This is a genomic window from Pseudohaliea sp. (assembly GCF_040217025.1).
GTDB lineage: Bacteria > Pseudomonadota > Gammaproteobacteria > Pseudomonadales > Halieaceae > Pseudohaliea.
In genome coordinates, this window is record NZ_JAVJOA010000008.1 from 740729 (window position 1) to 797716 (window position 56988).

General features: G+C 69.5%; 50 protein-coding genes, 3 tRNA genes and 1 other RNA gene (2 of these 54 only partly in view). 16 read left to right on the forward strand and 38 right to left on the reverse strand.

Going from position 1 to position 56988, the window contains the following annotated elements; all coding sequences use genetic code 11:
- The 10 genes from RKE50_RS07615 to RKE50_RS07660 all read right to left on the reverse strand — a co-directional run.
- Positions 1-54, reverse strand: the 5' portion of a protein-coding gene (locus RKE50_RS07615; protein ID WP_350035618.1) for a lipoprotein-releasing ABC transporter permease subunit. Its footprint begins 1188 nt before the window's first position; only the first 54 of its 1242 coding nucleotides appear in the window; the start codon lies at positions 52-54; its stop codon lies beyond the left edge, outside the window.
- A 6-nt stretch (positions 55-60) separates the two neighbouring features.
- Positions 61-306, reverse strand: a complete 246-nt coding sequence (nqrM, locus tag RKE50_RS07620; protein ID WP_350035619.1) for a (Na+)-NQR maturation NqrM — start codon at positions 304-306, stop codon at positions 61-63.
- A gap of 9 nt (positions 307-315) precedes the next feature.
- Positions 316-1395 carry an FAD:protein FMN transferase gene (locus RKE50_RS07625; protein WP_350035621.1) on the reverse strand — a complete coding sequence of 360 codons (1080 nt, stop codon included), beginning with the start codon at positions 1393-1395 and terminating at the stop codon, positions 316-318.
- Positions 1395-2618, reverse strand: a complete 1224-nt coding sequence (gene nqrF / locus RKE50_RS07630; protein WP_350035622.1) for an NADH:ubiquinone reductase (Na(+)-transporting) subunit F — start codon at positions 2616-2618, stop codon at positions 1395-1397. The genes RKE50_RS07625 and nqrF overlap by 1 nt, the downstream gene beginning before the upstream one ends.
- 12 nt (positions 2619-2630) lie before the next feature.
- The gene (gene nqrE, locus RKE50_RS07635) at positions 2631-3239 is read right to left on the reverse strand and encodes an NADH:ubiquinone reductase (Na(+)-transporting) subunit E (protein WP_350035624.1); all 609 of its coding nucleotides are present in this window, start codon (positions 3237-3239) and stop codon (positions 2631-2633) included.
- Positions 3239-3901, reverse strand: coding sequence for an NADH:ubiquinone reductase (Na(+)-transporting) subunit D (locus RKE50_RS07640; protein ID WP_350035625.1), 663 nt, complete (start codon positions 3899-3901; stop codon positions 3239-3241). The genes nqrE and RKE50_RS07640 overlap by 1 nt, the downstream gene beginning before the upstream one ends.
- A gap of 1 nt (position 3902) precedes the next feature.
- Complete coding sequence (locus tag RKE50_RS07645; RefSeq protein ID WP_350035626.1) at positions 3903-4667, reverse strand: Na(+)-translocating NADH-quinone reductase subunit C; 765 nt, start codon at positions 4665-4667, stop codon at positions 3903-3905.
- The gene (locus RKE50_RS07650) at positions 4660-5856 is read right to left on the reverse strand and encodes an NADH:ubiquinone reductase (Na(+)-transporting) subunit B (RefSeq protein ID WP_350035628.1); all 1197 of its coding nucleotides are present in this window, start codon (positions 5854-5856) and stop codon (positions 4660-4662) included. The genes RKE50_RS07645 and RKE50_RS07650 overlap by 8 nt, the downstream gene beginning before the upstream one ends.
- Position 5857: 1 nt before the next feature.
- Positions 5858-7201: a Na(+)-translocating NADH-quinone reductase subunit A gene (locus tag RKE50_RS07655; RefSeq protein WP_350035629.1), complete on the reverse strand. Its 1344-nt coding sequence runs from the start codon at positions 7199-7201 to the stop codon at positions 5858-5860.
- 233 nt (positions 7202-7434) lie between these two features.
- Positions 7435-8904, reverse strand: a complete 1470-nt coding sequence (locus RKE50_RS07660) for a glyceraldehyde-3-phosphate dehydrogenase (protein WP_350035630.1) — start codon at positions 8902-8904, stop codon at positions 7435-7437.
- 163 nt (positions 8905-9067) lie between these two features.
- Here RKE50_RS07660 and mfd point away from each other — a divergent pair, with 163 nt between their 5' ends.
- Together mfd and RKE50_RS07670 are read left to right on the forward strand one after the other, a co-directional pair.
- A complete protein-coding gene (mfd, locus tag RKE50_RS07665) occupies positions 9068-12529 on the forward strand; it encodes a transcription-repair coupling factor (protein ID WP_350035631.1) in 3462 nt (1153 codons plus the stop codon).
- Entirely contained in the window at positions 12513-13787 is a 1275-nt protein-coding gene (locus RKE50_RS07670) for a CsiV family protein (RefSeq protein ID WP_350035632.1), read from the forward strand. Before mfd ends, RKE50_RS07670 begins: the two co-directional genes overlap by 17 nt.
- Here the strand turns inward: RKE50_RS07670 and RKE50_RS07675 are convergent.
- On the reverse strand, positions 13765-14511 hold the full coding sequence (locus RKE50_RS07675; RefSeq protein ID WP_350035634.1) for an S-methyl-5'-thioinosine phosphorylase: 747 nt from the start codon (positions 14509-14511) through the stop codon (positions 13765-13767). The two genes, RKE50_RS07670 and RKE50_RS07675, sit on opposite strands and share 23 nt — an antisense overlap.
- A 234-nt stretch (positions 14512-14745) precedes the next feature.
- On the opposite strand from RKE50_RS07675, the gene RKE50_RS07680 reads away from it, so the two are divergent.
- Both RKE50_RS07680 and lexA read left to right on the forward strand, forming a co-directional pair.
- Positions 14746-15060 carry a DUF6763 family protein gene (locus tag RKE50_RS07680; protein WP_350035635.1) on the forward strand — a complete coding sequence of 105 codons (315 nt, stop codon included), beginning with the start codon at positions 14746-14748 and terminating at the stop codon, positions 15058-15060.
- Positions 15061-15143: 83 nt separating this feature from the next.
- Positions 15144-15746 (forward strand): transcriptional repressor LexA, encoded by a 603-nt coding sequence (gene lexA / locus RKE50_RS07685; RefSeq protein WP_350035636.1) that lies wholly within the window; start codon positions 15144-15146, stop codon positions 15744-15746.
- A gap of 48 nt (positions 15747-15794) precedes the next feature.
- Here lexA and RKE50_RS07690 read toward each other — a convergent pair whose 3' ends face one another.
- The 4 genes from RKE50_RS07690 to RKE50_RS07705 all read right to left on the reverse strand — a co-directional run bounded on the left by RKE50_RS07690 (position 15795) and on the right by RKE50_RS07705 (position 19938).
- Complete coding sequence (locus tag RKE50_RS07690; protein ID WP_350035637.1) at positions 15795-16049, reverse strand: hypothetical protein; 255 nt, start codon at positions 16047-16049, stop codon at positions 15795-15797.
- Positions 16050-16153: 104 nt separating this feature from the next.
- Positions 16154-16621, reverse strand: a complete 468-nt coding sequence (locus RKE50_RS07695) for a hypothetical protein (RefSeq protein ID WP_350035638.1) — start codon at positions 16619-16621, stop codon at positions 16154-16156.
- A 4-nt stretch (positions 16622-16625) separates the two neighbouring features.
- Positions 16626-19373 carry a type I DNA topoisomerase gene (gene topA / locus RKE50_RS07700; protein WP_350035639.1) on the reverse strand — a complete coding sequence of 916 codons (2748 nt, stop codon included), beginning with the start codon at positions 19371-19373 and terminating at the stop codon, positions 16626-16628.
- A 79-nt stretch (positions 19374-19452) separates the two neighbouring features.
- Entirely contained in the window at positions 19453-19938 is a 486-nt protein-coding gene (locus tag RKE50_RS07705) for a hypothetical protein (RefSeq protein ID WP_350035640.1), read from the reverse strand.
- A gap of 115 nt (positions 19939-20053) precedes the next feature.
- Between RKE50_RS07705 and RKE50_RS07710 the strand changes: the two genes are divergently transcribed.
- A complete protein-coding gene (locus tag RKE50_RS07710) occupies positions 20054-20500 on the forward strand; it encodes a universal stress protein (RefSeq protein WP_350035641.1) in 447 nt (148 codons plus the stop codon).
- Here RKE50_RS07710 and RKE50_RS07715 read toward each other — a convergent pair.
- Positions 20497-20760: a glutaredoxin family protein gene (locus tag RKE50_RS07715; protein ID WP_350035642.1), complete on the reverse strand. Its 264-nt coding sequence runs from the start codon at positions 20758-20760 to the stop codon at positions 20497-20499. The genes RKE50_RS07710 and RKE50_RS07715 overlap by 4 nt on opposite strands.
- Before the next feature lie 53 nt (positions 20761-20813).
- Between RKE50_RS07715 and RKE50_RS07720 the strand changes: the two genes are divergently transcribed.
- Entirely contained in the window at positions 20814-21599 is a 786-nt protein-coding gene (locus RKE50_RS07720; RefSeq protein WP_350035644.1) for a TrmH family RNA methyltransferase, read from the forward strand.
- Here RKE50_RS07720 and RKE50_RS07725 read toward each other — a convergent pair whose 3' ends face one another.
- The 10 genes from RKE50_RS07725 to ffs form a co-directional block, all read right to left on the reverse strand.
- Positions 21600-22775 carry a vWA domain-containing protein gene (locus tag RKE50_RS07725; protein WP_350035645.1) on the reverse strand — a complete coding sequence of 392 codons (1176 nt, stop codon included), beginning with the start codon at positions 22773-22775 and terminating at the stop codon, positions 21600-21602.
- Positions 22776-22781: 6 nt separating this feature from the next.
- On the reverse strand, positions 22782-23627 hold the full coding sequence (locus tag RKE50_RS07730) for an AAA family ATPase (protein ID WP_350035646.1): 846 nt from the start codon (positions 23625-23627) through the stop codon (positions 22782-22784).
- 56 nt (positions 23628-23683) lie between these two features.
- Positions 23684-24028, reverse strand: a complete 345-nt coding sequence (locus RKE50_RS07735; RefSeq protein ID WP_350035647.1) for a hypothetical protein — start codon at positions 24026-24028, stop codon at positions 23684-23686.
- Complete coding sequence (locus tag RKE50_RS07740; protein WP_350035649.1) at positions 24012-24485, reverse strand: YcgN family cysteine cluster protein; 474 nt, start codon at positions 24483-24485, stop codon at positions 24012-24014. Before RKE50_RS07740 ends, RKE50_RS07735 begins: the two co-directional genes overlap by 17 nt.
- The gene (locus RKE50_RS07745; protein ID WP_350035651.1) at positions 24482-24745 is read right to left on the reverse strand and encodes a YcgL domain-containing protein; all 264 of its coding nucleotides are present in this window, start codon (positions 24743-24745) and stop codon (positions 24482-24484) included. The genes RKE50_RS07740 and RKE50_RS07745 overlap by 4 nt, the downstream gene beginning before the upstream one ends.
- Entirely contained in the window at positions 24742-25857 is a 1116-nt protein-coding gene (rnd, locus tag RKE50_RS07750; protein ID WP_350035653.1) for a ribonuclease D, read from the reverse strand. Before rnd ends, RKE50_RS07745 begins: the two co-directional genes overlap by 4 nt.
- Entirely contained in the window at positions 25857-26456 is a 600-nt protein-coding gene (gene recR / locus RKE50_RS07755) for a recombination mediator RecR (protein ID WP_350035654.1), read from the reverse strand. Before recR ends, rnd begins: the two co-directional genes overlap by 1 nt.
- 4 nt (positions 26457-26460) lie before the next feature.
- Positions 26461-26787, reverse strand: a complete 327-nt coding sequence (locus tag RKE50_RS07760) for a YbaB/EbfC family nucleoid-associated protein (protein WP_350035655.1) — start codon at positions 26785-26787, stop codon at positions 26461-26463.
- Positions 26787-28529 (reverse strand): DNA polymerase III subunit gamma/tau, encoded by a 1743-nt coding sequence (dnaX, locus tag RKE50_RS07765; protein WP_350035656.1) that lies wholly within the window; start codon positions 28527-28529, stop codon positions 26787-26789. The genes RKE50_RS07760 and dnaX overlap by 1 nt, the downstream gene beginning before the upstream one ends.
- Positions 28530-28635: 106 nt before the next feature.
- Positions 28636-28732: signal recognition particle sRNA small type (ffs, locus tag RKE50_RS07770), an RNA gene on the reverse strand.
- A gap of 167 nt (positions 28733-28899) precedes the next feature.
- Here ffs and RKE50_RS07775 point away from each other — a divergent pair.
- Together RKE50_RS07775 and msrB are read left to right on the forward strand one after the other, a co-directional pair.
- A complete protein-coding gene (locus RKE50_RS07775; protein WP_350035657.1) occupies positions 28900-32271 on the forward strand; it encodes a mechanosensitive ion channel domain-containing protein in 3372 nt (1123 codons plus the stop codon).
- A gap of 16 nt (positions 32272-32287) precedes the next feature.
- Positions 32288-32830 carry a peptide-methionine (R)-S-oxide reductase MsrB gene (gene msrB, locus RKE50_RS07780; RefSeq protein ID WP_350035658.1) on the forward strand — a complete coding sequence of 181 codons (543 nt, stop codon included), beginning with the start codon at positions 32288-32290 and terminating at the stop codon, positions 32828-32830.
- A 5-nt stretch (positions 32831-32835) separates the two neighbouring features.
- Here msrB and RKE50_RS07785 read toward each other — a convergent pair whose 3' ends face one another.
- The 4 genes from RKE50_RS07785 to RKE50_RS07800 form a co-directional block, all read right to left on the reverse strand.
- On the reverse strand, positions 32836-35598 hold the full coding sequence (locus RKE50_RS07785) for a phosphoenolpyruvate carboxylase (protein ID WP_350035659.1): 2763 nt from the start codon (positions 35596-35598) through the stop codon (positions 32836-32838).
- Positions 35599-35698: 100 nt separating this feature from the next.
- Positions 35699-36421: a hypothetical protein gene (locus RKE50_RS07790; RefSeq protein ID WP_350035660.1), complete on the reverse strand. Its 723-nt coding sequence runs from the start codon at positions 36419-36421 to the stop codon at positions 35699-35701.
- A complete protein-coding gene (locus RKE50_RS07795; RefSeq protein WP_350035661.1) occupies positions 36418-36957 on the reverse strand; it encodes a gamma-glutamylcyclotransferase in 540 nt (179 codons plus the stop codon). The genes RKE50_RS07790 and RKE50_RS07795 overlap by 4 nt, the downstream gene beginning before the upstream one ends.
- Positions 36958-36967: 10 nt before the next feature.
- The gene (locus RKE50_RS07800) at positions 36968-37255 is read right to left on the reverse strand and encodes a sll1863 family stress response protein (protein WP_350035662.1); all 288 of its coding nucleotides are present in this window, start codon (positions 37253-37255) and stop codon (positions 36968-36970) included.
- A gap of 266 nt (positions 37256-37521) precedes the next feature.
- Between RKE50_RS07800 and RKE50_RS07805 the strand changes: the two genes are divergently transcribed.
- Positions 37522-37752 (forward strand): hypothetical protein, encoded by a 231-nt coding sequence (locus RKE50_RS07805; RefSeq protein WP_350035664.1) that lies wholly within the window; start codon positions 37522-37524, stop codon positions 37750-37752.
- A gap of 52 nt (positions 37753-37804) precedes the next feature.
- Positions 37805-40114, forward strand: coding sequence for an archaeosortase/exosortase family protein (locus tag RKE50_RS07810; RefSeq protein ID WP_350035666.1), 2310 nt, complete (start codon positions 37805-37807; stop codon positions 40112-40114).
- A gap of 9 nt (positions 40115-40123) precedes the next feature.
- Here RKE50_RS07810 and RKE50_RS07815 read toward each other — a convergent pair whose 3' ends face one another.
- A complete protein-coding gene (locus RKE50_RS07815) occupies positions 40124-40414 on the reverse strand; it encodes a hypothetical protein (RefSeq protein ID WP_350035667.1) in 291 nt (96 codons plus the stop codon).
- Positions 40415-40494: 80 nt separating this feature from the next.
- On the reverse strand, positions 40495-40992 hold the full coding sequence (locus RKE50_RS07820) for a ricin-type beta-trefoil lectin domain protein (protein ID WP_350035668.1): 498 nt from the start codon (positions 40990-40992) through the stop codon (positions 40495-40497).
- A gap of 104 nt (positions 40993-41096) precedes the next feature.
- On the opposite strand from RKE50_RS07820, the gene RKE50_RS07825 reads away from it, so the two are divergent.
- The 3 genes from RKE50_RS07825 (at position 41097) to RKE50_RS07835 (ending at position 47652) form a co-directional block, all read left to right on the forward strand.
- Positions 41097-44696: a translocation/assembly module TamB domain-containing protein gene (locus tag RKE50_RS07825; protein ID WP_350035669.1), complete on the forward strand. Its 3600-nt coding sequence runs from the start codon at positions 41097-41099 to the stop codon at positions 44694-44696.
- A complete protein-coding gene (locus tag RKE50_RS07830; RefSeq protein WP_350035670.1) occupies positions 44686-46584 on the forward strand; it encodes an autotransporter assembly complex protein TamA in 1899 nt (632 codons plus the stop codon). The genes RKE50_RS07825 and RKE50_RS07830 overlap by 11 nt, the downstream gene beginning before the upstream one ends.
- 414 nt (positions 46585-46998) lie before the next feature.
- On the forward strand, positions 46999-47652 hold the full coding sequence (locus RKE50_RS07835; RefSeq protein ID WP_350035671.1) for a hypothetical protein: 654 nt from the start codon (positions 46999-47001) through the stop codon (positions 47650-47652).
- 268 nt (positions 47653-47920) lie between these two features.
- Here the strand turns inward: RKE50_RS07835 and RKE50_RS07840 are convergent.
- The 5 genes from RKE50_RS07840 to RKE50_RS07860 form a co-directional block, all read right to left on the reverse strand.
- Positions 47921-47997, reverse strand: a tRNA-Arg gene (locus tag RKE50_RS07840).
- Positions 47998-48083: 86 nt separating this feature from the next.
- Positions 48084-48159, reverse strand: a tRNA-His gene (locus RKE50_RS07845).
- A 54-nt stretch (positions 48160-48213) separates the two neighbouring features.
- Positions 48214-48290: transfer RNA gene (locus tag RKE50_RS07850), tRNA-Pro, on the reverse strand.
- A 121-nt stretch (positions 48291-48411) separates the two neighbouring features.
- The gene (gene cysS, locus RKE50_RS07855) at positions 48412-49797 is read right to left on the reverse strand and encodes a cysteine--tRNA ligase (RefSeq protein WP_350035672.1); all 1386 of its coding nucleotides are present in this window, start codon (positions 49795-49797) and stop codon (positions 48412-48414) included.
- Entirely contained in the window at positions 49794-51467 is a 1674-nt protein-coding gene (locus RKE50_RS07860) for a glutamine--tRNA ligase/YqeY domain fusion protein (protein WP_350035673.1), read from the reverse strand. Before RKE50_RS07860 ends, cysS begins: the two co-directional genes overlap by 4 nt.
- 198 nt (positions 51468-51665) lie before the next feature.
- Between RKE50_RS07860 and RKE50_RS07865 the strand changes: the two genes are divergently transcribed.
- On the forward strand, positions 51666-52166 hold the full coding sequence (locus tag RKE50_RS07865; RefSeq protein WP_350035674.1) for a peptidylprolyl isomerase: 501 nt from the start codon (positions 51666-51668) through the stop codon (positions 52164-52166).
- Between the two features lie 26 nt (positions 52167-52192).
- Here the strand turns inward: RKE50_RS07865 and RKE50_RS07870 are convergent, their stop codons facing one another.
- Positions 52193-52858 carry a MiaE family protein gene (locus RKE50_RS07870; protein ID WP_350035675.1) on the reverse strand — a complete coding sequence of 222 codons (666 nt, stop codon included), beginning with the start codon at positions 52856-52858 and terminating at the stop codon, positions 52193-52195.
- A 241-nt stretch (positions 52859-53099) separates the two neighbouring features.
- Here RKE50_RS07870 and acnB point away from each other — a divergent pair, with 241 nt between their 5' ends.
- Both acnB and RKE50_RS07880 read left to right on the forward strand, forming a co-directional pair.
- A complete protein-coding gene (gene acnB / locus RKE50_RS07875) occupies positions 53100-55712 on the forward strand; it encodes a bifunctional aconitate hydratase 2/2-methylisocitrate dehydratase (protein ID WP_350035676.1) in 2613 nt (870 codons plus the stop codon).
- Positions 55713-56364: 652 nt separating this feature from the next.
- On the forward strand, positions 56365-56988 hold the start of the coding sequence (locus RKE50_RS07880; RefSeq protein WP_350035677.1) for a fibronectin type III domain-containing protein. 1413 nt of this gene lie beyond the right edge of the window; the window shows 624 of its 2037 coding nt (coding positions 1-624); the start codon lies at positions 56365-56367; the stop codon falls past the right edge of the window.

The following is a 56988-nucleotide window of genomic DNA, read 5'->3' on the forward strand; positions in this document are numbered from 1 at the left end:
GTTGCGCTGGCGGCTGAAACTGTAGCGAAGCCCGATGAAGGCGGGGTAACCCACCGGCGGTCAGCGCCTGCTGTCGTCGCGGGCGGCGGCGTCGTAGAAGGTCGCTTCGCCGGCCTCCCCGGCCTCGCCTTTCTCCTCGTCGCAGCGGTTGGGATCGCCGCCGCAGATCTCGCAGGACTGGTTGATGCCGACCGCACCGAGACCGCCGCAGGAGCCCTTGATCGGCTCGCGGCCGGCGAGCACGCCGACGGCCATGGCGGTGACGACCAGGCCCATGATGATTACCGTCAGCACGAAAACGAGCATTACAGCCTCCTATCCCTGGGCTTGGCCGTCGGCGCCTTCGCCGTCGGCGGCCAGGTACGGCGCGAAGGCGGCTGAGCTGTATTCCTCGAAGCCCTCACCCTCGCGCGCGAGCAAATATACCGCAAGGCCCGCCTCGGCGGCCACTTCGAGCGCGGCCTCGCGCCCGAGCACCGCGAGCGCCGTGGCCCAGCCGTCGGCAACCATGCAGGATTCATCCACCACCGTAACAGACACCACATCGTGGGTCACGGGCGCCCCGTTCCGGGGGTCGATCAGGTGGGAGTAGCGCTCGCCGTCCACGGTAAAGAAGTTGCGGTAGTCGCCGGAGGTGGCGATCGCGCGGTCACTGAGCTCGATGCCCAGGGCCACGGCGCGAGTACCCGCCTCCGGCCGTTCCACGGCGACGCGCCAGGCGTCCCCGCGCGGGCTCAGACCCGCCACCCGCATCTCGCCGCCGATCTCCACCAGGTAGTCCGCGAAGCCCTCGGCCTCCAGGATCGCCGCCACGCGGTCTACCGCGTAGCCCTTGGCGATGGAGGAGAAATTGACGGCCAGCGCCGCGCGCTTGGCCAGACGCCGGCTGCCCGGGTACCAGTCCAGTTTTTCCTGTCCCACGCGGGCCCGGGTTTGCGCCAGGTCGACAGGATCCGGAATGCCATCCCGCGGTCCGTCGGCGCCGAACCCCCAGAGATCGACCAGCGGCGCGACGGTCACGTCGTAGGCGCCAGCGCTGGCGGCCCCGATCGCCAGTGCCGCCTCGAGCACCTCGGCAAAGCGCGGCGAGACCGCCATGCCCTCCCCCGCGGGCAGCCGGTTGAAGCGGCTGATCTCCGAGTCCTCGAGCCAGGTCGACATGCTGTCGTTGATCGCTTCGAGTTCGGCATCGATCGCCGCCTGCAGCGCACCCTCGTCCGCCGCGCCGCCGGGTACGGTGATGTGCCAGCTCGTGCCCATGGTGCGGCCTTCCAGGCGCAGGTCCTGCGCCCCGCCGCCGCAGGCGGACAGCAGCGGAAGGAGCGCCGCATAAACGAGCGCCGCAAAAAAAAGCCACCGCGCGGGGCGGTGGCTGTTCGCCGTCCCGGACAGCATCAGCCGCCGAAGTCGTCCAGCAGGATGTTTTCGGGCTCGACGCCGAGGTCCGTCAGCATCTGGATGCAGGCGGCGTTCATCATCGGCGGGCCGCACATGTAGTACTCGCAGTCCTCCGGCGCCGGGTGGTCCTTGAGGTACTCCTCGTAGAGGACATTGTGGATGAAGCCGGTGAGGCCCTCCCAGTTGTCCTCGGGCTGCGGATCCGACAGCGCCACGTGCCACTCGAAGTTGTCGTTCTCGGCCGCCAGCCCGTCGAAGTCCTCGACGTAGAACATCTCGCGCAGCGAGCGGGCGCCGTACCAGAACGTGATCTTGCGCTTGCTGTTCAGGCGCTTGAGCTGGTCGAAGAGATGCGAGCGCATGGGTGCCATGCCGGCGCCGCCGCCGATGAAGATCATCTCGGCGTCCGTGTCCTTGGCGAAGAACTCGCCGAACGGTCCGTAGACCTTCACCTTGTCGCCGGGCTTCAGGTTGAAGACCCAGGACGACATGATGCCGGGCGGAATGCCCTCGCTGCCGGGCGGCGGCGTCGCGATGCGGATGTTGAACTTCACCACGCCCTTCTCTTCCGGGTAGTTGGCCATGGAGTAGGCGCGGATCGTGGTCTCGCTGCACTTCGACTCGAGGTTGAAGAAGCCGAAGCGCTCCCAGTCGCCGCGGTATTCCTCGTCGACATCGAAGTCGCTGAACTTGATGTGGTGCGGCGGACACTCGAGCTGCACGTAGCCACCGGCGCGGAAGTCGACGCTCTCACCCTCCGGCAGCTTCAGGGTCAGCTCCTTGATGAAGGTGGCGACGTTCGGGTTGCTCTCGACGGTGCACTCCCACTGCTTGACGCCGAAGACCTCCTCCGGCACCTGGATCTTCATGTCCTGCTTGACCGCGGTCTGGCAGGACAGGCGCCAGCCCTCATTCGCTTCGCGGCGGGTGAAGTGGGATTCCTCGGTGGGCAGCATGGCGCCGCCGCCTTCCTTAATCACGCACTTGCACTGCGCGCAGGTACCGCCGCCACCGCAGGCGGAAGCGAGGAACAGGTCGGCATCGGCCAGGGTCTGCAGCAGCTTGCCGCCGGCGGGGACCGTGATGGTCTTCTCGCCGTTGATCTCGATGTTGACGCTGCCGGAGCTCACCAGCCGGCCGCGGGCAAAGAGAATCACCATGACCAGCGCGAGCACGATGGCCGTGAACATGCCGACGCCGTAAACGATAGTCAAATCCATGCTGTCAGATCCCTAGATGTCGATACCGCCAAAGGACATGAAGCCGAGGGACATGAGCCCGACGGTGATGAACGTGATGCCGAGGCCCTGCAGGCCGTCCGGGACATCGCTGTACTTGAGCTTCTCGCGGATGCCCGCGAGGGCCACGATGGCCAGGGCCCAGCCGACGCCGGCGCCGGCGCCGAAGACCACGCTCTCGCCGAAATTGTAGTCCCTTTCCACCATGAACAACGACGCGCCCAGGATGGCGCAGTTCACGGTGATCAGCGGCAGGAACACGCCGAGCGCGTTGTAGAGCGCCGGCACGTACTTGTCGAGGAACATCTCGAGAATCTGCACGATGGCGGCGATCACACCGATGTAGGACAGCAGGCCGAGGAAGGACAGGTCCATCTCCGGGAGCCCGGCCCAGGCCAGCGCGCCGTCCGCGAGCAGGTAGTTGTAGATGAGGTTGTTCACCGGCACCGTGATGGTCAGCACCACGATCACGGCGATGCCGAGGCCGAGGGCGGCCTGCACCTTCTTGGACACGGCCAGGAAGGTGCACATGCCCAGGAAGAAGGCGAGCGCCATGTTCTCGATGAAGATCGAGCGAACGAAGAGGCTCAGGTAGTATTCCATCACGCGGTCTCCTCAGCGGGCGTGTGCGGCGCCAGGCGGAAATCGGGCTCCTCCACCTGCTTGGCGTCCCAGCTGCGCAGGGCCCAGATGAACAGGCCGATCAGGAAGAACGCACTCGGCGGCAGCAGGAGCAGGCCGTTGGGCACGTACCAGCCGCCTTCCGTGGCCAGCGGGAGGATCTCGATACCGTAGAGCTTGCCGGAGCCGAACAGCTCGCGCACCACGGCAACGCTGAGCAGCACGACGGAGTAGCCGAGGCCGTTGCCGACCCCGTCGAGGAAGCTCGGCAGCGGCGGGTTCTTCATGGCGAAGGCTTCCGCCCGGCCCATGACGATGCAGTTGGTGATGATCAGGCCGACGAAGACCGAGAGCTGCTTGCTGATGTCGTAGGCCACGGCCTTGAGGATTTCGTCGACCAGGATCACCAGCGAGGCGATGATCGTCATCTGCACGATGATGCGGATGCTGCCGGGGATGTGGTGGCGGATCGCCGCGATGAACAGGTTCGAGAAGGCCGTTACCGCGGTCAGTGCGATACACATGACCACCGTCACCTGCAGCGAAGAGGTCACCGCCAGCGCGCTGCAGATACCGAGGATCTGCAGCGCGATCGGGTTGTTCCTGAAAATCGGCGTGGTCAGTGCTTCCTTGACGTTTTGCATGTCAGGCATCTCCCGTCTTCAGGTTGTCGAGGAAGGGCTTGAAGCCCTGCTCACCCAGCCAGAACTGGACGAGGTTGGTCACGCCGCGCGCGGTCAGCGTCGCGCCGGAGAGACCGTCCACGCGCCAGGGCGCGTTCGGGCTCTCCTTGTCGACGGCGCCCTTGGCCAGCGCGATGGCGGCCTCGCCATCGCGGTAGACCTGCTTGCCCGGCCACTGGGACTTCCAGCGCGGGTTGTCCACCTCGCCGCCGAGACCCGGGGTTTCACCGTGTTCGTAGAAGCCCAGGCCGGCCACGGTGTTGGCGTCGGACTCGAGAGCGATGAACCCGTATAGCGTAGACCACAGGCCGTAACCGTGGATCGGAAGGATGACCTTGTCCAGGCCGCCGTCGGTGGCCTGTACCAGGTAGACCTCGGCGTAGTCGGCACGCCGGCCGATCTTTGCCGGGTCCTCCTCGAGATCCGCGGAGAGCTTCGGCGACTTGCTGGCGGCGCGCTGGTTATAGCCGTCGGGTACGCTCTCGGCGAATTCACCGGTGCGCAGGTCGACGTAGCGGGCGTCGATGCGCTGGAACAGTTCGTCGACGGTCCTGCCCTCTTCGAGCATGCCGGCCGCGGCGAGGATGTTGCGCTTGCGGTCGAGGTCCTTGTTGGCCTCCTGCGCCGGCTTCAGGATCACCGCCGCCGTGGAGACCACGATGGAGCAGACAATGCAGAGCGCAAAAGCGACCGTGACGATCTTCTTGATGGAGTCGTTGCTAGACACGGGCAAGCCTCCGGTTGATGTTGGCCTGGATGACGAAGTGATCCATGATCGGCGCAAACAGGTTGGCGAACAGGATCGCCAGCATGATGCCTTCGGGGAAGGCCGGGTTGATCACGCGGATCAGCACGGTCATGAAGCCGATGAGCAGCCCGAAGCACCAGCGGCCGGTGTTGGTCATGGCCGCCGACACCGGGTCCGTCGCCATGAAGAACATGCCGAAGGCGAAACCGCCGACCACCAGGTGCCAGTACCAGGGCATGGAGAACGCCGGGTTGCTGTCGGAGCCGACGAGGTTGAGGAAGCTCGAGAACAGGAACATGCCGAGGAACACGCCGGCGACGATGCGCCAGGAGGCGATCCGCGTGGCCAGCAGCCAGCCGCCGCCGATTAGGATGGCCAGCGTGGAGGTCTCGCCGATGGAACCGGGGATCGCGCCGACGAAGGCCTGCATCCAGCTGTAGCTGTCCTGCAGCCCCGCCATGCCCTGGGAGGCGACCACGCCCAGCGGCGTCGCGCCGGTGTAGCCGTCCACCGCCGTCCACACGGCGTCGCCGGAGAGCTGCGCCGGGTAGGCGAAGTACAGGAACGCGCGGCCGGTGAGCGCCGGGTTGAGGAAGTTCTTGCCGGTGCCGCCGAAGACTTCCTTGCCGATGACCACGCCGAAGCTGATGCCCATGGCCGCCTGCCAGAGCGGCAGGTCCGGCGGGCAGATCAGGGCGAACAGGATCGAGGTGACGAAGAAGCCCTCGTTGACCTCGTGGCCGCGCTTGATGGCAAAGAGCACTTCCCAGAAGCCACCGACCAGGAAGGTCACGGCGTAGATGGGCAGGAAGTACAGCGCGCCGAACAGGAAGCAGTCCCAGACGCTGGCCGGATCGTAGCCGCCGAGGGCGCCGATGATCGCGCCGCGCCAGCCGTCCACGGTACCGCCGCTCTGGGCGAAGATATCGTTGGCCTGGTAGCCGAGGTTGTACATGCCCCAGAGCATGGCCGGGAACACGGCCAGCCAGACCGTGATCATGATGCGCTTCAGGTCGATGCCGTCGCGCACGTGGGCGGTGGTGCGGGTCACGGAGGGCGGCGAGTAGAGGAAGGTGTCCACCGCCTCGAACAGCGGATAGAACTTCTGGAAGCGCCCTCCCTCCTGGAAATGGTGCTCGTAGTTGTCGAGGATCTTGCGCAGGCTCACGTCAGCCCTCCTTCTCGATGCGCGTCAGGTTATCCCGGAGGATCGGCCCGTACTCGTACTTGCCGGGGCACACGTAGGTGCACAGCGCGACGTCTTCCTCGTCCAGTTCCAGGGCCCCGAGGAGCTGGGCCGTTTCCGTGTCGCCCACGATCAGCGAGCGCAGCAGCTGCGTCGGCAGCATGTCCAGCGGCACTACGGTCTCGTAGCTGCCCACGGGCACCATGGCGCGTTCGCTGCCGTTGGTGGTGGTGGTCATCGGCAGCGGCCGCGTGCCGAGCAGGCTGCTCAGGTAGATGCGCAGGTTGGAGTGCCGGTTGCGGCCGGGGCTCAGCCAGCCGAGGAGTTCACGATCCCGCCCCTCGGCGAGTACGGACACCTGGTTGTGGTAGCGCCCGAGGTAGCTGGTGGCGCTGCGGACCCGGCGGCCGCCGAGGACGGACCCGGAGATGATGCGGTTGTCGCCGCCCTTCACCTCGCCCGCTACCAGCGCCTCGAGGTCGGCGCCGACCCGGGTGCGCAGGAGGCGCGGGTTCTCGACCTGCGGGCCGCCCAGGGCGATCACGCGGTCCGTGTAGAGCCGGCCGTCGAGGAACAGGCGGCCGATGGCGATCACGTCCTGGTAGCCGAGGTACCAGGCCGTGCGCTCGGCGGTGGCGCCGAGCAGGAAGTGGATATGCGTGCCCGGCAGGCCGGCGGGGTGCGGACCGGCGAACTCGGCGCGCTCGATGCTCGCCGCGCTGCCGGCGGGGATGTCCGCCCCGGGCGCCGTGCACAGCCAGGTTTTGCCGCCAGTGAGGCCGGCGAGGAGGTCGAGGCCCAGGGCAAAGGCCTCGGACTGCTCGGCGATGATGACCGCGGGGTCGGCGGCCAGGGGGTGCGTGTCTATGGCCGTCACGAAGATCGCCGCGGGCTCTGCGTCCACCGCCGGCACCTTGCTGAAGGGCCGGGTGCGGAGGGCCGTCCACAGGCCGGACTTCTGCAGCGTCTCGCGCACCGCCCCGGCGTCCAGGCCGCGGGCTGCGTCCGCGCTGTGAGCACCGAAGTCCGCCGCGTCGTCGCCATCCACCTCGATCACCACCGACTGCAGGACCCGCTTGGCACCGCGGTTGATCGCGCTTACCGTACCGGCCGCGGGGGCCGTGTAGGTGACGCCGGGGGTTTTCTTGTCCGTGAACAGGAGATCGCCGAGCCTGACCCGGTCTCCCTCGCTCACCTCCATGGTCGGCTTCATGCCGGGGTAGTCGAACCCGACGACGGCGACAGCGCGGGCCGGCGGGGCGTCGTGGATGGCCTGCTGGGGTGCGCCCTGGATAGGGATATCCAGGCCCCTCTTGATTTTGATCATGCAAACAGCCTGCGGTGCAAAAAACCAGTGACGTAGGACGCAAACAAAACCGGAAGGGCGCGCCGGGCGTACCCTACTTGCGGGAGACCCTCCCACGGATGGCCGGGAGACGGCAGCTGAGCCGCTTCAGGCGCGCGCATTATAGCTAAAGGTGTAGCGCCGGTGCCACTGTCGAAGCCACTGCCGCGAGGTGCCCGTGCATCCGCTGCGCAGCGCCGGCGGCGGCCCCGGTTTCAGTGCTCCTTCGGGTAGACGCGGTAGTCTATTCCGGCCATCTGCTCGAGGATGCGGTGCACCTGGCAGCTGTAGCCGAACTCGTTGTCGTACCAGAGGTAGACCACCACGTGGCTGCCGTTGACGATGGTTGCCTGGGCGTCATAGACGCACGCCGTGCGCGAACCGACGAAGTCCGAGGACACAACCTCCGGCGAGTTCGAGTAGTCGATCTGCTTGCGCATCTCCGAGTGCAGCGCCACGCCGCGCATGTACTCGTTGAGCTCCTCCACCGTGGTTTCCTGCCCCAGGGTCAGGTTCAGGATCGCCATCGACACGTTCGGCGTGGGCACGCGGATCGCGTTGCCGGTGAGCTTGCCCTGCAGCTGCGGCAGCACCTTGGCCACGGCCTTGGCGGCGCCGGTTTCCGTAAGCACCATGTTCAGCGGCGCGCTGCGGCCCCGCCGGTCCGCCTTGTGGTAGTTGTCGATCAGGTTCTGGTCGTTGGTGTAGGCGTGCACCGTCTCCACGTGCCCGGTGACGATGCCGAACCGGTCATCGATCGCCTTCAGGGGCGGCACGATGGCGTTGGTGGTGCAGGAGGCGGCGGAGATGATCCGGTCCGTCGGCTCGATGGCGTCGCTGTTGATGCCGGCGACGATGTTCTTCAGGTCGCCCTTCCCCGGCGCCGTCAGGATCACCTTGGCCACACCCTTTGATTTCAGGTGCTGGCTCAGGCCCTCCTCGTCGCGCCAGACGCCGGTGTTGTCGACGATGATGGCGTTGTTGATGCCGTAGGCGGTGTAATCGATGCTGTCCGGCGAGTCTGCGTAGATCACTTTCACCTCGTTGCCGTTGGCGACGAAGGACTGGCGCTCCTCGTCGACCCGGATGGTGCCGTCGAAGGCCCCGTGTACCGAGTCCCGGCGCAGCAGGCTGGCGCGCTTGACCAGGTCGTTATCCGCCTTGCCCTTGCGCACGACCACGGCGCGCAGGCGCAGACCGTCACCGCCGTCGGTCTTGTCGATGAGGATACGGGCCATGAGGCGGCCGATTCGGCCGAAGCCGTAGAGCACCACGTCGACGGGCTCGTCCACGGGCTTCTCGGTGCTGCCGATCAGGTCGGCAACCTCGTCGCGCACGTAGTCCTCCAGGCTGCGGCCCTCGCCGCGATGCTTGTCGAAATAGTCGACGCTCAGGCGCCCCATGTCGATGTGGGCGGGGCCGAGGTCCAGCTTGCTGAGGATGTCCAGCACCCGGGAGGTCTCGAACTCCGAGAGCTCGTTGCCCTCGACCTGGCGCACGTAGCGGTGCGCCTTCATGATCTCGAGCACGGAGCGGTTCACCATCGCGCGGCCGTAGATATAGCACTTCACGCTGTGCTCCCGGGCGAGCCGGCCGACGACGGGGATCATGGCCTCGGCGAGCGCCTCGCGTTCTTTCCAGTCGCGGAAGTAATCGTCCGGGCGGGGTCTCTTGCGGTCGTTCACGGCTGTTTTCTCCGGGGGGTCTCGGCGCGAAGCGCGCATTATCCTTTTCCGGCACCGGTGCCGCAAGGAAAGCCGGGCTGGCCGCGCCAGGGCCCGGCGCGCTGGAGCAGCCGCGGTGAAGCCCTTACACTATGCCGCCTTTTTCGGCGCAGCACGTTCCCCCATGTTCAAAGACAAGCTCCTGGCAACGCCCTGGCCCGCCACGGCCGGCTCCCGCACTGCCGCCGGCCCCTTCCCCGGGAGCGCCGGGAGCGCCTGCATCGCCGAGCTCGCCGGCGACGGACGTCTGCTGCTGGTCATCGCCGAGGATACGCAGGCCGCCCTGGCCCTCGAGCGCGAGCTGCCTTTCTTCGTCGAGCCCGGCACGGAGGTGCTGGCGCTGCCGGACTGGGAGACGCTGCCCTACGATCACTTCTCCCCGCACCAGGACATCGTCTCCGAACGGCTGCAGACGCTCTATCGCCTGCCGGCGCTGGACGCCGGCATCCTCATCGTGCCGGTGTCGACGCTCATGCACCGGCTGCCGCCGCGGGACTACGTGCTCGGCGCCAGCCTCATGCTGGAAACCGGCAGCGCGCTCGACATCGACCGGTTCCGCCGCCGCCTCGAGCGCAGCGGTTACCGCCACGTGGATACCGTCTATGAGCACGGCGAATTCGCGCTTCGCGGCGCGCTCATCGATATCTTCCCCATGGGTTCGCCCCTGCCCTACCGCATCGACCTCCTCGACGACGAGGTGGACACGCTGCGCACCTTCGACCCGGAGACGCAGCGCACCGTGGCGCGCATGGACGCGGTGCGCCTGCTCCCGGCACGGGAGTTCCCCCTGACCCGGGATGCCATCGCCCGCTTCCAGCAGCACTGGTACGAGCAGTTCGAGGGCGACCCGGACCAGAGCACGGTGTTCACGGAAGTGAGCGCCGGCCGCGTTCCCGGCGGCTGCGAGTACTACCTGCCGCTGTTCTTCGACCACTGCGAGACGCTGTTCGAGTACCTGCCCGAGGACGCCGCCGTGGTCACCGTGGGCCGCCACTACGAGGCAGCGCAGCGGTTCTGGGGAGAGATCGCCGAGCGCCACAGCGAGTACGGCATCGACCCGCGGCGTCCCCTGCTCCCGCCCCCGGTCGGCTTCCTGCCGGTGGAGGAGCTCTATGCCCGGCTCAAGGGGCACGCGGTGCTCGAGCTGCGCCTCTCGGCCGAGGCCCCGGTCCACGTTGCCAGCGGGGCGCTGGAGCCGCCGCGCAGCGACGGCGACAGCCGCAGCGAACTGCCGGCGCGGCTGGCCGCGCTGACCGCGGGCCACGACGGGCCGGTGCTGCTCTGCGCCGAATCGGCAGGGCGCCGCGAGGTGCTGCTCGAAGCCCTGGCCGGCGCCGGCATCGAGCCCGTGCCGGTGGACAGCTGGCCCGCCTTCCTCGCCGACCCCGCGCCCCTGGCCATCGCCGTCGCGCCGATCGACCGCGGCCTGTACCTCGGCCCCGGCGCGCCCATGCTCCTGTGCGAGGCGCAGCTCTACGGCACCCGCGTGGCCCAGCGGCGGCGGCGCAAGCGCGAGACGGCGGTCGACACGGACGCGGTCTTCCGCGACCTCAACGAACTGCGCCCCGGCGCGCCGGTGGTCCACCTCGAGCACGGGGTGGGGCGCTACGTCGGCCTCACCAATCTCGCCGTGGACGGCGCGGACGCGGAATTCCTGACCCTCGAGTACGCCGAGGGCGCGCGGCTCTACGTGCCGGTGGCCTCGCTGCACCTGATCAGCCGCTACTCCGGCAGCGAGCCGGAGCTGGCGCCGCTGCACCGGCTCGGCTCCGGGCAGTGGGAGCGGGCGCGGCGCAAGGCGGGCGAGAAGGCCTCGGACGTGGCCGCGCAGCTGCTCGAGGTCTATGCCCGCCGGGAAGCGCGCGCGGGCTTTGCCTTCGAGCTGCCGAAGGAGGACTACGCCCGCTTCGCGGCGGCCTTCCCCTTCGAAGAAACGCCGGACCAAGAGGCGGCCATCGCCGCCGTGCTCGACGACATGCAGAGCGAGCGCGTGATGGACCGGCTGGTCTGCGGCGACGTGGGCTTCGGCAAGACCGAGGTCGCCATGCGCGCCGCCTTTGTCGCCGTGGCCAGCGGCAAGCAGGTCGCCATGCTGGTGCCCACGACCCTCCTCGCGCAGCAGCACCACAGCTCGCTCTCGGACCGCTTCGCCGACTGGCCCTACCGGGTGGAGGTGCTGTCGCGTTTCCGCACGGCGGCGGAGGTCCGGCGCATCGGCGAGCGCATGGCCGCCGGCGAGATCGACATCCTCGTCGGCACGCACAAGCTGCTGCAAAGCGATTTCCGCTTCCGGGACCTGGGCCTGCTGATCATCGACGAGGAGCACCGCTTCGGGGTCAAGCAGAAGGAAGCGATCAAGGCGCTGCGGGCGCAGGTGGACATCCTCACGCTCACCGCGACGCCGATCCCGCGCACCCTGAACATGGCCCTCGGCGGCATGCGCGATCTCTCGATCATCACCACGCCGCCGGCCCGTCGCCTGTCCATCAAGACCTTCGTCCGCGAACAGAGCGCCGCCCTGGTGAAAGAGGCCGTGCTCCGCGAGACCCTGCGCGGCGGCCAGGTGTTCTACCTGCACAACGAGGTGCGGACGATCGAGGAGACGGCGCGCAAGCTGCGCGAGCTGCTGCCGGACCTGTCGATAGCCGTCGCCCATGGCCAGCTGCGCGAGACGGAGCTCGAGCGCGTGATGGCCGACTTCTACCACAAGCGCGCCCACGTGCTGGTGTGCACCACCATCGTGGAGACGGGCATCGACATCCCCAACGCCAACACCATCATCCTCGAGCGCGCGGACCGCTTCGGCCTCGCCCAGCTGCACCAGCTCCGCGGCCGCGTCGGCCGCTCACACCACCAGGCCTATGCCTACCTGCTGTGCCCCCCGCGCTCGGCGATGACCGGCGACGCGGCCAAGCGCCTCGACGCCATCGAGGCCGCCGGCGACCTCGGGGCCGGCTACCAGCTCGCCACCCACGACCTCGAGATCCGCGGCGCCGGGGAGCTGCTGGGCGACGAGCAGAGCGGGCAGATCCAGAGCGTGGGCTTCGGCATGTACCTCGACATGCTGCAGCGCGCGGTGGCCGCGCTGCGCCGCGGTGAGATTCCCGACATCGACGCGCCCCTCTCGGCAGGCACCGAGATCAACCTGCACGTGCCGGCGCTGATTCCCGAGGACTACCTGCCGGACACCAACACGCGCCTGGTCCTGTACAAGCGCATCGCGGCGGCCGGGAGCGACGGGGCCCTCCGCGACCTGCAGGTGGAGATGATCGACCGCTTCGGCCTGCTGCCCGAGGCGGTGAAACAGCTGTTCACCATCGGCCGCCTGCGGGTAGCCGCGGAGCCCCTGGGTATCAGCGCCATTGAGCTGGGCCCGGGGGGTGGTACCATCGATTTCCGGGAATCCACTGCCATCGATCCCATGACCCTCGTGACTCTCGTACAGGGCGATCCCGCCGGCTACCAGCTCGCCGGCGCCACGCGCCTCCGCATCCGCGCCCGGCTGCCGGAGCCTGCGCAGCGGGTCGCCCTGGCGGAGAAGCTCCTCGACCGCTTTGCCGCCGGCGTCAATGCGCCCGCTGCCTGAGCGCCTGCCGGCCCTCGCCCTGGCCGCCGTCCTCACGGCGCTGCCCGCCCTGGCCCAGGAGGACGCCGGGGCCGATCCCTGGTACCGCGTGGAGCTGCTGGTGTTCCGCTACACCGACCCCGCGGCGCTGGAGGCCGAGACCTGGCCGGTCTACCCGGAGACGGCCTACCCCGAGCGCTACCGCTTCCTGGTCGACCGCGCGCTCGCCGACCGGCGCCTCGCCGCCCACCCGGAGGCCGAGAGCCGCATCGACGATCTCGGCCGGCAGCGGCTGCGCCTGGCGCCGCCGGCGGTCGCAGCGGACCCGGATGGCCCGCCCCCGGTCGTGCCGGACCTGCTCACCCTGCTGCCGCTCGAGCCCGAACGGCCCGACGGCCACGTCGCCGCCGCCGGGGCCCGCGACCCGAACGCACTCGCCACCCCTGAGCCGGGCGCCCCTGAGCCGGGCGCCCAGGACCCGAACGCCCCGGCGGCGACGGCACCCGACCCGAACGCCCCGCCCCCGCTGCCGCCCGCGTTCACCGCCCTCGATGCGCGCGCGCTGCCCGCCGGCCGCCTGGCCCGCGACGGTGGTTACGAGGTGCTCTGGCACGAAGCCTGGCTGCAGCCGCTGCGCGGCGAGGCCGACGCGGTCCCGCTGCTGCTCGACCGCTCCGGGGACCCGGACCGGGAACCCTGGCCGCGCCTGCAGGGCAGCGTGCGGCTTTACCTCTCCCGCTACCTGCACCTCGAGACGGCCCTGTGGCTGAATACCGAGGGCAGCTACCTGCCCGAGGGCTGGCAGGCCGAGGCACCGCCCCTGGCGCCGCCTTCGCTGGCTCTCGAAGCCGCCCCGCTGCCCCGGCGCGACCCGGCGCAGGCGCTGCTCGCCGGTGAGCCCCGGCGCCCCGACGCGCGCCTGGCGGACGGCACCCTGGCCTGGGACGGACCACCGCGTGTAGCCGTGGCCCCGGTCGCGGCCGAGACCGCGGCGGAGCAGCGACTCCCGCGGGACCCGAACGCCCCACAGGACCCGAACGCACCGGCAGACGCGGACGCACCCGTCAGCTGGCCCTGGCGCCACAGCATCGTCCTCGCCGCCGAGCGGCGCATGCGCAGCGGCGAAACGCACTACCTCGACCACCCCCTCTTCGGGGTGGTCGTGCGCCTCGAGCCGCTGGAGCCGGAGGAGCTCGAGGCCCTCGGCGAGGAACTTGCGGACCCGGCCTGGGCGGAGCGCCACGGCCGCGCCGCGGCTAGACCCGACGACGCGCCGTAAGGAAAGCGCGCAGCAGTGCCGCCACGGCGCCCGCCTCGCGGGTGAGCACCTCGCCCATCGCCGCCAGGGTCAGCGGCTGATCGTCCAGCCCCGGGGCCGCATTGACCACCATGCAAATCGATGCATAGGGCAGCTCGAGCTCGCGGGCCAGCGCCGCTTCCGGCATGCCCGTCATGCCGACGAGGTCGCAGCCGTCACCGCGAAGCCGGCGGATCTCGGCTGCCGTCTCCAGCCGCGGCCCCTGGGTGACGCCGAGAACGCCGCCGTCCCGGCAGGCTATCCCCGCCTCCTGCGCCGCCATGAGCAGCGCCCGCCGCAGCGCCGGGTCGTAGGGCTCGGTGAAGTCGACATGACGCAGCGGGCTGTCGCCGCCCTCGTCCACAGTGTGCTCGCGGCCCCAGGTGTAATCGATGAGCTGGTCGGGCAGTACCAGCTGACCGGGGCCGCAGGCTTCGTGGATACCGCCGACGGCATTGATGGCGACCACGGCGGCGGCACCGAGTTCGCGCAGCGCCCAGAGGTTGGCGCGGTAGTTGATGCGGTGCGGCGGCAGCGCGCGGGGCCTGCCGTGACGCTGCAGGAAAAGCACCGGCACGTCATCGATGCTGCCGGCCTCGACGGGACCGGACGGCGCCCCGTAGGGCGTCCCGCAGACCCGTTCTCCGGCGGCCTCGAGGCCCGCCAGCGCGTCGATGCCCGTCCCGCCGATGATGGCGACGCTCATCGCCGCACCCCCGCCGATTTAGACATTTTTAGCATGACGCTGGGACAGACCACGAAGCTTCTCCTATAAGCCGCCACCGCGGTGTCCACGGCGCTGCGGCCAGGTCGTTGATTGCAAAAGAGAAAGGCCCGGCCGGGGCGCGCTGCGCCCGCGTCGTGGCGCGCTTCACACGGCGTTCGCCGCGCATGGACAGCGGCCCCCCACCTGCTAACTTTCTGGCAGGAGGACGATAGCATGACACTCGAAAGACCGGCCATCGGCCAGTGGTACAAGGAAGCGGAGAGCGCCGCGCTGTTCGAGGTGGTCGCCATCGACGACCACAGCGGCTGCATCGAGGTTCAGTATCTCGACGGCGAGATCGCCGAGTTCGACACGGAGACCTGGGGCGAACTGACCCTCATCCCCGCCGTGGAGCCGGAGGACTGGCGGGCTCCCTACGAACTCAGCGACGAGGACGGCATGGACCCGGACGAGCCGCTGCACCCCGGCTGGGGCAACCCCGTCAACAGCATCGAGCCCGACGGCGCCTGGGAGCTCGAGGACTACTGACCACCGGGCCTCCCGGGGCGGCCTTGCAGGCAGCACGCCACTGTATATAATCCCAGTAGTGTACGTATGCACAGGATAGCCCCATGGCCAAGCTCACCGCCCGCCAGCAACAGGTCCTCGACCTGATCCGGCGCCACATCGACGACACGGGGTACCCGCCCACGCGCGCGGACATCGCCCGGGAACTCGGCTTCCGCTCCGCCAACGCCGCGGAGGAACACCTCAAGGCCCTCGCCCGCAAGGGGGCGATCGAGATCATCGCCGGTGCTTCCCGCGGCATCCGCCTGCCCGAGGAACGCGGGCTGCCCATCGTCGGCCGTGTCGCCGCCGGCAGCCCGGTACTCGCCGAGGAACACATCGAGGACTACTGCGAACTGCCGGCGGATTTCTTCCGCCCGGCTGCCGACTACTTCCTGCGCGTCACCGGCGACAGCATGGTGGGCATCGGCATCTGTGACGGCGACCTCCTCGCCGTACACAGCACGCCGGTGGCCAACGATGGCGATGTTGTCGTCGCGCGCCTCGACGACGAGGTGACGGTCAAGCGACTGCGGCGCGGGCGCGAGCGGCACCGGCTGCAGCTGCTGCCGGAAAATCCCGACTACGCACCGATCGAAGTCGACCTGCGCGAGCAGGCCTGCGTCATTGAAGGGTTGAGCGTGGGGGTGGTGCGCCGCGGCACTTGACACGCCGGGCCGGCAGGGAGCCTGCGCGGCGGGAGCCGCGCCGGTGAGTCAGTGCAGGACCCGCGGGGTTTCCTGCTCGACTTCCTCCTCGATTTCGACTTCGGCCTGGTCCGTGAGTTGGGCCGTGGCCTGGATACCCGCCTGGATCATGGCCTTGGCCACCTCCAGGCAGTGGTCCATCACGTACATCCGCGACTCGTCGGAAAACTGGATGCGCAGGAGCGGCGGGGCATCTTCCCCGGCCCGTTGCAGCACGACTTCTCCGTTCCCCAGATCGACGATCTCCAGCAGGGCTGTGGACACTCGGCAGACCTCGTTTCCGCAGTGTGTGTACCGATGGTAACAGTGTCCCGGGGGTGGGCCAACACGCCTCGCGGCCACGCTCACCGGTCGACCGGTCGCCCTGCTCAGCTCTCGTCCAGCGAGTCGTTCATGCGCGCCAGGGTATTCGACAGCTCCCGGTGCCAGGCCCGCGCCTGCCCCGGGTCCGGCATACCCTGCTCTGCCGCGAGAAGATTGCCCGGCACGCGGGACCGCGCCGGCAGCGCCGCCGGCAGCGGCGCGAGCAGCCCGGCCAGCCAGCCTTCCCGCTCGAGCCGCGCGAACTCGCGCAGCTCCGCCGGCCGGGCCTTGCCCGCCGCCGGCTCCGGGAGTTCATCACAGCTCCGCGGCGGCGGGCCGTCCGCTTCGCCGGTGGGGTCGAGCACCGCCAGGAGGTACCAGCCGTAGGCCGCCAGCAGCTGCTCGCGAACGCCCGGTGCGTGCGCCGCATCGACAATATCGGCCGGCGCCGCCCCGGCCGCGCGCTGCGCCTCCCAGCCGTCGATGAGCAGGCGCGCCAGGTACAGGTGGTGGTTGGCACGGCCCCGGGACACGGCGTCAGCGGCTCCCGGCCCCGGCTTTCGCTTTGGTTTTCGCCTTAGCTTTCGTTTTTGCCTTGGCCTTCGTCTTTGTCGCCGCCTTGCGCTTCGGCGCCGCCTTCCTGCCACTCGCCGCGCTGCCCGCCTCGACCTGCCAGCGGCCGTCCCGGTAGAGCGCCTTCCAGCCCGTCGCCTTACCGTCCTCTTCGGTCATCACGTACTGCTCGCGGCTCTTGCGGCTGTAGCGGACCTGGCTGCGGTTGCCGGCGTCATCCTGCGTGGGCGCCTCGAGGATGTAGGCGTACTTGGGGTCGATCTCGCTGCCGTGGGGGATCAGCTCATCGACGAAGGGCGCGCGCGTCTCCCGGTTCTTCGGAAACTGGCTGGCGGCGAGGAACATGCCTGCCGCCCCGTCGCGGAGCACGTAATGGTCCTCGACCTTTTCGCAGGCCAGCTCCGGCATCGGCACGGGATCCATCTTAGGCGGGGCTACTTCACCGTTGCGCAGGAGCTTGCGGGTATTCTTGCAGGCCTCGTTGGTACAGCCGAAGTACTTGCCGAAGCGACCGGTCTTCAGCTGCATTTCCGAGCCACACTTGTCGCACTCGATCACCGGACCGTCGTAGCCCTTGATCTTGAAGCGGCCCTCCTCCACCTCGAAACCCGGGCAATCGGGATTGTTGCCACAGACGTGGAGCTTGCGCTTTTCGTCGATGAGGTAGCTGTCCATGGCGGCGTTGCACAGCTTGCAGCGGTGCTTGCTGCGCAGGAGCCGGGACTCGGCCTCGTCGTCCGCATCCTCGCGGATGGCCTCGTCGCCGGGAATGAGGTTGATGGTGTTCTTGCAGCGCTCCTTCGGCGGCAGCGCGTAGCCGGAGCAGCCGAGGAACACCCCGGTGCTCGCCGTGCGGATCTGCATGGGCCGGCCGCACTTGTCGCAGGCTATGTCCGTCATGGTCGGCTCGTTCGGCTGCATGCCGTCCGGCTGCGGCTGCTCGGCGCGCTCCAGGCGGGAACGGAAGTCGGCGTAGAAGCGGTCGAGGAGTTCCCGCCAGTCCAGCTCGCCCTCGGCGATCTCGTCGAGGTGCTCTTCCATGGTCGCGGTGAAGTTGTAGTCGAGCAGGTCGCTGAAGCTCTCCTGCAGCCGGTGGGTGACGATATCGCCCATCTTCTCGGCGTAGAAGCGCTTGTTCTCCAGGCGCACGTAGCCCCGGTCCTGGATCGTGGAGATGATCGAGGCGTAGGTGGAGGGCCGGCCGATGCCGCGCTTCTCGAGCTCGCGCACCAGGCTCGCCTCGCCGTAGCGCGGCGGCGGCGTGGTGAAGTGCTGCGACGGTTCCAGCTTGATCAGTTCCAGCGCGTCGCCCTCGGCGACGTCGGGGAGCACCGTGTCCTCGCCCTTGCGCCCCGTGGGCGGCAGCACGCGCGTATAGCCGTCGAAGCGGATGATGCGGCCGCGGGCGGCGAGCTCGTAGTCGCCGGCGGCCACGGTGATGGTCGTGGAGGTGTACTCCGCCGCGGTCATCTGGCTGGCGACGAACTGCCGCCAGATCAGCTCGTAGAGGCGCTCGGCGTCGCGCTCCATGCCCGCGAGCATGGCCTGGGTCACCTTGACGTCCGAGGGGCGGATCGCCTCGTGGGCCTCCTGCGCGCCCTCCTTCGAGGCATACTCGCGGGGCGCCTCGGGCAGGTAGCGGGCCGGGAAGTTGGCGCCGAGGTAATCGCGGCAGCTGGCGACGGCCTCCTTGCTCAGGTTGGTCGAGTCCGTCCGCATGTAGGTGATGTAGCCGGCCTCGTAGAGGCGCTGGGCGAGCGTCATGGTCTTCTTCACGCTGAAACCCAGCCGCGTGCTCGCCGACTGCTGCAGCGTGGACGTGATGAACGGGGCCGGCGGGTTCGACCGCGTCGGCTTGTCTTCCCGGGCCTTCACCCGGTAGCCGGCATCGGCCAGCGCATCCCGGGCGGCCATGGCCGCCGCCTCGTTGGTCGGGCGGAACTTCTCGCCCCGGTGCCGGCGCACCTCGAAGCGGGCGGGCTCGGCGTTCCGGGCCTTCAGGTCGGCGTGGATTTCCCAGAACTCTTCCGGCACGAAGGCGCGGATCTCGCGCTCGCGCTCGACGATCAGGCGCACGGCCACGGACTGTACGCGGCCGGCGGAGAGCCCGCGGGCCACCTTCGCCCAGAGCAGCGGCGACACCATGTAGCCCACGACCCGGTCGAGGAAACGGCGGGCCTGTTGCGCGTTCACCCGGTTCGTATCCAGCTGCGAGGGGTGCTCGAAGGCCTCGCGGATGGCGTTCTTGGTGATCTCGTTGAAGACCACGCGCTGGTAGCGGTCGTCATCGCCACCGATGGCCTCGCGCAGGTGCCAGGCGATCGCCTCCCCTTCGCGGTCGAGGTCGGTGGCGAGGTAGATGGCGTCGGAGTTCTCGGCCAGCTTCTTCAGCTCGCTGACCACCTTTTCCTTGCCCGGCAGGATCTCGTAGCGCGCCTGCCAGCCGTGCTCCGGGTCGATGCCCATGCGGCGCACCAGCTGCTCCCGGGTTTTCTTCTTTTTATAGGCCTCCTTTTCGCCCGGCGACATCTTCCGGGTGCGCGCCGCCTGCGCCGCGCGCTCCTTCGGGTCGACGGACTGCTTGCCGCTCCCGGAGGTCGGCAGGTCGCGGATATGGCCCACGCTGGACTTCACGACGAAATCCGGCCCGAGGTACTTGTTGATGGTCTTGGCCTTCGCAGGCGACTCGACGATAACGAGAGACTTTCCCATGGCGGTCCGGTGTTACCTCAGCGTGAGCGGCCGACCGGTGGGGACGGCGCAAAGGGGGGCATATATAAAGGCCACTGCCTCAGGGGTCAAGGGAAGCCCCCCGCGGCGTTTCGTCCAGGGCGTCCCGCCAGGCGGCGAGCGCGTCGGCGATTGCATCCACCGCCTCGGGGCCCGCGGACTCGTGCCAGTAGACCCCGCAGCTGCCCTCGTCGATGCCAGCGGCGAGGGCCCAGTCGGGCAGCGAGGCCACCGCTGCCGGGGGGTCGTCACGGCCGACGCTTGCGCGCCAGCCACCGCCCTCGCGCCACCAGGCGCAGGCCCTGCGCCCCGCGCCGCGGGACGGCGGCAGGCGCAACCCGTAGTAGAGCACCTGCCGCTCGCTGGCCGGCAGCCGCGCCCGCCGCGCCGGCGGCAGCGGCAGGTCCCGGAACTCGACGTAGAGGCCGGCGAGCGCGGCGCGCTCGCGCAGCCCCGCCTGCGTGCGCTGCCGCGGCGATGGCCGGAAATGCCACAGCGGCGCCAGGGCCAGGCCGACGGCCAGCAGGATCAGCAGGGTTGCCTTCACGGGCTATGATTCAGGTCAAGGGCCAAGGGGATTCTCTCGCACTCGCATTGCCGGGCGCCCACGGTATGTTATAAACCCGGTCAAGCGCCAGCAGCCGGCAACAGGAGATAACGCCATGGCCAACTACACCCGCATCCTGACGGCAGTCGATCTCAGCGAAGACTCGGACGAGGTGGTCGAGCGGGCCCGCGCGATCGCCACGAACAACGGCGCCGAGCTGCACCTCATCCACGTGATCGAGCCGCTCTCCTTCGCCTACGGCGGCGACATCCCCATGGACTTCTCCGGCATCCAGGACGAGATCCACCAGCAGGCCAGCGCCCAGCTCGAGAAGTTCGGCGAAAAGCACAGCATCCCGCAGTCGGCGCGCCACGTGGTGCTCGGCCAGCCCGAGGTGGAGATTCACGCCATGGCCGAGGAGCTCGACGCCGATCTCATCGTCGTCGGCAGCCACGGCCGCTACGGCCTCGCCCTGCTCATGGGCTCCACGGCCAACGGCGTGCTCCACGGCGCCACCTGCGACGTGCTCGCGGTCCGCGTGGGGCAGCAGAAAAAGGGCTAGGCGAGGCCTTCCCGGCACAGCGCCTGGTGCAGGTCGTCGCCCGTAAAGGGCCAGCCGAGTTCCTCGCCGCCGGGGAAACGGAGCACGGGAATCCGCTCCCCGTAGCGCTCGAAGAGTGCATCGTCTTCACTGATATCGACCACTTCCCAGGCGAGCCCCGGCGCCGCTGCCCGCGCGGCCACGAGCAGCGCCTCCGCGAGCTCGCAGAGGTGGCAGGCTGCCGTGCTGTAGAGAATGGGCCGGGGCCCGGGCTTGTGCATCGGCGCGGCTCCGCAGGGGGCACTCGGCGGGCGAGCATAGCACGGCCCTGCGCGTGAGCGACTACCGCGAGAAGCGCCGCCACTACCGAAGCGTGCTCACCGTCTTCGGCCGCAAGCCGGTGCTCGAGGCGCTGGCGGACCCGGGCCTCGCCTGCGAGCGCCTGCACCTGGCGACGAGCAACCGCCGCGAACCGACCCTGGAGCGTATTCTATCCCTGGCGGCCGAGCGCGGCGTCGAGACCCGAGAGCACAGCCGCGAGGCCCTCGCCCGTATTTCCCGCAACGGCCGCCAGGACCAGGGCGTCGCCCTGGATATCCGCTGTCCGCGTTTTGCCGAGCTCGACGAGGGCCTCGCGGCGCTGGGCGCACAGCCATCGGTGCGCCTGCTCGCCCTCGACGGGGTCACCAACCCGCAGAACGCGGGCATGGCCATCCGCAGCGCCCGCGCCGGGGGCATCGACGGGATCCTTTACGCCGACCGGGGCAACCCGGCCCTCGGCCCGCTGGTCATCAAGGGCAGTGCCGGCACACTCTACGGCGCCCCGCTGCTGCGCTGCGCGACCGCCGCCGAGGGTGTCGCCGCCTGCCGGGCGGCCGGCTACACCGTGTACACGCTGCAGGCGGAAGCGCCACGGGACCTGTTTAGCGCGACCCTGGCTGCGCGGGCCCTGTTCGTGCTGGGAGGCGAGACGGACGGCGTGTCGCCGGCCGTGGCGGCGCAGGCCAGCGAGGCCCTGGCCGTACCCATGGCGGAAGGCGTGGAATCCCTGAATGTGGCGGTGACGGCTGCGCTGGTGGCCTACGCGCCGCGCCTGGCGCGCGGTTCCGGGGAGCGCTGACTAGCGCGACAGGAAGCTCATGCCCTCTTCCAGGCCGTGCAGCGTCAGCGGGTACATGTGCCCCTCCATGAGCTGGTGCGTCATGGCGATGGACTGGGTGTACTCCCACTCATCCTCGGGCACCGGGTTTATCCAGATGCACTTCTCGTAGGTCTGCCGGAGCCGGCGCAGCCAGACTTCGCCGGCCTCCTCGTTCCAGTGCTCGACGGAGCCGCCGGGCTGGACGATCTCGTAGGGCGACATGGACGCGTCGCCGACGATCACCACCTTGTAGTCGTGGCCGTACTTGTGAAGGATGTCGAGGAGCGCCGTGCGCTCATGGTGCCGGCGGATATTGTTCTTCCACACGCTCTCGTAGAGGAAGTTGTGGAAGTAGAAGTTCTCCATGTGCTTGAACTCGGTGCGCGCCGCCGAGAACAGCTCCTCGCAGACCTTCACGTGCGGGTCCATGGAACCGCCCACGTCGAAGAACAGGAGTACCTTCACCGCGTTGTGCCGCTCCGGCACCATGCGAATGTCCAGGAGCCCGGCGTTGCGCGCCGTGGAGCGGATCGTGTCATCGAGGTCCAGCTCCTCGGCGGAGCCGGTGCGCGCGAACTTGCGCAGCCGGCGCAGGGCGAGCTTGATGTTGCGCGTGCCGAGCTCCACGGAATCGTCGAGGTTGCGGAAGTCCCGCTTGTCCCAGACCTTCACCGCGCGCCGGTTACCGCCGTTCGGCCCCACGCGGATACCCTCCGGGTGGTAGCCCTGCTGGCCGAAGGGCGAGGTGCCGCCGGTGCCGATCCACTTGTTGCCGCCCTCGTGGCGCTTCTCCTGCTCCTCCAGGCGCTTCTTGAACTCCTCGATGAGCTTTTCCAGCCCGCCGAGGGACTCGATCTTCGCCTTGTCTTCCTCGGACAGCTCCTTCATGAACTCGTTGCGCAGCCAGTCGTCCGGGATCATGGCCTCGATGATGTCGTCGAGACCCTCGAGGTCGCGGAAGTGCGCGCCGAAGGCCTTGTCGAAGCGGTCGAAATACTTCTCGTCCTTTACCAGGCAGGCGCGGCTGAAGTAGTAGAACTGGTCCACGCTGCCCACCACGAGGTGGCGCTTGAGCCCCTCGAGGAGATCGAGCAGCTCGCGCGTGGTGACCGGGATCCCCGCGTCGCGCAGGCCGTGGAAGAAATTGATCAGCATTGCAGCCTAGCGCGATTCCCGCCGGTGCATGAACGCCAGCCGCTCGAGCAGGTGCACGTCCTGCTCGTTCTTGAGCAGCGCGCCGTAGAGCGGCGGGATCGCCTTCGTGTGGTCGCGCTCGCGCAGGATCTCGTCCGGGATGTCGTCGGCCATGAGCAGCTTCAGCCAGTCGATGAGCTCCGAGGTGGACGGCTTCTTCTTCAGGCCCGGCACGGCGCGCAGGTCGAAGAAGATCTCCATCGCCTCCTGCACCAGGGCCTGGGCGATCCCCGGGTAGTGCACGTCGACGATCTGGCGCATCGTGTCCCGGTCCGGGAAGTTGATGAAGTGGAAGAAGCAGCGGCGCAGGAAGGCGTCCGGCAGCTCCTTCTCGTTGTTGCTGGTGATGATGATGATCGGGCGGTGCTTCGCCTTGACGGTCTCGCCGGTCTCGTAGACGAAGAACTCCATGCGGTCGAGCTCCTGCAGGAGGTCGTTCGGGAACTCGATGTCCGCCTTGTCGATCTCGTCGATGAGCAGCACCGCCTGCTCCTCGGCGACGAAGGCGTCCCAGAGCTTGCCGCGCTTGATGTAGTTGGCGATGTCGTAGACCTTCTCGTCGCCGAGCTGGGAGTCGCGCAGCCGCGACACCGCGTCGTACTCGTACAGGCCCTGCTGGGCTTTCGTGGTCGACTTGATGTGCCACTGGATCAGCGGCTTGCCGAGGCCCTGGGCCACCTCCTCCGCGAGCATGGTCTTGCCGGTGCCCGGCTCGCCCTTGATGAGCAGCGGGCGCTGCAGCTCGACCGCGGCGTTCACCGCCATGCGCAGGTCGTCGGTGGCGACGTAGCGCTCCGTGCCTTCGAATTTCATCGGCTATGGTCCTGGTGGGGGAAAGCGATGAAGGGTAACGACAGCCCCCGGGCGAATCAAGCTGAGACCGCGGCGCCGCGGCGACGGCGCAGCCAGGCGCCGATGGCGAGCCACGGCACCTGCGCCGCCAGCAGCGCGACCCCCAGCGGCCGGAGGGCGTGCATGGCGGCCTCTGCGCCATCGGTACCGAACTGGAAGGCGGCCACGACCAGCGCCGGGGCCAGCGTTTCCATGCCCGGCTCCGGGTAGGCCGGCAGGAGCAGCAGCGCAGCCCCGCTGCAGCAGAGCCAGCTCGCGAGCAGCGGCCAGCGGCGCAACCACCAGGCGAGGAGCAGCAGCGCGAGCGTCCCGGCCCCCAGGTAGGTGGTCATGGCCAGCAGGTAGCTACCGCCAGTCAGCATGAGAGCAGTCCTCGTCGACCCACAGCACGATGTGTTCCTCGTAGTCGTCTTCCGCCACGGCGGCCTCGCTGATCACCCGCCCGCGCACGGACGCGCCGGCGCGGTGCACGCTCTCCGGGTCGCCAGTGCGCAGCGGGTGCCAGGCCGGCAGGGCCAGGCCGCGGGCCCGCCGCCGGTAGGCACAGCTCGGGGGCAGCCAGTCCCAGGCCGCCGCCCGTGCCGGGTCCAGCGTCATGCAGTCCGGTACCTGCGCATGGCGGTTTGCGTAGTCCCTGCAGCGGCAGCGCTCCGCGTCCAGCAGGCGGCAGTGGACACGGGTCGCGAACCGCTCACCGCTGTCCTCGTCTTCGAGCCGGTGCAGGCAGCAGCGGCCACAGCCGTCGCAGAGCGCCTCCCACTGCGCGGCATCCAGGGCCTCCAGGGGCAGCCGGTCCCACCAGGGCTCGGCCGCGGTCACGGGACCGGCTCCGCATCGCCGCCGGGCTTCGGCGGCAGCTGCAGGTAGAACCCCTTCTCGTCGAGCGCGGCGAGCACCGTGGCGGCGTCGGCGCGGGCCAGCCGGCGCTCCGGGGTCAGCACCAGGCTGAGCGCGAGCTCCGGCTTGCCGAACCCGGCGAGCAACTCGGCCGGCAGCTCCTCGAGGGGACGGTCGCGATCGACGAACAGGTACATGCCCTCCTTCCGGGGGCTGCGGTAGACCGCACACAGGCGCTTCACAGCGCGTCCTCCGCGAGAGCCGCGCGCAGCGGCTCGATCGCCAGCTCCCGGCGCCAGCCCTGCCAGCTCGCCGGCTCGCTGATCGGCAGGCCGCGCGCCTCGCGCAGCAGCAGCTCCAGGTCGCGGCCGGCGAGCAGCATTTCCGGGGCGACGGAGGCCGCCCCGGCGAGCGCGCGCACGCGGGCCTTGAGCCCCTTGAGCCGCTTGCGTTCCTCGCTGCCCAGCGGCGGCGGCAGCGGTGCGGGCAGCGCCGCCTCCGGCAGGGACCGGGCCTCGGCAATGCAGGCGAGCAGCGCATCGCCGCAGCGCCGGAGCACCGCCGGCGGGATCTCACCGGCCGCGGCCAGCGCCGCGGGGCTCGCCGGCATCGCCCGGGCAATGGCCAGGCAGAGCTGGTCGTCGAGGATCCAGCTGCGCGGCTTGTCCCTGAGCGCGGCCTCCTCCTCCCGCCAGGCGCAGAGGCGCCCGAGGGCGGCGAGTTGCCGCGGCTGGAGCTTCCAGGCGGACTTCACCCGCAGGTGGTAGGCGGGGTTGCGGCTGCCGGCGCCCGCGCAGGCCACCTCGCCCTCCTCGAGGATCCAGGGCAGCTTGCCCGCGGCCTCCGCCTCGGCGCGCAGGCGCTCGTACAGTGGCAGCAGGTAGGCCACGTCCAGCGCCGCGTAGCGGCACTGGGACTCGCTCAGCGGGCGGCGCAGCCAGTCGGAGCGCGTCTCTCCCTTGTCGAGGACCACGTCGAAGGCCTGCTCGACGATGCCGCGGTAGCCCAGGCCGAAGCCCCGGTCGAGGAGCCCGGCGGCGCGCTGCGTGTCGAAGAGCGGACGCGGCAGCGCGCCGAGCCAGTGGTCGAAGACCTCGAGGTCCTCGCTGGCCGAGTGCAGGATCTTGGTGGTGGCCGGGTCCTCGAACAGCGCCACCAGCGGGGCGGTGTCCTCGAGCCCCAGCGGGTCCACGAGCCAGGCGTGGTCCTCGAAGCACAGCTGCAGCAGGGCGACCTGCGGAAAGAACGTGTTGCGGCGCATGAACTCCGTGTCCACGGCCACGGCGGTTGCGCCGCGGTGCTCGCCGAGGAGCGCCTCGAAGGCCGCCTGGCCGGCAACGAGCGTCCAGTCCATCAGCGTCTCACCGGCTGGCGCCCGGAGAAGGCGTGCATCAGCGTGCTGCCGTCGACGTATTCGAGCTCACCCCCCAGGGGGACGCCGTGGGCGATGCGCGACATGCGCACGCCGTCGGCCGAGAGCAGGTCCGTGAGGTACCAGGCGGTGGCCTCCCCCTCGGCCGTGGGGTTCGTGGCCAGGATCACCTCCTCGATCCCCTGCTCCCGCACCAGGGCCTGGAGGCGGTCGAGGCCGATGTCCTCCGGGCCGATGCCGTCGATCGGCGACAGGTGGCCCATGAGCACGAAGTAGCGGCCGCGGTAACCTCCCGCCTGCTCGATGGCGAGCACATCCGCCGGGGTCTCGACCACGCACAGCAACGTCGCCTCGCGGCGCGGGTCGTCGCAGATCGCGCAGACCGGGGTTTCCGTGAGATTGCGGCAGCGCTGGCAGCGGCCCACGCGCTCGGCGGCCTCCCCCAGCGCCACGGCGAGCGCCTGCGCGCCCTCACGGTCGCGCTCGAGGAGGTGCAGCGCCATGCGCTGGGCCGATTTCGGGCCGACCCCCGGCAGGCAGCGCAGGGCGTCGACGAGGGCCTCGAGGGCGGGGCTGAACACGGCCTCAGAACGGCAGTTTCATGCCCGGGGGCAGTTCCATACCGCCAGTCACTTCGGCCATGGCCTCGCGGTTCGCCGCCTCGACCTTGCGCACCGCATCGTTCACCGCGGCCGCGAGCAGGTCCTCCAGCACGGACTTCTCCTCGCTGAGCACGCTGTCATCGATGGCGACGCGGCGGACGTCGTGGCGGCCGTTCATGATGACCTGCACCAGGCCGGCACCGGCCTCGCCGGTAACCTCGCGCGCGGCGGCGGCTTCCTGCGCCTCCTGCATGGCCGTCTGCATCTTCTGCGCCTGCTTCATCAGGTCGCCGATTCCACCCTTGAACATCAGTGTTCTCCTCTCGCGGCGGCGTCGCGCGCCACCTCTACCGATTCTTCCTCGAGGGTACCAGCAAAGCGCTCGAGGAGGCTGCCGAGGCGGGGGTCTTCCCGCAGCCGGGCCACGGCGCTGGCATGGGCTTCCCGGCGCAGGCGCGCATCGCGCTGCGCCGGTGTCTCCGCGGCGAGCTCCCCGGGTTCGATGGCGACGGACCAGCCGTCATCACCGAGCACCCGGCGCAGCGCCGCGGTGATGCGCTCACCGTGGCGCGCATTGAACAGGTTGGCCTGCTCCTGATCAAGCACCAGGGAGACCACGCTGCCCGCGCAGGCCCGCCACTCGCAGTTGCGGGCGATGACCCGCGTGCTGCCGGTGAGCTCGAGCTGCTCGACGAGGTGGTGCCAGGGTGGCAGCGAAGCGGGCGCGGGTGCTGGCGTAGCCCGGTGTGTGGCCCGGGGCTCGGGGTCGGGTACCGCTGACCTTTGCACCGCGGGCGCCTGGACCGGGGGCACGCGAGCCGGGGGCTCCTCGTCGGGGGGCCCGGCCGGCGGCGCGCCGGCCTGCGCGGCGGGCGCCGGGGCCCGCCGCGGTTCAGGCTTTTTTGCCGGTCGGCCGACCTCGCCGGCGGCAGCCTGCGGGGCACTGTCCCCGCTCGCGGGGAGCGCCGGGGCCGGCCGGAAAGCGAGCATACGCAGCAGCACCATGTCGAAACCCGCGCGCGGGTCTGCGGCGAGCGGCAGGTCGCGGCGCCCGTTAAGGGCGATCTGGTAGCAGAGCTGCACGTCTTCCGCGGTGAACCGCGCCGCCAGCTCGCGCAGGCGCTCCACGTCGCCCATCTCCGGGTCCAGTGCCTCGGGCACGGCCTGCGCCAGGGCGAGGCGGTGCAGTACGGCGAGCAGCGTCTCCAGGGCGGCGGCGAAATCGAGGGCCTGCGCCTCCATGGCCGCGGCCACGGCGAGAAGACCGGGCGCGTCGTCGGCGGCAAGGGCATCGAGCAACTCAAAGACATGGTCCCGGTCCACGGTACCGAGCATGTCGCGCACCTCGGCCTCGACGAGGCGGCCGCCGCCGAAGGCGATCGCCTGGTCGGTGAGGCTCAGCGCATCGCGCATGCTGCCGGCAGCGGCGTGGCCGAGGAGCCAGAGTGCGGGCTCCTCAAAGGCCACCCCCTCGGCACCGAGGATGTGCCGCAGGTGCTCGACCACCTGGCCCGCGGGCATGTTCTTCAGGTTGAACTGCAGGCAGCGGGAGAGCACCGTCGCCGGCAGCTTCTGCGGGTCCGTGGTGGCCAGCAGGAATTTCACGTGCGGGGGCGGCTCCTCGAGGGTCTTCAGGAGCGCATTGAAACTGTGCTGGGAGAGCATATGCACCTCGTCGATGAGGTACACCTTGTAGCGGCTGCGCGTGGGGGCGTATTGAACGTTCTCCAGCAGCTCGCGGGTGTCATCGACGCGGGTGCGCGAGGCGGCATCCACCTCGAGCAGGTCGACGCTTCGCCCCTCGGCGATCTCCAGGCAGGCGCTGCATTGACCGCAGGGCCGGGAGCTGACCCCCTGCTCGCAGTTCAGGCACTTGGCGAGGATCCGCGCGACCGTGGTCTTGCCCACGCCGCGGGTGCCGGTGAACAGGTAGGCGTGGTGCAGCTGGTCCCGGTCCAGGGCGTTGGCGAGGGCGCGAAGCACGTGCTCCTGGCCCACCATCTCCTCGAAGCTGGCCGGGCGCCATTTGCGGGCGAGGACCTGGTAAGACATGCCGGCGCGGGACGCTCCTCCGTGGTCAAGAGCCAAGCTTACCGCAGCGGGGACGACGGCAGAACCGGACCGGCGCGGGGGTTGGCGGGGAAGCCAATGGAGGCGGCCCGGACAGCCACACCCCGGCACCCGAATCAGCAGCTACCGTTGCTCCCTTCCGGGCCTGGCGGGGTTCACTGCCTATCGTTGCGGGGGGACCGCCCGGACCACCACGACCCCTTGGCGGGGGCCGCCATTGTCGCGGAAAGCGACACCCGCCGCAAACGATTCCGCTGCGCCATGGCACGCCGCGGGCTGTGCTAACCTTTCCGCGAGCCGGCTCCCGCGCAGGCGGGCGCCCCCAACACCACCTGACCACAGCGAGACACCCGTGAAGCGAACGCGCCCGACGACTGCGCAGGGCCCGGCGGCCTTCCCTGCGGTCCCCGGACCCCTTGCCACCCGTGCAGCGCAGCTGCTCTCGTGCCTCCTGGCCTGCCTCCTCGCCGCGAGCTCCGTCGTTGCGCAGGAAGCGCCCGCCGTCAGCCGCGGCAGCCTGGGCACGCTGGAGGCCGCCGTGCGCGAAGACACAGGCCTCACCGACGAGGAGCGCGCACCGCTGCTGCTGGAACTGCAGCAGGCGACCCAGGACCTGAACCAGGCGGAAAGCTTCCGGGAGGAGGCGGAGAGCTACCGCCAGGCGATGGAAAACAGCGCGAGCGAGGTGAAAAACTACAACGAACTCGTCCGCGAGGTTGAAGACTCGGCGCCGACCGTGGAGGAACGGCTCGGCAGGGACCCCGACCTCGAGGATATCGAGGCCGAGCTTGACGTCGTCGAGGCCCGGCGGCAGAGCCTCGCCGACCAGCGCAGCGCTGCCCTCAGCGGCCTCGCCGAGCGCACCGCTGGCGATAGTGAAACACAGCAGCGGCTGGCCTCGGTCACGGCGGAGCTTGAGAACACGCAGGCGCCACCCGCCGCCGACGAGTCGTTGAAGGCACGGATTACCGCCGCTGCCAGGGCAGCAAAACGCCAGCGGCTCGAGGCGGAGGCGGAATTGCTCCGGCTGCGCCTGCGCGGCGCCCCGGCGCTCAACGCTATCCGCACGGCGAAGGTGGCCTGGCTCGACGCCTCCCTGACCAGCGCAGATACCCTTATGGAGGCACTGCGCGACGCCGCCGCCAGCACCCGCCAGTCCACCGCGGCCCGGCGCATGGAGGAACTTCGGCGCCTCGCGGGGCCGGTTGCCGAAGCCCGACCGGGTGTCAAGGCCTTCCTGGAAGAGACACTCGAGCTGATCCGCGATCAGCGGCGCCTCGCCGATGCGGCAGGAGAAGCGCGCAGCGACAGCGCCACGATCCGCGAATTAGACGAGTACATCGAGGAGGATTACAGCCTGACCCAGCGCCGTCTGGAGGTCGCAGGGCTGGAGGGCAAGCTAGGCGAAGTGATGATGACCCGCCTTGCGAGTCTGCCCGACAAGCGGGAGATCCAGGCGAGCACCGCCGTTCGTAACGACCAGCTCGCCAGCGTCTCGGTGAACTCCATCGACACGGACGAGTTGCTGCGCCAGAGTTCACGCCGCGGTGCCTACCTGCGCGAGCGCTTCCCCGATCTCGATGACTGGGGGCGCGAGGAGCGCCGCGTTCTCGACCGTCTCTACGAGCAGCGCCGCGACTTGCTCCGGGAGAAGCTCGAGGCGCAGAACAGCCTGCTTCGGCTCCTCGTGGATACGAACCAGGCCGCCGCCGAGCTGATCGCGGCGACGGAGAACTACGAGGCCTTCCTCACCGGCAACCTCCTCTGGATCCGCAGCTACCGGTTCCTCGACGCCCGGCAGCTGCTGGCCCAGAGTCTCGCCCTTGTTGATCCGGCACCTGCGCTCGCCATGGCCGCGCACTGGCAGCGTTTGCTTCGCAACCCGCCGCTGCTGCTCGGGCTGGCTGCGCTCGCCGTACTGCTCGTCAACCGGCGACGTATCGTCGCGGCGCAGCAGGCTCTCCTCGGCGTGCCGATCCGGCCGCGGGAAGAGAGTCCGCGCAAGATCGCCCTCGGTATCGCTCTCGGCATTGCCCGCAGCGCCATGCTGCCCCTGTTCCTGCTCCTGCTGGCCTGGGCTGTCTCCCTCGCCGGTGATGGCAGCGCCACCAGCGAAGGCATTGCGCGCGGCCTGGGCGCGGCCGGCGTGCTCCTGTTCGGACTTTACCTGGCACTCAGCGTCACCGCCCGGGTTGGTACCGGGCGGCGTCTGCTCAAGTGGAACAACCAGAAAACCGATGCCGTGCGCCGTGACCTGCCCTGGGTGGTACTGCTGCTGCCTGTTGCCACGGGTCTCAGCAGCTATGCCCGCACCGGCTGGAGCGAGCAAAGCGGCGGCCCCCTCGCCGCCCTGGCGACCTTTACCGTCGCGCTGACGGGCGTAGTCTACAGCGTGAGGCTGCTGCGCTCGGGGCAGTTCACCGGCGACGGGCTCGGCAAGTTCCTGTTGCGGATATCGGTGCTGATCACCGCGGCCATCGCGGTGATGCACATCACCGGGCAGCTTTTCGCGGCCCACCTTTACTTGCGCGCCCTGGGCTGGTCCGTGGCCGCGGTCGCGGTGATCCTCTTCGTCACGAACGTCCTCCAGCGCATCATCCTGATCTACCGTAGCCGCCTCGAGCGCCGGCAGCGGGAAGAGCTGCGGGCCCAGGCCGAGACCGAGGCCGACGACGAAAGCGAGCGCGAGGCGCATATATCTGAGCGCGACATCGACGCGGTGGCCTCCCTTTCCGACGCCCAGGGCCGTCTCCTCGGCGCCGCCCGGCTGGCCGCCCTTGCCGCCTTGCTCTGGTTCATCTGGTCCCCCGCCCTGCCGGCTATTTCCCTGCTCGAGGAAGTCACCCTGTGGTCGACGGTAGATCCGTCACTGCCAGTGGGCGAGCTGCGCGGGGTCTCGCTCGCGACGTTGATCATCGCCGCCCTCGTGGTGGCCATCACCGTTCTGCTATGGCGGCACGTGCCACCGCTGGTGCAGGTGCTGCTCATGGAGTACGGCAGCGTTTCCGCCGGGGCGCGCTATGCCATCGGCATGCTGCTGCAGTACGTGATCCTCGGCGTGGGGGCCTCTGTCAGCCTCGGGCTCCTGGGGTTCGCCTGGTCCAAGGTGCAGTGGCTGGTCGCCGCCCTCGGTGTCGGTATCGGTTTCGGCCTGCAGGAGATCGTCGCCAACTTCATCAGTGGCATCATCCTGCTCTTCGAGCGACCGATCCGCGTCGGCGACATCATCAGCGTCAGCGGCTACGACGGCACCGTGGTCAATATCAACGCCCGCGCGACCGTCATCGAGACCTTCGAGGGCAAGGAACTGCTCATACCGAACAAGGACCTGATTACTGGCGTGGTGAATAACTGGTCGCTGACCAGCAGCAAGCTGCGCATCGTCATTCCCGTGGGCGTGGCCTACGGCAGCGACGTGCGCAAGGCCCTGCAGATCCTCGTCGATGTCGCCCGGGACCACCCGGCCATCATGGACGACCCGGAGCCCAGGGCAACCTTCGAGGATTTCGGCGACAACGCCCTCACGCTATGGCTGCGCTGCTACGCCGAAAGCGAGTTCATCCAGCGCTGGACGGAACTGCGTACAGAGATCTACGACCGGCTCAGCAAGGCCGGCATCGGTATCGCCTTCCCGCAGCGCGACGTGCACCTCGACGCCGCTGAACCTATCCCGGTACAGCTGGTCGAACGACCTGTGAAAGGCCAGCTACCGGACCAGGGCTGACAGCGGAGGAACCAGCGTGCAGCGACGAACGATACTCAAGGCCGCGGGGGCCCTCGCGGCCGCCTACATCGGCACCAGCGAAGCAAAGGAGCACTCCATGGAACTGGCCACCCTGCACAACGAGTGGCGCGCTTACCTGCCCGGGGACTTCGATCCGCCCAGCGCCGACGACGACCTCGAGCTCGACAGCGCCGCCTGGCGTGAGCGCCTCGAGCCGGCCGCCTTCGACGTGCTGCGCAAGGAGGCCACGGAGCGCGCCGGCACGAGCCCACTCAACGACGAGAAGCGTCGCGGGGTCTTCGTCTGCGCCGGCTGCGACCTGCCGGTGTTCACCTCGGCGATGAAGTTCGACTCGGGTACCGGCTGGCCGAGCTTTTTCACCCACATCCCCGGCGCCTTCGAGACCAAGAAAGACTTCAAGCTCGTCTGGCCGCGCACGGAGTATCACTGCGCACGCTGCGGCGGGCACCACGGGCACGTCTTCAACGACGGCCCCCCGCCAACGGGCGAGCGCTGGTGCAACAACGGCGTGGCGCTGCGCTTCCTGCCGGCCAGTTAAGCCCGCTAGCCGGTAACGCCCAGCCCGGCGGCGATGGCGTTCACGCTCAGCAGGAGCTCGGGCAGCAGCGCCTCTGCGCCGGCTTCGTTACCCGCAGCGCCGAGCGACCGCCAATGCGCCAGCAGGCGCACCTGGTGCTCGTGCAGCGGCGCGAGTGCCTCGTCGCGCCGGGCCAGCACCCGGTGAATGCGCGGCCGGACCTCGGCGAGGGGGCCGCCGTAGATCCGCTCGAGCATCCGACCCGTGCGCTCATGCTCTGCGACGATCACCGACAGCAGCGCCTCGCGACGCCCTTCATCCGTGACGAGCGCGGCGTAACGCTCCATCACCGGCCGCGACACCATCATCCAGGCGGTGGCGATGTTGCTGATGAGGTAGTGCAGCGGCGGCCAGCGGTCGGCGGTCTCGGCCTTGGCGGCCAGCACCTGCTTGAAGGCCGCCGGGTCCGCCGTGGCCAGTTCTTCGAGGGCGCTGCCGAGGCCGTACCAGCCCGGCAGCACGAAGCGCGACTGGTTCCAGGCAAACACCCAGGGAATGGCGCGCAGATCCGCCAGCGTACGCTGGCCGGTGCGCCGTGGCGGCCGTGAGCCGTGGCGGCTGGCCTCGATGATGTCGATGGGCGTGGCCTCGCCGAAGAAGTCGATGAAGCCCTCGCGCTCGATGAGGTCGCGGTAGGCGCGGCGGCTGGTCGCGGCGAGCCGATCCAGGATCGGGCCGAGCGCCGGCGGATCCTGGCGCCCGCCCAGGTCGAAGGCCGCGGCCGCGAGCGCGCCGGCCGCAAGCAGCTCGAAGTGGTGAGAGGCGGTGCCGCGGTTGGCGTACTTCTGGGAGATGGTCTCGCCCTGCTCCGTCATCCGCAGACCGCCACCGACAGTTCCCGGGGGCAGCGCACGAATAAACCGGTGCGTCGGGCCCGCCCCGCGGCCGATGGTGCCGCCGCGCCCGTGGAAAAAGCACAGCTGCACGCCGTGGCGCGCGCCGACCTCGGCCAGCGCGCCCTGCGCCCGGTAAAGGCCCCAGAAGCTGGCGACAATGCCGCCATCCTTGCCCGAATCGCTGTAGCCGACCATCACCTGTTGCCGCGGCAGCGGCAGGCCGTCGCGCTGCTGGCGCAGGCGCAGGCTGCGCCGGACCAGCGGGTGGGCGAGGTAGTCGTCGAGGATGGCCGGGGCTCGCTCCAGGTCCTCGATGGTCTCGAACAGCGGCACCACCTCCAGCGGACAAGCCGGCCCGTCCTCCGCCGGCTGCAGCAGACCGCCGTCGCGGGCGAGCAGGTAGACGGCGAGCAGGTCCTCGGCGCTGCGGGTCATGCTCACGATCAGTGCGCCGAGGCCGTCGGCGCCCCGCCGGTCCAGCTCGGCCGCGAGTACCTCGTAGCAGCCGAGCACCGCCTCGGCCTCGCCCGGCGGCGCCTGCCCCGCGCGCACGAAGGGCCGCGCGGTTGCGAGCTCCCGGTCCAGGAGCTCACGCCGCTGCCCCGGGGGCCAGCTCGGGTAGCGGTCGCCATCGGTAACGCCCACCGACGAGAGCAGGGCCGCCAGCGCGCGGTCGTGGAAGGCACTGTTCTGGCGCACGTCGAGGCTGGCCAGGTGAAAACCGAAGCTGCGGACCAGCAGGCGCACCGGGTCCACGTCCGCCTCCGCCAGCCGGCCGGCACCGACCGCGGCCAGCGCCTCGCCGAGCGCGCCCAGGGCCTCGTCCAGCTCGGCGGCGCGGTCAAAGACGCCCACCCCGGAGACGCCATCACCCGCGGGCAGTGCCGCGCGCAGCAGGCTGACGTACTGGCGCCAGGGCTCCTGCGGGTTGCGCTCGACCGCTGCACGGCCGGCCTCGCCCAGGGCCTCGGCGCGGTCCCGGATCGCCGCCAGCAGCGCCGCGGGCGGCGCCTGGCGATGTACGGACAGGCTGAGCTTCGACGCCAGCCGCGCGAGGGCCTCGTCGATCAGTGCGAGTGCTGCCTCGCGGTGCCGCGCCAGGGTGTCCCGGGTGATCGCCGCGGTCACCCCGGGGTGCCCGTCGCGATCGCCGCCGACCCAGCTGCCGAAGGCGAACCGGGGCAGCGCCGCGGGGCCCGCGATCAGCGCCGGGTCCAGGCCTACCCCCTCCCAGGCCTGGCGCAGGCGCTGGCTGAAAGCGGCGAGGGCGTCTGGAAACACCACGGCGAGGAAGTGCAGCACGAGGCGGCGCTCGGCCTCCAGGCGCGGTTTCTCGAGATAGATCTCACCGGTCCGCCACAGCCGCTCCAGCGCGGCGTCCATCGCCGCGTCCAGGCCCGCGCGCTCCGCCGGCGTCCACATGCTGTTCTCCCGCTCGACCAGCAGCCGGTAGAGCACGCGGTGGTGCTCGAGCACCGTCTGCCGCTTGGCCTCGGTGGGGTGGGCCGTGAGTACCGGCTCCAGGCGCAGGTTGCGCAGCTGCACCGCCAGCTGCTCCGCCGTGACCCCGCGGTCCAGGGCCTGGGTGAACGCCTGCTCCCAGGAGCCGCTCTCCTCGGCCTTGCCACCGGCCCGCGCCGTGGCGCGACGCTGCTGCGCGACGGAGTTCTCCTCCGCATGGTTGAGCAGCTGGAAGGCGATGGACAGGGCCTGCACGTCGTCTGCCGAGAACTCGCCGCGAACCGCCGCGGCCCCCTGCTCATCGCCACCGGCGTCCGCCTGCCAGGGCAAGCGCGCCGCGACCTCCGCCGCGCCGAGGCCCGTGAGCACACGCAGCAGGGAACCCATCAGCCATCGGAGGCTGTCCGCACCGAGATCGTCGCTTGAATGCATTGCCGGTACCACTCGAAACTATGCCTTGGGATGGGCCGCTGAACGCGCCCCGCGTCGGAAAAGATAGCAGGTCTCCGCCGGTTCGCAGGCCCGGCGGCGGTCAATGGCGCCCGCTGCTGCCGCGACTGCTGCCGCTGCGGGAAGCGCTGTGTCGCGGCCGCCCCGACCGCGACCGCTTGCTGCTGCGACGCCGCTTTTCGCCGCCGTCCTTGCCGGTGCTGCGCGATGCCCCGTGCCTGCGCCGGGCGTCCGCGGCGCTGTCATGCAGTTCGCGGGTCGCGGCGCGGGCCCGGCGACGCCGGGAGCGGGCGCGTTTGCCGACGATGGGGATGTGTCGGCGGGCCCGGGCCGCACGGGCGTAGCGCCGGCGGCGCCGGTACTGGAGAAAATAGACACCGAGGGCCAGGGCAAGGCCAACGACGACGATCCACAACGCCGGGCCGCCGGGGCGTACCGCTGAGTCCGGCGGCTCCGACGCCGGGTCGAGACCCATGCGCCGGCGCAGGGAAGCGGCGTCCACACCCGAAAGCAGGTCGACGGAAAGCACCAGTGGCGACCCGGCCTCCGGCAGCAGGTCCCGGTAGCCCACCTGCAGCAGGTCGGACGGCACCGCCGCATAGGGGCCCCCGCTCGCCGGCCCGGCACCGGCGCCAACGACAATCGACTCGATCACCAGGTATTCGGGCAGCCGGCCGGCGATCGTGGCCGGGCCGGGCTCGTCGCCGGGCCGACCGGGTGCCTCGAGGATCGGCGCGGCCACCGCCCCGGGTGCCAGCAGGGCAAGCGCCAGCCGGCCGGCCCGGGCGGCCCCCCGCGCGTTCACGACGCGCCCGACGGCACCAGCAGCGCGTCGACGCGTTCGGCCAGCTCGTGCACGTGTGGATCGTAGCTGTCGAGACCGTGGAGGGCCCGGGCCAGCGCCAGCAGGTAGTCGCGGTTGCTGCCGCTCGGCCCCCGCGCTTCACTGATGTGCGCGGCCAGCTCGTCCAGCGATGCCGGGCCGAGGAAGGCGGGGTTGTCGGGCCGGGCGACGTAGATCAGGCCGTCCACCGGCTCGGCGGCGCCGTCGAGCGTGACCGGCAGCCAGTGGCGGTCATAGCCGTTCTTTTCCCGATGGTCGAGGTGTTCGAAGACCTCAGGCTCCACCCGGTAGGCGACACCGCGGCAGCGGGCGCCCGGCAACTCGATGAGCGTCACCACCCGGCCGGGCGCCTCCGGCGTGCCACGGTGGTCGTGCGACCCCTGCCAGAAACGGCGCTCCCAGCCCTCGATGGAGGCGTTGCGGCGCTCCAGGTAGGGAAAGTCGACCTTGTAGATCAACGACCCGTAGCCGAAGACCCAGGTCGGACCGTCGATCACTGCTTCGGTCTCAGCGGAAGTGCGACTTGAAGTAATTGAAGGAGTTGTGCACCGCCTTGAGGGCGTGCTCCGCCTCGTGCTTGAGGCGATCCCAGTTGTCGTCGCCGGCCTGCTTCAGGGCCTCCAGGCGGGCGTAAAAATCCTCCCGCTGTTCCTCCAGGCGCGCCCGCTGCTTTTCGAGTTCGGCCTCGACCTCACCCGAGGTCTTCCGCGCGCGGGCCTCGAGCGCGTCGACCTCGCTGTTCAGCGCATCGATCTGTTGCTTGAGTTTCTCGACGACTTCGTCGCGGGTGGGCATGGCACGGCTCCTGTACTGTGGCTGGTCCATGAGGCTAGCACAGCGCGGGCATACGGGGTACGCGCGGCCCGTCTGCCAACGGGTGTCGAAAAAATTGACATCTCGCCCGCGCTGTTCGCTGCCGTGAACTGTAGTCGACTGAAGTCAAAGCAATTTCCCGCACTGGCCCGAACATTGCTGCTTCACCCGCAGGGCGGCCCGTTGACTCCCGGGCCACATGCCCCCTCGCCATCACCAGCAACTCATAACGAGAGGTCAAGGTAGCGATGAAAAACAGCATTGTCATGGCAGGGGCTCTGCTCCTCACCACGGAAGCGGCACTGGCGGGCGGTGCAGCGCCGCTGGGTACCCGGCTGGGAACGGACCTCGGCCAGGCGCTCAGCTCGGTGCTGCCCGAGGCACTCGGCTCTGCCCTGCCCGGTGGTATCGGCGGGATTGCGGGTGTGGCTGCTATCGCGCTGATCCTCGGCGCGCAGCTGGTCAAGCGCCGGCAGTAACCAGGGAAGGCGCCGCCCCCCAGCCTCTACCCGGCCGGCGGGGCCCATCCCCGTGGATTACGAGAACCTGACGGGCGGCGCCTTCGTCGCGCTCGGCCTCGCGCTGCTGGTCGCCGAGCGCGCCGCCCACGGCAGGCGGGCGCTGCAGCTGCCGTGGAACCGCTGGCTCACGAACCTGGGCCTGTTCGTTGCCGGGGGTATCGCCTCCGCGCTGGTGTTCTCCGGCAGCCTGACCGGCGTCGCCGCGGAGCTTGACGGGGGCCTGGTCGGCGGCCTCGGCCTGCCCCTGGCCGTCGAGGCCATCCTGGTTTTCCTCTTCCTCGATTGCTGGCGCTACTGGGAACACCGCCTGTTTCACGAGGTGCCCCTGCTCTGGCGTCTGCACCTCGTCCATCACAGCGATACCGGTGTCGACGTGACCACCGCCCAGCGCCACCACCCGCTGGAGGGCATGCTGACCAGCGTCCTGATGCTGATCCTGCTCTTCTCCCTCGGGTTCTCGCCGCTCGCGCTCGGTCTTTACCTGCTGGTCGCGACGCTGTCGTCGTTGTACACGCATACAAGTCTCACGGTTCCCGAGGCGATAGACCGCCGGCTGCGCTACTGGCTGGTAACACCGTCGGTGCATGGCATACACCACTCCGCGGTACAGGCGCAGACCAACTCGAATTACGGCAGCGTTCTCAGTATCTGGGACCGCCTTTTCGGCAGCTACTGCGATCCGGGCCGGGAAACCGTGGAGCGGGTGGGGCTGGAGCAGTTCCGCCGGCCGGTTGACGGCACCCTGGCTGCCGCCCTGCTGCAGCCCTTCGAATACAGGCCCGGTCATGCGCCCGGGGAGCCGGCGGAATCGGGGGCCGCCGCGCGGGCAGGCGGAAGCGCAGCGCCGGCGTCGCGCTCAGCGGCCTGGCTGGCCGCGGGCGGCGCCCTGCTCGTGCTCGTCGGCATGTGGTCTGCGGTGCAGGACCTCGCCGCGATCTGGGGCAGCTCCGACAGCTACCAGTACGCCTGGCTGGTGCCCTGCGTGTTCCTCTACCTGCTTTGCTGGCCGTACCGGGAGGAACTGCTGGCCGCGCACCCCCGGCCGAGCCTCGGCGGCCTGGGCGTGGTGGCGCTTGCGCTGCTGCTGTGGCTGGGAGCCGGCATCGTCGACATCCGGCTCGGCCAGCACCTGGCGCTGGTGCTCGCCCTGCAGGGCGTGGCGGTCTGCGCCCTGGGCTGGCGCCTTTACGGTCGCTACCTGCCGCTCATGCTGCTGCTCTTTCTCGCCGTGCCCTCCGGCGACCTCTTCCTCGTGCCCCTGCGCGAACTCACGGTGCTTTGGATCGACGGATTCGCGGCACTGCTGGACCTGCCCTTCGAGCGCGAGGGCTACACCGTGCACGTCGGCGCACACCGCTACGTGGTGATCGATGCCTGCGCCGGCCTGGCCACCTTCGCGCTGGGCGGGTTCCTCGGCTACAGCTTCGGCCTGATGCTGTACCGCTCGCTGGCCCGGGTTGTCGCCCTGGCCGCGCTGGGCGCGGCGCTGGGCATCCTCAGCAATGCGGTGCGCGTCTGCGCCATCGTCGCCCTCGACTACCGCCGCGGTTCGCAAATGGGGCTCGATGCGCACGGCGATGTCCAGCTGGCGGTGCTCTTCGGTCTGCTGGCGCTGATGCTCTTCGCGGTGCACCGCCTGCCCGCGTCTCCGCTCCCCGCCATTCCCGCAACCGCCCCTGCGGGTCCGCGCGGACGCCTCGCCCCCTTGGCGCCGCTGATGGCCGGGGTGCTGGTCGTGGTCACGCTGGGCGTCACTACGCTGGGCCTCGCAACGTCGGCCTCGCGATCCGTCGTTGCCGCTACCGCGGATGGTGACGCTGAGCTGGCGCTCCTCGCCGCCGATAACCCGGGCAGTCGCTGGCTGGCGGGGGATGGGCAGGACAACGCCCGCATCCTGTCGCTTCCCGGGGACGACGGCGGCGAGGTGCGCATCTTCGCAACGAGCGCGGGCAACGCGCGGCCACCGGAGCAACGTCTCCTGCGCCCGCCCGGTACGGGCTGGCGCCACTCCGGCGCCGATGAGCTGCGCCACTGCAGCGGAGCCGACTGCGTCGCGTTCCGCACGATCCTCTGGACACGTGCCGGCAGCCGTGACCGGCACAGCACCGCGTACACCTACTTCGTCGGCGACACGGCCACCAGCTCGCGGCTTGCCTTCCGCCTGCTGAGTGGCTGGCGCAGGCTGAGCGGAAAGCCGGTGACGACCGGCATGGTGAGTTTTCATAGCGAGGGCCGGGGCCCTGGAGAGCGGGATCTTGCCGCGCAGTTCCTGCAACTGCGTGCCGCTCAGCGACCTCAGTTGGCGGCCGGACCGGGTTGAGCCTTCAAGCTAGTCGCCTTGCGGGTTAACGCCGGAAGATGCGGCGGCCCTGGCGCGGTTGCGCCTCGAGAGGCTCTCGAGCGCGATTACCAGGGCGACGAGGATGACCGTCGCCACGACCAGGGCGCCGGGATTCCCTCCCAGGATGGCCACGACGATCCACATCAGCAGAAGGACGGTGCCTCCCCCGGCACCCAGCAGGATAGCGGCGTTGCGCTGCAACCTCGCCGCACCCTCCCGCTTGCGGGCCGCGCCTGCCGCCTCGAACCCCGGCGACCCGGATTCACTGCTGCCCTGCATGCCGGCACTCCCCTCGCAACGATACTCAGCTGAAAGTGTAGATCACGGCTGCGAGGGCTGCGCGAGCCATCCGGAGCGAGTTATTGCCACACCTGCGCCGGCGCGTCGCTGCAGGCGGCCGCACTGACCGGGGCGCCGGCTTTCGCGCTGCCGGGCTGCAGGCACTGGCCGGCGTCGTTGCGCAGGCGGCCGCGCTTGTCGTAGGTCCACTGCTGGAACTTGCCCTGGCCGCACTTGACCAGGCTGGCACCGGCCAGGCAGCGGCCGTCGCTGGCGACGAGGTGACGGTCGGCGCCCAGGGCCCATTGCTGGGAGGCCGCCTTGCCGTTGCACGGCTCCACGGACAGCGCGCCGCGGGCATCGAGGCACAGGTTGTTGCCGAAGCGGTAGGCCCGCCGCGCAGCAGCGGCCTTACCGGCCCCGGCCGGCTTTGCGGTCTCGGCCGCCTTCTGCTCGTCGAGGCGCTCGAGGCCCTCTTTCTGCATTTTCTTCATCGCATCGGTATTGAACTGGGCGGCGGCGCCGCCGGCGAGGAGCGCGGCCAGCAGGCCCGCGGCAATACGGTAGGTCGGGTTCATCAATGGCTTCCTTTGCTTGCCCGGAGTGACTACAGTCGTCAACGTAACGCCACCGACCGGCGGCTTCAATTACTTTGACACCTAGCGGGAAGAGGAGTTCTGACGTGCCCAAGCTCGCGCGGCTGGCGCTGCTCACGGGGCTGGCACTGATACTGCTGGTGGTGCTGGTCTCGGCCGGCGTCGCGGGGCTCCTGGCCACCGAGCGCGGCACGCGGTGGGTCGCCGGCCTTGCCGTCGACCGGCTCGGCGTCGGGGTGCGCTGGGCGGAGCTGCAGGGTTCGCTCTGGCGACGGGTGGAATTCAGCGATCTCGCGTTCGAGCAGCCCGGGTTGCGCCTGACCGCAGCCAGCGCGGTTCTCGCCTGGGAGCCCGGAGCGCTGCTTGGCGGTGAGCTCAGGGTCAGCGCGCTGTCCCTCCGCGATGCGCGGCTGGTCATCAGCGAAAGCGGGGAAGACGCATCGCCGGCGGGTGCGTTCGACCCGGCCGATGCCCGCCTCCCCGTCGACGTGGTGCTGAGCGGTGTGGCCCTCGAGCGGGTCACCGTCGTCATGCCGGATGCCGTTGAGCAGGTCATCGATGCCCTCACGCTCGAAGGCAGTTTCCGTGGCGACAAGCTCGCGCTCTCTGCTCTGCAGTTGCGTGTACCGCAGGGCGGGCTGTCGCTCGCCGGTTCGGCCGGGCTGCGATCGACGATGCCGGTCGAGCTCACGCTGGTCGCCGACGGCCTGCTTCCCGCGCAGGCCACCGCGGACGGACAGCGTCCGCCACAGCACGTGTCCGCGCAGCTCTCTCTCGACGGCACGGTGGACTGGCACGAGGAGGGTCTTGCAGCGGCCCTGGCCTACCGGTTCGACGTTCAGGGCGTCGAGGGCCTGGTGCCGGAGTTACCGGACCGCGTTGCCGCCGCCGGGCAGCTGAGCGCCCGACAGCGCGGCGATGAGCTGGCCATTGAAACCGCGTCCCTCGCCCTCGACGATGCGCCGCTGGCGCTGGGCCTGCACGGCACGGTCTCCGGCATGACCACGGCAGACCCGGCGGTCTCCGCGGAACTTGACTGGAAGGCACTGCGCTGGCCGCTGGGCGCGACCGCCACCCCCCTGTTCGCCAGCGATGACGGCCGCATCGGCATCGCGGGACACGCCGGCGACTACCGGGTGACCCTTCGCGCCGGCGCCACGGGGGCCGAACTCCCCGCCTCGCGCTGGGAAGGCCGGGCGCGCGGCGATACCCGCGGCCTGGTGCTCGAGACCCTGCGCGGGGAACTGCTCGGCGGGTGGATCGAAGCCAGCGGTCCCGTGGCCTTCGACCCGCAGCCGGCCTGGGACCTGCGTATCGAGGCCGGCGGTCTCGATCCGGCACCCTTCCTGCCCGCGTTGTCGGGCCCCGTGGAGGCCGCCCTCGGAACGCGCGGACAGCTCGACAGCGCGGGCACAGTGTCGGCCGGACTGAGCGTCGACGCGCTTCGCGCCACGGCAGCCGGCTTCCCCGTCGAGCTGGCGGGCGAGATGCAGCTGGCCGGGGAGGTGCTGCAGGTTGCGCGCCTGTCGCTGCACAGCGCCACGGCCCGACTCGATACCAGCGGCAGCGTGTCCGCCGAGCATCTCGACCTGGACTGGGCCCTGGCGATTGCCGACGCGGGGCTGTTCCTGCCGGGCGCGAGGGGACGCGTCGACGGCGAGGGCAGGCTGCTGGGCTCCCCCGCCGCACCGCGTGCCGTCGCGAGGCTGAAAGCGGAATCCCTCGGGCTGGACACGCTCTCGGTAGAAAGCGTGGACCTCGACCTGGGCGCGGGCCTCGCTGCCGACGCCCCGCTGACGCTGGGCCTCGCCGTTGCCGGGGTGAGCGATGGGGACGCGGCCCTGCTCGATGCGCTGACCGTCGAGGCCGACGGCAGCAACGCAGACCACACCCTGACCATCGCCGCACGGGCGCCGGCAGCGCAGCTGAACGCAGAGCTTGAGGGCGGGCTTGCAATCGACACGACCACCTGGGAGGGCCGGCTCCGGATGCTCCGGGCCGAGAGCGACGCGGCCGGGGCCTGGGACCTGGAAAGCCCGTCTCCCCTCCTCCTGGCCGCACAGGCGCTGCGCCTCGAGGCGGCCTGCCTGCAGCGCAGAGCAGGGACCGGTCGTGTCTGCCTGGACGGCGACTGGCAGTCCACGGGCGCGGGGACGCTGGCGCTCGCGCTCACCGCCCTCCCCGTCGAGGCCTTCCTGCCCACGCTGACCGGCGAGCTTTCCGGCGATCTCCGCGCCGGGATCACGGCGGACGGCGCGCTGGCAGCCGACGGCCGCTTCGAGCTGGGCGCCGGCGCCGTGCGCCTGCCGGAGGAACTCGACGCGGACCCCCTGCCCCACGGCGGCGGCCACCTGTCGCTCAGCGTCGGCGACGACGGCCTGCGCGCCGCCGCCGGCTTCGCCGCGCCGGCAGACGGGCGGGTCGACCTGGCGCTGCGCCTGCCGGCGTTGCGGGCCCTGCCGCTCGCCGCCGCCCAGCCGCTCGAGGGCCGCGTTCAGGCCGCGCTCCCGGACCTCGCGATCCTCGCCGCCTTCGCCGAGCCGATCAGTACCAGCGCGGGCCGGCTCAGCGCCGACCTCGACCTCGCCGGCAGCCTTGATGCGCCGCTGCTGAAGGGCGAGCTGCGACTCTCGGACGGCGCCGCCACCCTGCCCGTTGCCGGCCTCGACCTGGAGGAGATCGAGCTGCGCCTGGCCCCGGGCGCGGAGACGCCCGAACAGCTGGCTCTCACTGGCGGGCTCCGCTCCGGAGACGGCAGGCTCGAGATCGCGGGGAGCGTGGATGCGACGGCCGGCACGGCGGCGGTCCAGCTGCGCGGCGAGGGCCTGATGGCCTACAACACGGCCGATGCGCGCGTGCTCGTTTCACCGGACCTGGCCATCGACTGGTCACCGGACCTGCTCAGCGTTCGCGGCCTGGTGACCGTTCCGCGGGCCGAGATCACGCCGCGCCTGCAGCTGGGTGCGGCCACGACGGAGAGCCCCGCCGTCGGCGCCCGGCCCGGCGTCCTGGTCGGGCCGTCGCCGGATGTCGTGATTCTCGGCGAGGAAGCACAGCCAGGCGAGGAGGCTGCCGGCCTGGAGAGTCCGCTGCGCATCGCCGCCGAGGTCGGCCTGGTGCTGGGCCGTGACGTCACCGTCAACGCGCTCGGCCTGGTCACCCGGCTGGAGGGGGCGATCGGCTTCAACCTGCAGCCGGACCAGCAGGAGCTACTGCCAATTGCCCGGGGCGGCATCTCTCTCGTCGACGGCACGTTCCGCTCCTTCGGCCAGGACCTCGACATCGAGACGGGGCAGGTCCTCTACGCCGGTGTGCCCGTGACGGAGCCCGAGGTGTTTCTGCGCGCGGTGCGCTGGATCGACGCGGACCCGGCCGTGTCCGTCGTCGGCGTGCAGCTCTCCGGACCCGCCACGGCGCCGGAGCTCGAGCTCTTCTCGCGGCCGCAGCTCGATACGGCGGAAATCCAGTCCTACCTGCTGACCGGCACCGGCACGGGCGAGAACAGCACCGTCCTGGCCATCGGCACACAGCTCACGGAACGCGTGTACGTGGGCTACGGCTACAACCTGCTCGAGCAGACCAGCGAGTTCGACGCGCTGTTTACGATCACACCGCGCTACGGGCTCGGCGCAGACGTCGGCGAGGCGGACAGCAACTTCAACCTGATGTTCACCCATGAAAACTAGCGTCCTGCGCCGCGCGCTGCTCTATAGCGCGCTGGCGATGGCCCCGTCGCTGCCCGCGGCCGCGGACAGCGTCGAGGTCGAGATCGAGGGCGTCGACGGTGAGCTCCTCGACAACGCCCGCGCGGCGCTGCCCCTCGCGCGCTACGCCGGCGACGGGACGCTGTCTCCGGCGCGCATCGAGCAGCTGCACGACGGCGCGGCCCCGGCGCTGCGCCGGTCGCTGCAGCCCTTCGGGTTCTACCGGCCGGAAATCACTGCGCAGCTGACAGCGCCGTCCGCTACCGGCGCCGGCTGGCGCGCGAGCTACCGCATCGAGCCCGGCCCGCCGCTGCCGATCGAGGCCGTTGACTTCGCGGTGGCGGGCCCCGGCGACAGCGACGACGAGCTGCTCGCCGAACTGGGACGGCCGGACCTCGAGGAACAGGCCCGCTTCGACCACCAGCACTACGAGGCGGAGAAAGACCGCCTGCTCGCGATCGCCCGGCGGCTCGGCTACCAGGACGCGCACTACGCGACGCACCGCGTCGCGGTGGACCTCGACCGCTACGCGGCAGCCATCGAGCTCGTGCTGCAGACCGGCCGGCGCCACGTCATCGGCCCCGTGAGCTTCGAGCCGTCGCGCTTTGCCGACAGCTACCTCGAGCGCTACCTGGTCGTCGAGCCGGGTATGCGCTTCAACCGCGACCTCCTGTCCCGGCAGCGCCGCGCCCTCGCCGGCAGCGGGCACTTCAGTGACGTGACCGTGGAGGCGGGGTCGCCGGGCGACGGCGCGCAGGCGGTGGTGCCGCTGACGCTGCGCCTGACGCCGTTCAAGGCAAACCGCTACCGCGGCCGCCTGGGCTGGGGCACGGAAACCGGCCTCGGCGGACAGCTGGACTGGACGCGCCGGCACTTCGGCCGTCACGGCCACCGCTTCAACCTGGGGGTGACGGCGGTGGAGGAGCGCGAGCGCTTTGCCGGGGATTTCCGCTACCAGGTGCCCGTTGACCCCCTCGGCGGCCGCAAGCTCGAGTTCGGCATCCGCCACGAGAGCAAGGACCTGAATTTCAGCGATGTCGACCTGGAGGACGGCGGCGCCACGCGGATTGCCACGAACCTGGCCGCCCTGTTCCTGGATCTACCGCGGACCCGCCTGGGCAGCTTCGACGTGCAGGCGGCGGCGGGCATCAATTTCGCTGCCGAGTCCTACGACGTGTTCGAGGTACTCTTCGGCAACCTGCCCGACGACGATCAACAGATCATCATCGACGAGATCATCGGCCGGGAGGCCTACGCCACCCTGACGCCGGATTTTCGCGCCACGATTCCCGAGCTGCGCGTGAGCCTGAGCCACGCCGACAGCGAGCGATTCATCCGGCGCGGGGACTACCTCGGTCTGCGGCTGCTGGGCTCGCACGAGAAGGTCGGCTCGAACATCAGTTTCTGGCAGGCGCGGCTGAATCACTGGAGCATTTTTCCCGTCGGGGAGAACAACCGCCTGCTGCTGCGCAGCAACCTGGGCTACTCCGAGGCCGACGACCGCGAGGTGTTCGGCGTGACCTTCAACCAGATGCCGGAGTTCTATGAATTCCGCGGCGGCGGCGCGCGCAACATCCGCGGCTACGGCTTCGAGACGCTGTTCCCGGAAGACGGTATCACCGGGGGCAGGCACCAGGTCGTGGCCAGCATCGAATATGAACAGCGGATCCTGCCGGACTGGAGCGCGGCGGTCTTCGTGGACGGCGGCGACGCCTTCAACGACCCGGACGACTTCCAGACCCGGGTCGGCGCCGGCATCGGCGTGCGCTGGCGCTCGCCCTTCGGGCCGGCCCGCCTGGACCTCGGCTTCCCCCTCGATGACGCGGACAGCGCTTTCCAGTTCTACATTACCGTGGGGCCGGAGTTCTGACACGCCGCGGGCGGCCTGCTAGCTGCCGCGGCGTGTGCTTTGGCAGCCGCAAGAGGACTTGAACCCACTGCCTCCTGAGCCGGATCGTTGACGCTCGCCGCGCGTCATAGTGAGGAGAGTTCGCCAGATGCCGGTAGAGGTGAACAATCAGCAGGGAAAGTGGTGGTTCCTTGCGCACCGGCAGAGGCGCGAGCATCGACCTGTAGCGCGTCGAAAAACTTTACAAGTAGAACCTGTGGACCGGGCCTGCAAAGCACTGGAGGTCTCTGCCTGATCACGGCCAAAGACGCGTGGTTGTCGCTTTTTCCAAACCGATGGCGGCGAGTCTTCAGAAGTGGCACGATCTCTGCATGATTGCACCCGCCGTAGCTGAGAGACGGCGTTTGCGTCTGGAGACGACTCAGGGAGATCACAATGAAGCAGGGAAGAAAATTAGCCTCACCGATTGGCGCAGCCATCATCGGCTTTATCGGCACCGCAACTACGCTACCAGCGAGTGCCGACTATATCTTCAGTGGCTTTGGCACGAGCGGCACCTTCGTCGGCGAGGCGGCCGAGCCGTGGATACTCAACAATGTTGGACCCTTTGACAACTGGGGCAGCCCCGGGGTTGGTGCGAGCGTTACTCCTTACCTTCAGCCGGACTCCGCTTTCGGCATGGACCTCGTCTTCTCCGGTGTCGGTCCCATCGACCCAGCCTCAATCGCTATTGGTAACGGCGCGGGATGCGCCGGAGGAAGCGCCGGGGGTACAACTTTCTGTAATGAGCCGTTCGGGCCCGATGGTTTCTGGGAAGCATTTCTTACCGGGCCCGATGCGATTTCCTTCCGGGCGCAGAGCGAATCGCAGGTGCTCGACCAAGGCGAGGACTTCTTCGTCAACGTTTTCTTCACGGGCAGTACTCAGCCTACAGATTTTTCCTTCACCGGCCGGTGGCTCACCGAATTCAGCCCAGACCCAAGCCCGGTGCCCGCTCCCGGGATCCTCTCGTTGTTCGCAGGTGGTCTTGGCCTGATCGGTCTACTGGCTGCCGGCAGAAGGCGTCAGCACCCCGCTACGAAGGCTTGAGTACCGGGAGCAGCTAACGATGGACGGCGGATCTGCTTTAAGGCGAAAGCCGCAGATCCGCCCGACGGTTTTTTCGTGCTGGCCACACCTGCCTAGTGCAGTGCCTGCAGGCGTGCCTGATAAGGTTCGCCGTCCTCTCTCGCACACTCGCACTACTGGAACGTCTCGTTAACTTCGCTGCCGTACACTTAACAAGGGCTCTCGACGAGTGCTCTGGCGTCACCGTGCCATGCACCCTGTGGCCAGAGATCCTGCTCTGTGAGAAGAATGGCGCGCCCACGAGGACTCGAACCCCGGACCGTCGGCTTAGAAGGCCGATGCTCTATCCAGCTGAGCTATGGGCGCGTACGGGAGATTTTACCGGGAAACGCGTTCCCGCGGGAACGTGTCGGGCCGCGGGCAAGCGGTAGGGGGTGATAAACAAGAAAAGGTGGGGTGGCCGAGGGGTCTCGAACCCCCTACCTCCGGAGCCACAATCCGGTGCTCTACCTGGTGAGCTACGGCCACCATTGACAGGTTCAGGCTGTGCGCGGTGACCAACTGACTGTGGCGTCGATGAGTTGGTCGGGGCAGAGAGATTCGAACTCCCGACTTCCTGCTCCCAAAGCAGGCGCGCTACCAGGCTGCGCTATACCCCGAAAGAGCCTTGCGCGCTGCCGCCCCGGAACCCGTTTTCAGGCCCGCGCATCCTACTCAGCGGCCCCGGGGAAGTCAACGCGATTCGGCCAAGTATACCCCGTTTTTCCGCCGCGCCCAGCGTCAGTCCTCGCGGCGCCAGAGCGTTCCTTCCGGCGTATCCTCGAGCACGATGCCCGCGGCCGTCAGCTCGTCGCGGATCGCGTCGGCGCGGGCGAAGTCCCGGTTCTTCTTGGCCTCGCTGCGCTCGGCGACCAGCGCGTCGATCGCGTCGCTGTCGAGGTCCCCCGCCCCGCCGCTGCCCTTGAGCCAGGCTTCCGGGTCGTGCCCCAGGATGCCGAGGAAGCTGCCCGTCGCGAGAAGCCGCGTCCGGTGCCGCGACCGCTCCGCCGCAGGGGCCTTGTGCAGGGCCTTGGCGATAGCGTGCATCTCCGCCAGCACCTGCGGCGTGTTGAGGTCGTCGCAGAGGGCGGCGTAGAACGGCTCGTCCTCGATGTCGACCTCGGCCCCGGCGTCCGCCGCCTCCGGCACGCTGCGCAGGGTGTTGTAGAAGCCCGTCAGCGTGTGCTGCGCCTGCTCGAGCAGCTCCCGCGAGAAATTCAGCGGCGAGCGGTAGTGCCCGGAGAGCAGCGCCAGGCGCAGGGTCTCGCCCGGGTACGTCGCGAGCAGCTCGCGCACCGTGCGCACGTTGCCCAGCGACTTGGACATCTTCTCGCCGTCGATGTCGAGGTGGGCGTTGTGCATCCAGAAGTGCACGAACTCGCCGCCGTAGGCGCAGCAGCTCTGGGCGATCTCGTTCTCGTGGTGCGGGAAGATGAGGTCGCGGCCGCCGCCATGGATATCGATCGTCTCGCCGAGGTGCTCGCGGATCATCGCCGAGCACTCGAGGTGCCAGCCCGGCCGGCAGCGGCCCCAGGGCGTGGCCCAGCCCGGGTCGTCGTCGCTGGAGGGCTTCCAGAGCACGAAGTCGCCGGGGTGGCGCTTGTAGTCGGCCACCTCGACCCGGGCACCCGCCAGCATGTCCTCGAGGCGGCGCCCGGACAGGCGGCCGTAATTCGCCATGGACTCCACCGCGAAGAGCACGTGACCGTCCGCGGCGTAGGCATGGCCCCGCTCCACCAGCCGCTCCGTGAGGCGGACCATGGCGTCGATGTTCTCCGTGGCGTGGGGCTCGAGGGTAGGCGGCAGGGCCCCGAGCTGCGCCATGTCCTCGCGGTACTTGGCCGTGAACTCGTCCGTCACCTCGCCGATGGACCGGCCGCCCTCGCGCGCTGCGGCGATAATCTTGTCATCGATGTCGGTGATGTTGCGCGCGTAGGTCACGCTGGCGTAGCGGTGCCGAAGGAGCCGGAACAGCGTGTCGAAGACCACCACGGGACGGGCGTTGCCGATGTGCGCGAGGTTGTAGACCGTGGGGCCGCAGACGTACATGGTCACGGCACCGGGCACGCGGGGTTCGAAGACTTCCTTGCGGCCCGTTGCCGTGTTGTAGAGCGCGAGGTCCTTCATGCGTCCTGGCCCTCGCCGCCGCCCCAGCTGTCGCGCAGGCCGATGGTCTCGTTGAACAGCGGCGTGCCCGGGCCGTGGCCGTGCCGGTCGGTCACGAAGTAGCCGAGACGTTCGAACTGGAAGCGCGCCTCGGGGCCGGCATCCGCGGCCGCGGGTTCCACGAGCGCGGCGTCGACCGTCACCAGGGATTCGGGGTTCAGGTGCTGGAGGAAGTCCTCGTCCCGGTCCGGTGAGGGGTGGGCGAAGAGGCGGTCATAGCGGCGGACCGTGGCGCGGCGGGCCGTAGCCGAGTGGAGCCACTGGATGACGCCCTTGGGCTTCACGCCGTCCGCCGGGTCCTCGCCCAGGGTGCCCGGGACCAGCTCGGCGTAGACGGTCGTGATGTTCCCGGCATCGCCCTTGTCGACCCCGGTGGCCTCGATAACGTAGGCCCCGCGCAGCCGCACGCGCTTGCCGAGGACCAGCCGCTTGTACTTCTTGTTCGCGCTCTCGCGGAAGTCGTCCGCCTCGATGAACAGTTCCCGGCCGAAGGTGAGCTCCCGGCTGCCGAGGTCCTCGCGGCTCGGGTGCCGCGGCAGGGTCAGCGTCTCCTGCTCGCCCTCCGGGTAGTTGGTGAGCACCACGCGCAGGGGCTCCAGCACGCAGAAGGCCCTGGGGGCATTCGCGTTCAGGTCGTCGCGGATGGCGTGCTCGAGCATCGCCACATCGGCGACGCCGTTCGCCCGGGAAGTGCCGACCATCTCGCAGAAGCGGCGGATCGCCGCCGGCGTGAAGCCGCGGCGGCGCATGCCCGCGATCGTCGGCATGCGCGGGTCGTCCCAGCCATCGACGTGGCCGCCGTCGACCAGCAGCTTGAGCTTGCGCTTGCTGGTGACCGTGTAGCTCGTGTTCAGCCGCGCGAACTCGTACTGCCGCGGCCGGCAGTCCACCGGCAGGTTGTCGATGAACCAGTCGTAGAGCGGGCGGTGGTCCTCGAACTCCAGGGTGCAGATGGAGTGGGTAACGCCCTCGATTGCGTCTTCCTGCCCGTGCGCGAAGTCGTAGGTCGGGTAGATGCACCAGCGGTCGCCGGTCTGGTGGTGCGCGCGCTTGCGGATCCGGTAGAGGATCGGGTCGCGCAGGTTCATGTTCGGCGCCGCCATGTCGATCTTCGCGCGCAGCACCTTGCTGCCCTCGTCGAACTCGCCGGCGCGCATGCGCTCGAGGAGGTCGAGGTTCTCGTCCACGCTGCGCTCGCGATAGGGGCTGTTGCGCCCGGGCTCGGTCAGCGTGCCCCGGTACTCGCGGGCCTGGTCGGCATCCAGGTCACAGACGTAGGCCTTGCCCTCGCGCACCAGGTGCTGCGCCCAGGCGTAGAGCTGGTCGAAGTAGCTCGAGGCGAAGCGCACGTCGCCGGCCCACTCGTAGCCCAGCCAGCGCACGTCGGCGCAGATGGCGTCGATGTATTCCTGGCTCTCCTTCTCCGGGTTGGTGTCGTCGAAGCGCAGGTGGCAGCGGCCGCCGAATTCCTCGGCGAGACCGAAGTTCACGCTGATCGACTTGGCGTGGCCGATGTGCAGGTAGCCGTTCGGCTCCGGCGGGAAGCGGGTCACCACTTCCGCGACGCGGCCCTCGCGCAGGTCGTCGGCGATGATCGTGCGGAGAAAATGTCTCGGAGCGGGCGTTTCCATGCGCGCGTCGGTACCGGTCTGGGAAAGGGCGGCGCATTATACCGGCTGCGACGGGCCCCTGATAGCCGCGCTGCCCGCAGCCGCGCCGTCTCGCCAACCCTGTGCAAATTCTCACAATCGTCGCCGCCGTGGTTCTCTGCGGCGCCCAAAGTCCGTATGATCGCCCGGCTTATGATGGCAGCAAGAGCTGGAACAGACATGGTCACGATGCGAACCACCTTCGGCGAGATCAAGCTGGCCCTGGACGAGGAGCGAGCGCCGAAAACCGTCGCCAACTTCCTCGCCTACGCCCGGGCAGGCCACTACGACGGCACGATCTTCCACCGTGTTATCGACAACTTCATGGTGCAGGGTGGCGGCTTCGACACCAGCATGAAGCAGAAGCCCACCGGCGAGCCGATCGAGAACGAGGCCGACAACGGCCTCGGCAACGACTACGGGACCATCGCCATGGCGCGCACCATGGAGCCCCACTCCGCCACGGCGCAGTTCTTCATCAACGTGAAGGACAACGATTTCCTCAACCACAGCAGCAAGAGCATGCAGGGCTGGGGTTACTGCGTCTTCGGCCGCATCGTCGAGGGAGAAGAAGTGCTGGAGAAGATCCGCGCCGTGCCCACGACCTCCCGCGCCGGGCACCAGGACGTCCCGGTCGATACGGTCATCATCGAGTCGGTCACGGTCGACGACGACGCCTGAGGCGTCAACTCATCGCCCGGGGCGCCTCAGCCCCGCGGCGGCCCGCTGTGAAAACGCAGCACCTCGTCCGGCGCCTCGATGAGGGCCGCCTCCAGCGGCAGCAGCCGCGCCAGCCGCTCCTCCACCTCGCCGGCTTCCGCCAGGGAGCGGGCCAGGCCCCGGTAGTCCTCGAAATGCCGCGCCTCGGAGCGCAGCAGCGAGCCGTAGAAGGCCTCCAGCTCCGCGTCGAGCAGCGGCGCCAGCGCCGCGAAGCGCTCGCAGGAGCGCGCCTCGATCACGGCCCCCACCAGCAGCGTATCCACCAGCCGCCCCGGCTCCTCGGCGCGGACGAAGGCGCGCAGCTCCCGCGCGTAGCGCGACGCCGACAGCGGCGGGTAGGCCATGCCGCGCCGCTCCATGATCGCGATCACCTGCTCGAAGTGACGCAGCTCCTCCCGCGCCAGGCGCGAGAGCTTGTGCAGGAGCGGGTAGTGGTCCGTGTAGCGGTAGGCCAGGTTGAGCGCGGTCGCCGCCGCTTTCTTCTCGCAGTTGGCATGGTCCGCGAGCAGCAGCGCCCGGTTGGCCGGCGCGGCCGCCGCCTCGAGCCAGGCGGCCGGCGTGGCACAAGGCAGGAAGGCGCGCAGCGCCGCGAGATCCGCCGCCAGCCGGTCCCCCTCGCTCTGTGGTGCCGAAGCCGGCTCGCTGGTGTCCATGCGCGTCCTCGTGTTGGCTGTGTGGGCCGCCGGCACGGGCCCGGTCCCGGCGCGCGAGTGTAGCGGCAAGCGCCGTGCGGTGGTAGCGCCGGCCCCGCGACGTTTGCCGCGCGCATTCACCGGGGGAATAACATGCATAAGAAGCATTCGCTTAACCGCAAACGGGCGCTGGGCTATACTCCTGCGCCGGAAACGAGGCCGGTCCAGCACCGGCGATGTACAACCATCCGAGGACGCCACCGTGCTTGAAGCCTATCGCGAACACGTCGCCGAACGCGCCGCCCAGAACATCCCGCCGAAGCCCCTGAACGCGGAGCAGACCGCCGCCCTGGTGGAACTGCTCAAGGCGCCGCCGGCCGGCGAGGAGGCGTTCCTTCTCGAGCTGCTTTCCACCCGCGTACCGCCAGGTGTCGACGAGGCCGCCTACGTGAAGGCCGGCTTCCTCTCCGCCATCGCCCGCGGCGAAACCGAATGCCCGCTCATCGATCGCCCCGAGGCCGTGCGCCTGCTCGGCGCCATGCACGGCGGCTACAACATCGAGACGCTGGTCGGCCTGCTCGAGGACGCCGACCTCGGCGAACTCGCAGCGACCGAGCTCAAGCACACGCTGCTCATGTTCGAGGCCTTCCACGACGTGGACGAACTGGCGAAGAACGGCAACGCCCACGCCCGCGCCGTGCTCGAAAGCTGGGCCGAGGGCGAGTGGTTCACCGCCCGCGACGCCGTGCCGGAGTCGATCAGGGTCGCCGTGTTCAAGGTCACCGGCGAAACCAACACCGACGACCTCTCCCCGGCCCCGGACGCCTGGTCGCGTCCGGACATCCCGCTGCACGCCCTGGCGATGTACAAGATGGCCCGCGACGGCCTCAGCCCCGACGAGCCGGGCAGGATCGGACCCATGCAGCAGGTCGAGGCGATCAAGGCCAAGGGGCTGCCCGTGGCCTTCGTCGGCGACGTGGTCGGCACCGGCTCCTCGCGCAAGTCCGCCACCAACTCCGTGCTCTGGTTCTTCGGCGACGACATCCCCGGCGTGCCGAACAAGAAGGGCGGCGGCATCTGCATCGGCGGCAAGGTCGCGCCGATCTTCTACAACACCATGGAAGACGCCGGCGCCCTCGTGTTCGAAGCGCCGGTGGACGACCTGGCCATGGGCGACGTCATCGAGATCCGCCCCTACGAAGGAAAAATACTGAATGAAAACGGCGACTTGCTGAGCGAATTTGAACTGAAGTCTCAGGTTCTGCTCGACGAGGTTCGAGCCGGCGGCCGCATCAACCTGATCATCGGCCGCGGCCTCACCACTCGCGCCCGGGAAGCGCTGGGCCTCCCCGAGTCGGACCTGTTCCGCAAGCCGGAGCAGCCCGTCGACAGCGGCAAGGGCTACACGCTCGCCCAGAAGATGGTCGGCGCCGCCTGCGGCATGGACGGCATCCGCCCGGGTACCTACTGCGAGCCGCGCATGACCACCGTGGGCTCCCAGGACACCACCGGCCCCATGACCCGGGACGAACTCAAGGACCTCGCCTGTCTCGGCTTCTCCGCGGACCTCACCATGCAGTCCTTCTGCCACACCGCGGCCTACCCGAAGCCCGTGGACATCGACACGCAGCACACCCTGCCGGACTTCATCATGACCCGCGGCGGCGTCAGCCTGCGCCCGGGCGACGGCATCATCCACTCCTGGCTGAACCGCATGCTGCTGCCGGATACCGTGGGCACCGGCGGCGATTCGCACACCCGCTTCCCCATCGGCATCTCCTTCCCGGCCGGCTCCGGCCTGGTTGCCTTCGCCGCGGCGACGGGCGTGATGCCGCTGGACATGCCCGAGTCGGTGCTGGTGCGCTTCAAGGGCAAGATGCAGCCGGGCATCACGCTGCGCGACCTGGTGCACGCGATCCCCTATTACGCGATCCAGAAAGGCCTGCTCACCGTCGAGAAGAAGGGCAAGAAGAATATCTTCTCCGGCCGCATCCTGGAGATCGAGGGGCTGCCGGACCTGACCGTGGAGCAGGCGTTCGAGCTGTCTGACGCCTCGGCAGAACGCTCCGCCGCGGGCTGTACCATCGCCCTCGGCGAAGAGACCATCGCCGAGTACCTGCGCAGCAACATCGTGCTCCTGCGCGCGATGATCGCCGAGGGTTACGGCGACCCGCGCACCCTCGCCCGCCGCGCCGAGAAGATGGAGGAATGGCTGGCCAGCCCGAGCCTGATGAAGGCCGACGCCGACGCCGAGTACGCCGCGGTGATCGAGATCGACCTCGCCGAGGTGAAAGAGCCCATTGTCTGCGCCCCGAACGACCCGGACGACGCGCGCCTGCTGTCCGAGGTGGCCGGGGACAGCGTCGACGAGGTGTTCATCGGCAGCTGCATGACCAACATCGGCCACTTCCGCGCCGCCGGCAAGCTGCTGGATGCGCACAAGGGCAGCCTGGCCACGCGGCTGTGGATCTCCCCGCCCACGCGCATGGACCAGCACCAGCTCATGGAAGAGGGTTACTACAACATCTTCGGCGCCGCCGGTGCGCGCACGGAAATGCCCGGCTGCTCGCTGTGCATGGGTAACCAGGCCCGGGTCGCGGCGAACTCCACGGTGCTGTCGACCAGCACCCGGAACTTCCCCAACCGCCTGGGCGACGGCGCCAACGTGTACCTGACCAGCGCCGAGCTCGCCGCCGTGGGGGCCGTGCTCGGCCGCCTGCCCACGCCGGCGGAGTACCTGGACTACGCGAAGGACCTCGACAGCATGGCAGCGGACATCTACCGCTACATGAACTTCGACCAGATCGTCGAGTTCCAGCAGAAGGCGGACGAGGGCAAGCGCATCGCCGCGGTGGAGATCACCGAGGTCGCCTGACCGCAGCCGCCCCGCCGCAGTGGCGCGGTCGGCGGGGCCATCAATAGAACAGCAGCTGCAAGAGCGTTGGAGCAGGCGGGCGCGACGGCCCTAAACCAGTCCCCCCGTTTGCCCTCGTCCAGCTATCTCTGTGCGAGGCGAACAATGCGGTCGCCCTCCGTCTCGATTTCCCAGTCGATAGTGACGCCACACAGATCGAGCAATACGTCCATGGCCCGGAAAGCCGTGCGTTTTTTGCCGTCATTGAAGCAATGCGCCTCTAAATCTGCATTTTGAAGTTCGGGTAAATGGGTGGCGCTGGGCGGACCAGCGCGCAGCGCAGGATCAACCGTGCCGGGCGAGCACCTGTTCCGGACCACCTGGCGGCCTCGCGCCGCGACTTCGACACGGCCGCCGTGACACAATCCGTGGGATCAAGGGCGCGAGGGAAAGCGCCCGTCGGCCTACAACAGCGCCCGCAAGGGGCTACGCCTTGATCGCATCCCTCTTTCTGGGGATGTGCGCAGCGCAGCGCCGGTGCAACCTCCCTAATGTGCTCGGATTACCGGGGCGGTGAGGCGGCTTGCGAACGCCCGACAGCCGGACTAACCGGGTGCGGGGTGAACCCGCGAATGCGAGGGTGGCGGCGAAGACAAGAAAGAGGTCGCAGCGCATGGTAGCCGAACAGCGCACAAGCAGTCAGGGGCTGGCCGACTTGCAACAAGCCTCGGGGCGGTCCTGGCGGAAGCTCCCAAGGGGATCCATCGCCGGGGCGTGCCGCCGGTTCGCCGGCCTTGTGCTGCTCCTGGCGTCGGGCATTGGTTCTCCTGGCCACGCGGCCCCGCCCCAACCAACACAGTTCAGCGCCGACTTCGTGGCGCCAACCAGACTGGTCATCAGCTTCTTGTCGTCGGCGGACTGGATCGAATACCGCAAAGACGAGCTGAACTCGTCCTGCGTCGGAGACTGCTGGGGCCCGTGGCAGCGCTTCACGTCATCGTCCACCCGGAAGTCGATCGCATTGCGTGTCGACGAGGCGACGGGGACCGCGAAAGTCGAAGTTCGCGCCTGCACCAACGCAACCTTCTCTGACTGCTCCCGATCAATCGTCTATCGCTACACCGTCACAGAACCTTGGCCACCCCGGGATGTGCGTGTCACGGCGAGCACTGCCTTCGGTGACGGCGTGCACCTCGACATCGAGGTCAACCATTTCTACTCGTCCGTGATGTCTGCCACCATCAGGCGATCAACGCCGGACGGCCGGGGTGTAACTCTCACCGACTCGCTCTTTTTC

What these genes read in the sequence shown, in the direction of transcription:
- rnd (WP_350035653.1), bottom strand. Translation starts at nt 25,857, where the DNA reads ATGGACTGGACGCTCGTTGCCGGCCAGGCGGCCTTCGAGGCGCTCCTC.
- nqrM (WP_350035619.1), bottom strand. Translation starts at nt 306, where the DNA reads ATGCTCGTTTTCGTGCTGACGGTAATCATCATGGGCCTGGTCGTCACC.
- RKE50_RS07785 (WP_350035659.1), bottom strand. Translation starts at nt 35,598, where the DNA reads ATGCATTCAAGCGACGATCTCGGTGCGGACAGCCTCCGATGGCTGATG.
- mfd (WP_350035631.1), top strand. Translation starts at nt 9,068, where the DNA reads ATGTTCAAAGACAAGCTCCTGGCAACGCCCTGGCCCGCCACGGCCGGC.
- RKE50_RS07830 (WP_350035670.1), top strand. Translation starts at nt 44,686, where the DNA reads ATGAAAACTAGCGTCCTGCGCCGCGCGCTGCTCTATAGCGCGCTGGCG.
- lexA (WP_350035636.1), top strand. Translation starts at nt 15,144, where the DNA reads ATGGCCAAGCTCACCGCCCGCCAGCAACAGGTCCTCGACCTGATCCGG.
- RKE50_RS07835 (WP_350035671.1), top strand. Translation starts at nt 46,999, where the DNA reads ATGAAGCAGGGAAGAAAATTAGCCTCACCGATTGGCGCAGCCATCATC.
- RKE50_RS07805 (WP_350035664.1), top strand. Translation starts at nt 37,522, where the DNA reads ATGAAAAACAGCATTGTCATGGCAGGGGCTCTGCTCCTCACCACGGAA.
- cysS (WP_350035672.1), bottom strand. Translation starts at nt 49,797, where the DNA reads ATGAAGGACCTCGCGCTCTACAACACGGCAACGGGCCGCAAGGAAGTC.
- RKE50_RS07710 (WP_350035641.1), top strand. Translation starts at nt 20,054, where the DNA reads ATGGCCAACTACACCCGCATCCTGACGGCAGTCGATCTCAGCGAAGAC.
- nqrF (WP_350035622.1), bottom strand. Translation starts at nt 2,618, where the DNA reads ATGGATTTGACTATCGTTTACGGCGTCGGCATGTTCACGGCCATCGTG.
- RKE50_RS07820 (WP_350035668.1), bottom strand. Translation starts at nt 40,992, where the DNA reads ATGAACCCGACCTACCGTATTGCCGCGGGCCTGCTGGCCGCGCTCCTC.
- RKE50_RS07815 (WP_350035667.1), bottom strand. Translation starts at nt 40,414, where the DNA reads ATGCAGGGCAGCAGTGAATCCGGGTCGCCGGGGTTCGAGGCGGCAGGC.
- RKE50_RS07670 (WP_350035632.1), top strand. Translation starts at nt 12,513, where the DNA reads ATGCGCCCGCTGCCTGAGCGCCTGCCGGCCCTCGCCCTGGCCGCCGTC.
- RKE50_RS07760 (WP_350035655.1), bottom strand. Translation starts at nt 26,787, where the DNA reads ATGTTCAAGGGTGGAATCGGCGACCTGATGAAGCAGGCGCAGAAGATG.
- nqrE (WP_350035624.1), bottom strand. Translation starts at nt 3,239, where the DNA reads ATGGAATACTACCTGAGCCTCTTCGTTCGCTCGATCTTCATCGAGAAC.
- RKE50_RS07865 (WP_350035674.1), top strand. Translation starts at nt 51,666, where the DNA reads ATGGTCACGATGCGAACCACCTTCGGCGAGATCAAGCTGGCCCTGGAC.
- topA (WP_350035639.1), bottom strand. Translation starts at nt 19,373, where the DNA reads ATGGGAAAGTCTCTCGTTATCGTCGAGTCGCCTGCGAAGGCCAAGACC.
- dnaX (WP_350035656.1), bottom strand. Translation starts at nt 28,529, where the DNA reads ATGTCTTACCAGGTCCTCGCCCGCAAATGGCGCCCGGCCAGCTTCGAG.
- RKE50_RS07680 (WP_350035635.1), top strand. Translation starts at nt 14,746, where the DNA reads ATGACACTCGAAAGACCGGCCATCGGCCAGTGGTACAAGGAAGCGGAG.
- RKE50_RS07675 (WP_350035634.1), bottom strand. Translation starts at nt 14,511, where the DNA reads ATGAGCGTCGCCATCATCGGCGGGACGGGCATCGACGCGCTGGCGGGC.
- RKE50_RS07655 (WP_350035629.1), bottom strand. Translation starts at nt 7,201, where the DNA reads ATGATCAAAATCAAGAGGGGCCTGGATATCCCTATCCAGGGCGCACCC.
- RKE50_RS07800 (WP_350035662.1), bottom strand. Translation starts at nt 37,255, where the DNA reads ATGCCCACCCGCGACGAAGTCGTCGAGAAACTCAAGCAACAGATCGAT.
- RKE50_RS07725 (WP_350035645.1), bottom strand. Translation starts at nt 22,775, where the DNA reads ATGCTGATCAATTTCTTCCACGGCCTGCGCGACGCGGGGATCCCGGTC.
- RKE50_RS07715 (WP_350035642.1), bottom strand. Translation starts at nt 20,760, where the DNA reads ATGCACAAGCCCGGGCCCCGGCCCATTCTCTACAGCACGGCAGCCTGC.
- RKE50_RS07640 (WP_350035625.1), bottom strand. Translation starts at nt 3,901, where the DNA reads ATGCAAAACGTCAAGGAAGCACTGACCACGCCGATTTTCAGGAACAAC.
- RKE50_RS07730 (WP_350035646.1), bottom strand. Translation starts at nt 23,627, where the DNA reads ATGAAATTCGAAGGCACGGAGCGCTACGTCGCCACCGACGACCTGCGC.
- RKE50_RS07860 (WP_350035673.1), bottom strand. Translation starts at nt 51,467, where the DNA reads ATGGAAACGCCCGCTCCGAGACATTTTCTCCGCACGATCATCGCCGAC.
- RKE50_RS07625 (WP_350035621.1), bottom strand. Translation starts at nt 1,395, where the DNA reads ATGCTGTCCGGGACGGCGAACAGCCACCGCCCCGCGCGGTGGCTTTTT.
- RKE50_RS07870 (WP_350035675.1), bottom strand. Translation starts at nt 52,858, where the DNA reads ATGGACACCAGCGAGCCGGCTTCGGCACCACAGAGCGAGGGGGACCGG.
- RKE50_RS07735 (WP_350035647.1), bottom strand. Translation starts at nt 24,028, where the DNA reads ATGCTGACTGGCGGTAGCTACCTGCTGGCCATGACCACCTACCTGGGG.